Source organism: Bacteroidales bacterium, from assembly GCA_041671145.1.
Lineage (GTDB): Bacteria > Bacteroidota > Bacteroidia > Bacteroidales > JAHJDW01 > JAQUPB01.
This window is the reverse complement of sequence record JBAZBZ010000015.1, coordinates 22,308-63,235: the sequence shown is the minus strand read 5'-3', so window position 1 is coordinate 63,235 and position 40,928 is coordinate 22,308. Positions and strand designations below refer to the sequence as shown.

Annotated in this window: 35 protein-coding genes; 7 read left to right on the top strand and 28 right to left on the bottom strand. The window is 31.3% G+C overall.

The genetic code is table 11. The features are described 5' to 3' along the window. Positions 1–720 (top strand): hypothetical protein (locus WC223_07050; protein ID MFA6923996.1); only part of this gene is annotated, 720 nt, incomplete at its 5' end. Here the strand turns inward: WC223_07050 and lpxK are convergent. The 9 genes from lpxK to topA form a co-directional block, all read right to left on the bottom strand. Beyond that, positions 653–1,696: a tetraacyldisaccharide 4'-kinase gene (gene lpxK, locus WC223_07045; protein MFA6923995.1), complete on the bottom strand. Its 1,044-nt coding sequence runs from the start codon at positions 1,694–1,696 to the stop codon at positions 653–655. The genes WC223_07050 and lpxK overlap by 68 nt on opposite strands. Positions 1,697–1,880: 184 nt before the next feature. Further along, complete coding sequence (locus WC223_07040) at positions 1,881–2,414, bottom strand: hypothetical protein (protein ID MFA6923994.1); 534 nt, start codon at positions 2,412–2,414, stop codon at positions 1,881–1,883. A gap of 283 nt (positions 2,415–2,697) precedes the next feature. Next, positions 2,698–3,561, bottom strand: a complete 864-nt coding sequence (gene gldN, locus WC223_07035; GenBank protein ID MFA6923993.1) for a gliding motility protein GldN — start codon at positions 3,559–3,561, stop codon at positions 2,698–2,700. A gap of 29 nt (positions 3,562–3,590) precedes the next feature. Beyond that, positions 3,591–5,171 (bottom strand): gliding motility protein GldM, encoded by a 1,581-nt coding sequence (gene gldM / locus WC223_07030; protein MFA6923992.1) that lies wholly within the window; start codon positions 5,169–5,171, stop codon positions 3,591–3,593. Between the two features lie 44 nt (positions 5,172–5,215). Next, positions 5,216–6,217, bottom strand: coding sequence for a gliding motility protein GldL (gldL, locus tag WC223_07025; GenBank protein MFA6923991.1), 1,002 nt, complete (start codon positions 6,215–6,217; stop codon positions 5,216–5,218). 155 nt (positions 6,218–6,372) lie between these two features. Further along, the gene (locus WC223_07020) at positions 6,373–7,728 is read right to left on the bottom strand and encodes an SUMF1/EgtB/PvdO family nonheme iron enzyme (protein ID MFA6923990.1); all 1,356 of its coding nucleotides are present in this window, start codon (positions 7,726–7,728) and stop codon (positions 6,373–6,375) included. Between the two features lie 98 nt (positions 7,729–7,826). After that, positions 7,827–8,762, bottom strand: a complete 936-nt coding sequence (locus WC223_07015; protein MFA6923989.1) for a PorP/SprF family type IX secretion system membrane protein — start codon at positions 8,760–8,762, stop codon at positions 7,827–7,829. Between the two features lie 166 nt (positions 8,763–8,928). After that, complete coding sequence (locus WC223_07010; GenBank protein MFA6923988.1) at positions 8,929–10,092, bottom strand: formimidoylglutamase; 1,164 nt, start codon at positions 10,090–10,092, stop codon at positions 8,929–8,931. Positions 10,093–10,193: 101 nt separating this feature from the next. After that, a complete protein-coding gene (gene topA / locus WC223_07005) occupies positions 10,194–12,554 on the bottom strand; it encodes a type I DNA topoisomerase (GenBank protein ID MFA6923987.1) in 2,361 nt (786 codons plus the stop codon). 168 nt (positions 12,555–12,722) lie between these two features. On the opposite strand from topA, the gene miaB reads away from it, so the two are divergent. From miaB to WC223_06990, 3 genes are all read left to right on the top strand, one after another. Continuing rightward, positions 12,723–14,060 carry a tRNA (N6-isopentenyl adenosine(37)-C2)-methylthiotransferase MiaB gene (gene miaB / locus WC223_07000; protein MFA6923986.1) on the top strand — a complete coding sequence of 446 codons (1,338 nt, stop codon included), beginning with the start codon at positions 12,723–12,725 and terminating at the stop codon, positions 14,058–14,060. Positions 14,061–14,202: 142 nt separating this feature from the next. Next, positions 14,203–15,174, top strand: coding sequence for an NAD-dependent epimerase/dehydratase family protein (locus tag WC223_06995; protein MFA6923985.1), 972 nt, complete (start codon positions 14,203–14,205; stop codon positions 15,172–15,174). Positions 15,175–15,275: 101 nt separating this feature from the next. After that, positions 15,276–15,995: a glycosyltransferase gene (locus WC223_06990; protein MFA6923984.1), complete on the top strand. Its 720-nt coding sequence runs from the start codon at positions 15,276–15,278 to the stop codon at positions 15,993–15,995. Between the two features lie 88 nt (positions 15,996–16,083). Here WC223_06990 and WC223_06985 read toward each other — a convergent pair whose 3' ends face one another. The 9 genes from WC223_06985 to WC223_06945 form a co-directional block, all read right to left on the bottom strand. Further along, on the bottom strand, positions 16,084–20,724 hold the full coding sequence (locus WC223_06985; GenBank protein MFA6923983.1) for a hypothetical protein: 4,641 nt from the start codon (positions 20,722–20,724) through the stop codon (positions 16,084–16,086). 152 nt (positions 20,725–20,876) lie between these two features. Next, a complete protein-coding gene (locus WC223_06980; protein MFA6923982.1) occupies positions 20,877–21,488 on the bottom strand; it encodes a hypothetical protein in 612 nt (203 codons plus the stop codon). Positions 21,489–21,887: 399 nt separating this feature from the next. After that, positions 21,888–22,667 carry a hypothetical protein gene (locus WC223_06975; GenBank protein MFA6923981.1) on the bottom strand — a complete coding sequence of 260 codons (780 nt, stop codon included), beginning with the start codon at positions 22,665–22,667 and terminating at the stop codon, positions 21,888–21,890. Positions 22,668–22,834: 167 nt separating this feature from the next. Then, the gene (locus tag WC223_06970; GenBank protein MFA6923980.1) at positions 22,835–23,686 is read right to left on the bottom strand and encodes a DUF916 domain-containing protein; all 852 of its coding nucleotides are present in this window, start codon (positions 23,684–23,686) and stop codon (positions 22,835–22,837) included. Between the two features lie 426 nt (positions 23,687–24,112). Further along, positions 24,113–24,277: a gliding motility-associated C-terminal domain-containing protein gene (locus tag WC223_06965; protein MFA6923979.1), complete on the bottom strand. Its 165-nt coding sequence runs from the start codon at positions 24,275–24,277 to the stop codon at positions 24,113–24,115. A gap of 127 nt (positions 24,278–24,404) precedes the next feature. After that, complete coding sequence (locus WC223_06960) at positions 24,405–25,505, bottom strand: sugar phosphate nucleotidyltransferase (protein ID MFA6923978.1); 1,101 nt, start codon at positions 25,503–25,505, stop codon at positions 24,405–24,407. A 39-nt stretch (positions 25,506–25,544) separates the two neighbouring features. Next, positions 25,545–26,171: a SprT-like domain-containing protein gene (locus WC223_06955; protein ID MFA6923977.1), complete on the bottom strand. Its 627-nt coding sequence runs from the start codon at positions 26,169–26,171 to the stop codon at positions 25,545–25,547. Positions 26,172–26,341: 170 nt separating this feature from the next. Further along, a complete protein-coding gene (bioD, locus tag WC223_06950) occupies positions 26,342–26,980 on the bottom strand; it encodes a dethiobiotin synthase (GenBank protein MFA6923976.1) in 639 nt (212 codons plus the stop codon). Between the two features lie 20 nt (positions 26,981–27,000). After that, on the bottom strand, positions 27,001–27,780 hold the full coding sequence (locus WC223_06945; protein MFA6923975.1) for a C40 family peptidase: 780 nt from the start codon (positions 27,778–27,780) through the stop codon (positions 27,001–27,003). Between the two features lie 162 nt (positions 27,781–27,942). Here WC223_06945 and WC223_06940 point away from each other — a divergent pair, with 162 nt between their 5' ends. From WC223_06940 to WC223_06930, 3 genes are all read left to right on the top strand, one after another. Beyond that, the gene (locus WC223_06940; GenBank protein MFA6923974.1) at positions 27,943–28,743 is read left to right on the top strand and encodes an alpha/beta hydrolase; all 801 of its coding nucleotides are present in this window, start codon (positions 27,943–27,945) and stop codon (positions 28,741–28,743) included. A 127-nt stretch (positions 28,744–28,870) separates the two neighbouring features. Then, positions 28,871–29,149 (top strand): nucleotidyltransferase domain-containing protein, encoded by a 279-nt coding sequence (locus WC223_06935; protein MFA6923973.1) that lies wholly within the window; start codon positions 28,871–28,873, stop codon positions 29,147–29,149. Next, positions 29,146–29,499 (top strand): DUF86 domain-containing protein, encoded by a 354-nt coding sequence (locus WC223_06930; protein MFA6923972.1) that lies wholly within the window; start codon positions 29,146–29,148, stop codon positions 29,497–29,499. Before WC223_06935 ends, WC223_06930 begins: the two co-directional genes overlap by 4 nt. A gap of 46 nt (positions 29,500–29,545) precedes the next feature. On the opposite strand, the gene WC223_06925 is transcribed toward WC223_06930, so the two are convergent. From WC223_06925 to WC223_06880, 10 genes are all read right to left on the bottom strand, one after another. Continuing rightward, positions 29,546–29,728: a (2Fe-2S)-binding protein gene (locus WC223_06925; protein ID MFA6923971.1), complete on the bottom strand. Its 183-nt coding sequence runs from the start codon at positions 29,726–29,728 to the stop codon at positions 29,546–29,548. A gap of 86 nt (positions 29,729–29,814) precedes the next feature. Further along, entirely contained in the window at positions 29,815–31,464 is a 1,650-nt protein-coding gene (gene hcp / locus WC223_06920; GenBank protein MFA6923970.1) for a hydroxylamine reductase, read from the bottom strand. Positions 31,465–31,638: 174 nt separating this feature from the next. Continuing rightward, entirely contained in the window at positions 31,639–32,478 is an 840-nt protein-coding gene (locus WC223_06915) for a 4Fe-4S binding protein (protein ID MFA6923969.1), read from the bottom strand. A gap of 112 nt (positions 32,479–32,590) precedes the next feature. Next, positions 32,591–33,028, bottom strand: coding sequence for a peptidylprolyl isomerase (locus tag WC223_06910; protein ID MFA6923968.1), 438 nt, complete (start codon positions 33,026–33,028; stop codon positions 32,591–32,593). An 81-nt stretch (positions 33,029–33,109) separates the two neighbouring features. Beyond that, positions 33,110–33,526, bottom strand: a complete 417-nt coding sequence (locus WC223_06905) for a secondary thiamine-phosphate synthase enzyme YjbQ (protein ID MFA6923967.1) — start codon at positions 33,524–33,526, stop codon at positions 33,110–33,112. Positions 33,527–33,544: 18 nt separating this feature from the next. After that, a complete protein-coding gene (locus WC223_06900) occupies positions 33,545–35,581 on the bottom strand; it encodes an OmpA family protein (GenBank protein ID MFA6923966.1) in 2,037 nt (678 codons plus the stop codon). 23 nt (positions 35,582–35,604) lie between these two features. Beyond that, positions 35,605–38,286, bottom strand: coding sequence for an AsmA-like C-terminal region-containing protein (locus WC223_06895; GenBank protein ID MFA6923965.1), 2,682 nt, complete (start codon positions 38,284–38,286; stop codon positions 35,605–35,607). A 28-nt stretch (positions 38,287–38,314) separates the two neighbouring features. Then, on the bottom strand, positions 38,315–39,256 hold the full coding sequence (locus WC223_06890) for a glycosyltransferase family 2 protein (protein ID MFA6923964.1): 942 nt from the start codon (positions 39,254–39,256) through the stop codon (positions 38,315–38,317). A 97-nt stretch (positions 39,257–39,353) separates the two neighbouring features. Next, positions 39,354–40,430, bottom strand: coding sequence for a chorismate synthase (gene aroC / locus WC223_06885; GenBank protein ID MFA6923963.1), 1,077 nt, complete (start codon positions 40,428–40,430; stop codon positions 39,354–39,356). A gap of 56 nt (positions 40,431–40,486) precedes the next feature. Continuing rightward, positions 40,487–40,928 (bottom strand): phospho-sugar mutase (locus WC223_06880; GenBank protein MFA6923962.1); only part of this gene is annotated, 442 nt, incomplete at its 5' end.

The following is a 40,928-nucleotide window of genomic DNA, read 5'->3' as shown; positions in this document are numbered from 1 at the left end:
GAAAAAGAAATTAACATGGGGAAAGGAAAAATAATTTTCTTAAATGGTGCATCAAGTGCCGGAAAAACAAGCATTGCAAAGCTCATATCGAAAAAAATCAACAATCCTCATCTTTATATAGGACTTAATGACATGTATTACAAACTTATACCACAAAAGTACTGGGCAGATGACCCTTACTTATACACAGGAGAACACCCTATTGAACCCGATATAAAAAAACACAACCTTCCAGATTTTCTTTTTACTGAATTAATGCAAAACATTTTTCCGGAATTCATGAAAGGATTTCACAAATCATTTTCAACTTATGCGGAGACAGGCATAAATATTATTGTTGACCATGTTCTTCAGGAAAAGGAATGGTTATATGAATGTGTAAAATATTTAAAAGAGCATGATGTTTATTATATAGGTATTAAATGCAATCTGAATATATTGGAAGAACGCGAAAAGTCAAGAGGGGACAGATATATAGGAATGGCTAAACATCAATGCCATAAAGTTCATGAAGACAGCATTTACGATTTTGAATCTGATACAAGTTTCAAAAGTCCTGAAGTATGTGCATTAGAAATTATTGAATTTATAAGAAAAACTCCAAAACCAATAGCTTTTAAAAAGATGTATGACTTTTACGTCACAAAAAAAATTAAGTCAGCGCATTTAAAACCACCTCTTCAAAAGCTTTTTTGTCTTCTTTATGTATTTGCGCATTAACAGGAACGTAAAAGAAAGGCAATAGTGATATTATTTCTCTTAATTCGGGTTTTTGAAGTTTCATATAATCTTTTTCAGTAGTAATTATTATTTTATTTTTTCTGAAAATATCTTTAAATACTTTTTCGATTTTCAGAATATCTTTTAAAGTATAATTATGGTGGTCGGGAAAGGTCAATATTTGAATTTCAATAAACTTTCTTTTCAAATGTTCATATAAAGGATTGGGATTAACTATACCGGTAAATATAACAGATGCAGAGATATCTTTATTAATAGCATATTTCGAGTTAGAAAAAGGAGTGATGTCATCATAATCCAGATAGGAAAAAAATAATTTCTGATAGTGTTCGGGTTTTATTTTTTCAGTAATGCTTTTTCTCTCAATAGGAGAAAATACTTTAGGCGTTTTTGTAACAACAATTACATCTGCCCTTTTAGCATTAGAGCGCCATTCTCTTAATCCTCCGGAAGGAAAAACAAAATCGTCTTTGTAAATATTTCCATATTCAGTAAGTAATATTGACAAATCCGGTTTAACAGCTCTGTGCTGAAAAGCATCATCAAGAATAATAGCTTTAATATTGTTATTTAATTCGAGAAGTTTATTAATTCCATCTGTTCTGTTTCCGTGAACTGCAACAACTGTATTTTTAAATTTCTTTTTTATCTGCAACGGCTCATCACCAATTTCTTCTGCTTTTGAATTTTCGGTTGCAATAACAAATCCTTTAGATTTTCTTTTATACCCTCTGCTTAAAACAGCAGTAACATATTTTTCTTTTAAAAATCGCACCAATAGTTCCACATGAGGAGTTTTTCCTGTTCCTCCAACTGATAAATTACCTACAGAAATTAAAGGAACTTTGAATCTATTAACACTTAAAATATTAATATCATATAAAACATTTCTTATAAATGTTATTATACCATAAATAAAAGAAATTGGAAATAATATAATTTTTATTAAAACCATTATATCTAATAAATATTTAGTGGCTAACTATTGTTTAAAGTTTTTTATACTTTAAATGGCTAAATTGTTAAATTGTTGTTTGTTGATTTATAACAATTGAACAATAAAACAAATATACAATTTTGTTTAAGCAAAAACCTATATTTATAACCATTTGAAGTATAACTTGAAGTACTGATTAGGTTTATTTACCAATTACATAACGAATTGTAAATCCCATATTAAAAACGCTGGGACCCGGTTTAATTATATCATAGAAAGGCATTGCATCAATTCCAACTGATATGGGGAAGTCATAAAAAACATAATCAAACCCTAAAATTCCATCTACTCCAAAATTATAAACTTTACCGGCATAATCATGTCCTTTTTTTCGATGAAAATATGTATCACCAATATATGAACCATAATGCAATCCGAATCCATAATACCAATATATATGAGAATATCTCATTTTCGGAAGATGGAATTGATTTTGAATTTCCATAAAAGTTGTAAATGAATATCCTGCATATCTGAATGCAAGAAATGCTTCAACAGCTTTATTATTTGCAGCATCGTGCTCAATATTATATTTAACGTCTATGCTGTTTGTTAAAGCCAGTCCTTCTCTTGTAAATTCATTAATTCCTCTATACCCAATTCCCATTATGTAATCCTGTCCACTGAGTTTAGAAGCAGAGATAACAATTAACGCAAAAAAGATTATTTTTTTCATATGTTTAAATTTTGTAAGTAATTGAAATTTCTGCTGTTAATTTGCTGCTTTGGTTAATTAACTTTTTTAGTTACTCACTCCCGCAAAAACCATCCGCACAACCTGTTCGTGAATATCCATGCATTACTTTGTTGAAAGTTGCGCTGCTCATTTAATCATTTACGGTTTGTGCATTTTTTTATTTGCATGGATATTTCATATTAATACATTTTTATAAAAAAACAAAAAATGCTCCCTTATATAAAAAAGGGAGCAAATATAATTTTAAATTAAATTTTTAAAACTAAAATTCCCATAAGTCATGCTCAACCTTGAAAATATCATTTTTTACTCTATCGGCTTCAAGTAAACAATCAAAGGGATTACAGTAATCTCCTACCCATCTGTCATAAACATTTTCTTCTTTTACAACATAGCTTCCAAATAGCCTTTTCCAAAAAATATCATCATAAGTTCTTCTTTCGGCATCATTTTGAAAATTAAAAATTTCGCTTACTGCTAATAAAGGTCTTGCATCAGGAAAATATATGTAAAACAAAGGTTGTTTTCCTTTTTCTACTTTTTCTCCTGTAGCCGGGTCAACTGTGAATTTAGTAACCAAAGGACAAATAGATAATACTCTGACTTCCATTACGGAACGCTGCCTGTCAAAAAACCAATCTTCTTTTATCTGAAATTGCTTTACATCAGTTGCAGCAAATTCAACCGGTACAGCAGCAACAGAGTCCTCATCAGGGTTTAATTTACTTTTTACTGTTACGCTGTCAATTCTAGAATTTTCTTTAACAATTTCCTGTGCAGTTTTCGGTTTCGTAAAATCAGGGTCGGAATAAGCAGTGAGTTTATAAGGAGAATCGGGAATTGTAACAGCATCCCATAATGTTTGAGCAAGACATTTTCTGTCATTTACAGGTTGTTCGGGATAATAGTATGGCAGGTTAATTTTTTCTCTTAAATCCATAACCCTCCATACACGTTTTGCCCACATCATATCTGCTTCACGCAGGTATATCCACATAATTGGTTTTCGATTTGGCGTATGAATTTTATCCCAAGCCCTATTGAGCGGCGCTTTAATTACCTGAGGGCATAGTTTTTCTCCGCAAAGTGAAAAAACTATAGTTAATAATAAAATGATTTTTTTCATATATCCCTCCTTTTATATTTTTAATTACATTAGTTTAATTTAAGAATTAAAGCAGGTAATCTTCTTGTGGTACCATCAGGTCCTTTGGCTTGTATGTTATCAAAAAATACTTTTTGTCCCGCTCTTCCTGTTTTGCATTTATCTATACATTCGGGTGTTAATTGTGAGCCCTGAATATTTCTGGTAAATAATAATCCCCCCTGTCCTAAAGTAGAAAACTCAAAACCTGTTACCGTATATCTTACACCGGCGAATAAAAAATCTTCTAACACTGCATTTAAATAAGGAGCTGCTACTATTGCATTTTTGTTAACAGGACCACCTCTTGAACCAGCTATCATTGGGATAGGATCCGGAATTTTCTTTATCCTGTATGGAAATGCTCCCATTGCTTTTTTTGAACCACCTAAATCGGCAGTTACGCTAACTTTTGTGTCTTTTCCACCTCCAACTTTTACCATGTACTTACCTTTACCAACTTTTCTTATTTGTCCGTTTGTCATTGAAACGAAAACTTTGTCATCGGACATGCCTGGCACTGATACTGATACCGGGTTGTCGAGACCAATATAGAACACATTCATATTTTCTGCAGCAACAGTTGCCGATGGTCTTGCAACAACATATTCACCATCGAAAGGATATGACTTAATTTTTCCATTAGGGTCTTTTAAATTAATTGTTCCTGAATATTTTTGAGGACCTTCGGCTCCGGCAGGAACTGCATAATGAACTTTTCCCGAATCACCATTGAGTTGATTTCCGTTTATAATAGCATACGGAGCCTGCGTTGAATTAAATGCAGCAACAATAATATCTGCTTCATATTTATCACCCGAAACAACAAAACGTGATTTGGGAATTACTTTTGCACCTATTTTATCAAATGTAAAGTCGGCAGCATGAATTGACCTCATCAAATACGCCAGCATATCGGCTTCAATATTATTAATATCTGCAATAAATTTATTTAACAAAGCAACATCCGCAGCTAAGATAATATGATAAAATGTATTCATCTGCCATGGTTGTTTTTTTTCTTCAGTTTTATTATAAGTATCAGCAGTTTTGATTGGAAAATTAAATTTAGGGTCAATTTGCAAAATATAATCTCTGAATGCATTTATTTTGTTCTTCAGTTCTTCACCTTTTGCTCCCTTTCCCGTTTCACTTTGTCCGATTAATATTTCCATCGGTTTATCATAATTATCTTTCATTTTGATTTCGTTCTTCATATCAAGGGTGTCTTCTTTGTAATATTTCCAATCTTCAGAATTTCTGTCTTTAGTACCCTTTTCAGTATATGCAATGATATCAGTTCTTAAATCTCTTATGTATTTAGTCATTTCATCTGCTTTTACTTTCATTTCTTTTGCTTTGTCGAAATACTTCTGAACTTTTGCTTTATCATTGTTATAAGCAGCTGCAAATTGCTGCCATGTGACTGCATTCTTATTGTCAAGCACCATACCCGCTTTAACCAAACTATCATTAACAATAGCAAATGCATCAAGAACTGCTTTCGACACATTCAATGCTAACAAAGCCGTTAACACTAAATACATCATATTGATCATTTTTTGTCTCGGGGTTAATACTCCTCCACTCATAATTTAAATATTTAAATGTTTGCTATTTTCATTTTATTAATCAATTATCTGTTACCGCTCATTGCGCTTAACATTCCACCATAAACATTATTCAAAGCAGAAATATTAGAAGTCAATTGAGCAACAGCGTCATTTAATTTTCTTGTATCTTCTGCAGAATTTTTCAGATATGCTACAAATTCACTTACTCCCTGATTGAGAGATGCTGAAGCATTTGCCTGTGCACTCATTTCTTTTAATTGTAATTCATAAGCAGAATTCAGCGATGACAAATTCTTTGACATACCTTGCATCTGACTCACAAATTCCTGACCGTTGATTTTTGAAAAATCTAATGTCTGAGCTGATTTAACAAGCATTTCAGAAGACCTTACATAATTACCCGCCAAATCCTGTGCTGATTTGCTTGCTGCTTTAATTGACTGGAGATATTCTTCGTTAACAGATATATCGCCCTTCATAATTTCCGATGCCTGTTTGTATGAATTTGCCAGAATAGTTGCAGATTCTTTAACTCCACCCATAGTAGCTGCTAATTCATTTCTAACAGTTGCATCTTTTCTCATTGACTCGGAACTTTGTGAAAATGCCTGTGATAATTCTTCAGCCGACTTGGTTACATTTTTAATTTTACTTGCATATTCGGTGCTTGCAACTGAAGCTTGTGTAATATCGGTTAGTTTTGATGTATTATCACTTAAATTCTTCAACCCTTGCCCTAAACTGGATATTAGTTCCGGACCAACTTTTGATTCTTCAAGCATCTTATCAAGTTGCTGGGTCAATGTTCCTTTCTTATCCTTAGTATTATCATGTAGTCCTGCAAATTCCGGATATACCAAGCTCCAGTCGTACATTGGATGAGGTGGTTCAAATGCCGAGAAAAAGAATATTATTGCTTCAGTTCCCAACCCCAAGCACAACATCACGCCAGATCCAGGATAGTGCTGAATTTTAAATAATGCTCCAACTATAACCAGAGATGCACCCCAGCCATACAATCTTGCCATAAAAAGCTTATAACTTCTTGTTTCGTAAAATGCCATAATTTTGAGTTTTTAATTGGTTAGTACTTTTATTTAATATATATTGGCTAAATTATTAATTAATTTATTAAAAAAGCAAGTTTAAAACACATTATTTTTTATAAATTATGCATAATTGCAAATATGCAAGACGAACTCATTAAAAATTAAGATTATTAATAAACATTAGAAGCACCGCCACCGTCACCAATATCTCTTCCCAAATAAGATTCGACACATCTGAAACCAATGTAACATTTTGCAGTATCCTGATATTCATAAGTTCTTGTACCTGTCTGCATATAATAGCCAATACCTGTCCATGAACCACCTCTTGTTACTTTTCTTTTCAATGCAGAAGGGTCATCCTCTTTTGCTTCATAAGTATAATCCATATTTAAATCATGAGCAAAATTATAAGCTGATTCATCAAAAGCATTGCTTGTCCACTCGGCAGCATTTCCTGACATATCATATAATCCAAAATCATTAGGTGCATAATGTGCAACTATTATTGTCTGCAATCCGCCGTCGTCCAAATAGTTTCCTCTTAAAGGTTTGTAATTACCAAGAAAGCATCCATTACTGTTACGGATATAAGGACCGCCCCATGGGAAAGGACTTAAATCCAATCCTCCGCGTGCTGCCCATTCCCATTCCGATTCGGTAGGTAATCTAAAATCCTGTACTGTAGCTTCATCACGGGTTTGAAGGTAAACATTCAATAACTGGGTTCTCCATATACAAAAAGCACGTGCCTGTTTCCAGCTAATACCCACAACAGGATAATAATCAAATGCAGGGTGCCAGAAATAAGCATTTGTCATAGGTTCATTGAAAGAATATATAAAATCATGCACCCAGCAAAGTGTATCGGGATAGATATTTATTTTATCTTTTTTAACAAAATAGCTTCTGTCGGGTATTCCGTTCAGATATTTGCCTGTTTTAAAATCAAATCTATTTGCTTTGGATGCAGCCGATTTATAATCTATTATGTAATAATCATACATTAGTTTTCTGGTGTCTAATTCTTTTCTTCTGAAATATCTTTCATGCTGAGGTAAGAATAAAGGTTCTAAAACATCTCTGTCTTCTTGTTCATCCCATCGTATTTTCTCTCTCCAATTAATAACAGGAGGTTCAAATGGTTGTCCCCATTCATCTTCTGTAACCAAATGTGCTTCATTTTGTTCTCCCAGCATTCTATGAGCAATTGAATCTCTTACCCAGTAAACAAATTGCCTGTATTCATTATTCACTATTTCTGTTTCATCCATATAAAATGCAGCAAGAGAAACTGTTTTTGATTGAGCTGTGATTGAATAGGGTACGTCCTGATCACTAGGCCCCATGTTATAACTTCCCTGAGGAATAAACAACATTCCATAAGGAATTGCCTGATAAAAGTCATCTCGGTCTTGAACTCCGATTAATTGTCCTTTGCCTGGGTCGCCACAACTGCTCAGCATGCCAAGCAATATGGAAACTAATACAATACTACTACTTAAATTTTTTATTTGTTTTTTCATAGTTTTTGACAATTGGGAATGAGTTAGAAATCTATATTTTTAACAATTTTTACGAAATATGAATTTAAATTGTTTCGTAATATTATGTTTATTATTTTTTATAAAAATCTTGTTGTATGGTGTCCTGTCGGTTTATATACAGGAACTATCTTGAAGCAATAGCTTGCCATAACTTCCCATGAGCCATTGCTGTAATTGTTTTTACCAATTTCTGAGGTTGTAAAATCATAAGATAATCCGATTTTATATGATTTAAAATACATTCCCACAAGAAATGCAACTGCATCCTGATACCTGTAACTCGCTCCTCCCCAGAATTTTTTATCAAACAAAACAAGAGCACTCAGGTCAAATTGAGTTGATGCACCATCGCTTTTAACAAAAACAGAGGGAAGAACATCAATCTTTGAAGAAGCATTGAATGTATATCCGGCGGTAAAATAATAATGTCTGGCATTTTGTTCCACAGCATTGGTTTCAGAAAAACCTTTAAATCCCTTTCCTTCTATCATCTGGGTTGAACTTGCGCCAAAATATATTTTATTCTGAATTTCATAAAATACCCCGAAGTTTAAATCAAAAAACATATCACTTGCTTTTGATTTAGATGATATAACGGGGTCATTAGCATCAAAAGCTTTGAATTTACTGAAATCAATTACCTCATTTAACAAACCCAACTGCAATCCTATACCCAGGTTACCTTTTCCAACTATGAAATTGTATGCATAAGCTCCTTTTACATAAGTTCTGTCGGATGCACCCAAAATATCTTTGTACACAGTCAAACCAAGTCCACCCATAAGTGGATTTACATATCCATCAATTGTTAATTGATAGGTTTTAGGTTCGCCGCCAAAACCCATCCATTGATTTCTGCCCTGTAAATTCACACAAATGGCTTTGTTAAAACCAGCATAACCTGGATTTGTTCCAAAGTGATTAAACATATTTTGCGTAAACTGATATTCCTGTTGAGAGAATGCAAAATCAACAATTGCAAGTGTCAGTATAAAAATGAATATTTTTTTCATAATCATTAATAGTTTAAGTTTTTAAAATGAGGGCATAAAAATAATAAAAAAAAACCATAAAAACAAAATTTTATCAAATATATTTACAATTATTTTTTCAACAAAACTAATAATTTATATAACTCTTCTCCTTTTTATACGCAATTTTTTGAGAAAGGTTATGTTGTTAGCTGAATTTTTGATAAGCCTGCCACCATCTGTCGGGCATGTCTTCCCTGCATGCTGTTTGATAATCGGTATATGAGCATGGAATCAGATGGTGTCTTTCGTATTTATCGGTAGTGCATGGAACTTCCATCCACCATCTGTCGCTTTTTTTACTTTTATAAAAAATTATCTCATATTTATTTTTCTGAATGTTAACTCTGTATTGCAAATAATCGGATTTATCTTTCAGGGGGAAATCATGTTTTCTGTTATAAAATCCATCAATAAAGTACCAAATTATTTGTGCAACGAGGTGAGATGTTTGTTCTTCCTTGTCATGTATGGGATTCAACTCATAAAAACCTATTGATGACAATTTATCGCTAAGTCCTGCATATCGTGCAATTCTGCACATTTCCTCTCCATAAAATCCATTTGGTGATACATTTCCATTACCAGGCGCATCTGATTTTCGTATTGAAGAAATATCTATGCTCAGCATGTCGGCATTCCTAACAATGGGTTCGACTTCTTCCATGTCTGCTCTCACATCGCCTAATCTGTAAATATCGAAATAGAGTTTTTTCATAAGTTCGATTGCATCCTGGTCAACAAAATATGTTTGATATCCTATGTTGGCGTAGTTGAACAAAAAATTCGGCTGATGCAATATTATTTTGCTCAAATAAGAGTGTGAATTCAGTTTGGTTTCTTCTTTTCCGAGGTCGAAATGAGAATCTACTGTTACAATATTTATTATTTGTCCTAATTGTTCATACGCAAGGTAGTTTGCGTAAGTGATATCCTGACTTCCACCAATTATTACGGGTAAAATATTGTTTTTAATCAATTCCTCAATTACTGAGCTCACAGCAAAATAAGTATCCTTAACATCAAATCCTCTTTTTATATTACCAAGGTCAGCAATTTTCAGGTCATATCCACCGGAAAAAAGTTTATAAAAATATTTTCGCACGTAATCGGGAGCCAAAGCGCATCCTTCATTATTTATACTTTTTCTATCTTCTTTTACTCCAATAATTGCGATATGCACATTTTCCAAAGAAGGAAAATTTTCACCAGTATATGGCTTAATAATACTTCCCAACATGCCTTTTGAAAATTCATAATCAGCATTCAGAATATCTTTGTCGGCAGGTTCAAAATATACAGATATGTCCATTGTTAAAAATTAAAAAAAAATTAGCGTATTTTTATATAGTTTGTTGTTTGTAGTTTGTAATTACGCATTAAACCAACATAAATGATTTTTTAACGACAAACTTATTTCTTTGCATAAAATTTCTTTTTTGTTTTTTTCGCCGGTTTTTCAGTTTTTTTATTTTCTTCGGCAATTTTAAGGCAATCTTCAACTGTAAGATTACCAATATCTTTTTTATCTTTTGGTAATTTATAATTTTCTTTTCCTATTGCCAAATAATTGCCCCATCTTCCTTTCAATATTTTTATATCATTTCTTTCATCAAATGTTTTCACTTCCCTTTCCAGATTCTTTTTTCTTTTTTCTTCAATAATTTCAATTGCTCTTTCCTTTGTAACTTTCAAAGGGTCGTCATCTTTTGATAATGAATAAAAACTGTTGTTATGCTTTACATAAGGACCGAATCTGCCAACTCCGATTGTCAGTATTTCGGATTCATATTCACCAATATTTTTTGGAAACTTAAATAAATCCAATGCTTCTTCAAGTGTTATGGTTTCTATGCTTTGATTTTTTAATAATCCGGCAAACCTTGGTTTTTCTGATTTATCGGCTTTCTTATCTGCATTTTTATCAACATCTCCAATTTGAACAACCGGACCATATCTGCCGATTTTCACGTATACATTTTTACCGGTTTCTTTGTCAACTCCAAGTAATTTTTCTCCTTGCGCTCTTGTTTTATCTTCAAGAGTTTCGGTAACATTTTTGTGAAATGGCTTGTAAAAATGCTTTATCATATCGTTCCACACTTTTTTTCCCTGTGCAATTTCATCAAATTCTTTTTCAACGCTTGCAGTAAAATTATAATCAAGGATATCTTCAAATGTTTTTACCAGAAAATCATTAACAACAAAGCCAATATCGGTTGGAAAGAGTTTTGACTTCTCATAACCCGTGATTTGTGTTTCTGTTTTCTCCGAAATTTTATCATTTACCAATATAAAAACATCATAATTTCTTTTTTCTCCATCTCTGCTTTCATTCACAACATATTCTCTTTTCTGGATAGTGGAAATTGTGGGTGCATAAGTAGAAGGACGACCTATGCCGAGTTCTTCGAGTTTTTTCACCAAACTTGCTTCTGTATATCTTGGTGGATGAAGTGTAAAAGATTCAGTGGCATTAATAATTTTAACATTAAAAAATTCTCCGATTTTTATTGGAGGCAACATTCCTTTATTTTCTTCATTATTATTTTCGTCATCCGAAGATTCCATATATACTTTAAGGAATCCGTCAAATTTTATAACTTCTCCTTTTGCAATAAATTTTTCTTCTGCTTTGGATATGCCGATTGTTACATTTGTTTTTTCTAATGATGCTTCTGTCATTTGAGAAGCAATAGTTCTTTTCCATATCAGGTCATATAGTTTTTTTTGTGCAGCATCACCTTCAATTATTTGATTGCTGATGTATGTTGGACGAATTGCTTCATGTGCTTCCTGTGCACCTTTTGTTTTTGTAGTATATTGCCTCGTATGAACATATTTTTCACCGTATAATTTAATAATTTCTTCTTTGGTAGTTCCAAGTGCAAGATTTGACAAGCTCACAGAATCGGTTCGCATATAAGTAATTTTTCCAGATTCATAAAGCTGCTGAGCAACAACCATTGTTCTGGAAACCGAAAAGCCGAGTTTTCTGCTTGCTTCCTGCTGCAAAGTAGAAGTAGTAAATGGCGGCGAAGGGTATTTTTTTGATGGTTTTGTTTCAAGGTTATCAACTTTAAATTCGGCACCTATACATTTAGTTAAAAATTCTAATGCTTTTTCTTTTGATTCGAATTTATTTGAGAGCTCGGCTTTTACAACTGTTCCATCGCTCATGGTAAAGTCCGCACCCACCCTGAAAAATGATGAAGTCATAAAAGCATTTATTTCTTTTTCGCGCTCAACAATTAATCTCACTGTTACAGATTGAACCCTGCCGGCAGACAAAGAAGGTTTAACTTTTCTCCACAAAATAGGCGAAAGCTCAAAACCCACAAGACGGTCTAAAACCCGTCGTGCCTGCTGCGCATCAACAAGATGTTTATCAATATTTCTTGGATTTTCTATTGCCTCCTGAATTGCAGTTTTTGTTATTTCGTGAAATACGATTCTTTTTGTTTTATTATCTTTCAATTCCAGTGCTTCTTTAAGATGCCATGCAATTGCTTCTCCCTCGCGGTCTTCGTCAGTAGCAAGCCAGATGATTTCGGCTTTATCAGCAAGTTTTTTTAATTGCGACACAACATCTTTTTTATCTGAGGGAACTTCATAATAAGGCATAAACTCCTTGTCAACATCGATGGAAAGTTTTTTTTCTGACAAATCTCTGATATGTCCGTAACTTGACCTGACAAGAAATTCTTCACCAAGAAACTTTTCGATTGTTTTTGCTTTTGCCGGAGATTCAACTATAACAAGATTTTTAGCCATCTTATATTTTTTTATTTTTTATAATTCCTTAAATTCTCTTTTCTTTTTTTTTCAGAATATATTTTTGCAAAGAAAAAAATAGTTTTGGAATAAATCATAATTTTTTTTTAAAATGATTTTGCAAAACTTTTTTCTACCTTTGTGAAATCATTGTCTAATTGAACTTTCGTGGATAAAAAAAAATTTTATATTGAGACATACGGTTGCCAGATGAATTTTTCGGATAGCGAAATTGCTTCATCGGTGATGATAAAAAATAATTATGAAATTACAGATAACCCCAAACAAGCTGATATTATTCTTATTAACACATGTTCGGTAAGAGACAACGCAGAACAAAGAGTACGAAACCGTCTTAAAAACCTAACACCACTGAAAAAGAAAAAAAAGGATTTAATAATAGGCATTATCGGATGCATGGCTGAAAGAATAAAAGAAAAACTATTTGAAGAAGAAAAAAAAATCGACATTGTTGCAGGTCCCGATGCATATAGAAATCTGCCCGAATTAATTGAAACTGCCGTAAAAAAACTTAAAGCAATAAATGTAAAACTTTCCTGTGAAGAAACTTACGACGATATTATTCCTTTCAAAGTTGAATCAAAAGGAATAAGTGCGTTTATTTCGATAATGCGCGGCTGCGAAAATTTCTGTTCGTATTGCGTTGTACCTTTCACTCGCGGAAAGGAAAGAAGCAGAAACCCCGAAACAATAATAAAGGAAGCAAAAAAATTATTTGCAAATGGATATAGGGAAATTATACTTCTCGGACAAAATGTTAATTCATATAAATGGAATTCAAATTTCGGTTTTACAAATCTCATCGAATTGGTTGCAGAAATAAGTCCGTTGCTCAGAGTAAGATTTACAACTTCACATCCCAAAGATTTAACTGACGATTTATTATATGTTATTTTAAGAAATAAAAATATTTGCAGGCACATTCATTTGCCGCTACAATCAGGAAGTACAAAGATTTTAAATTTAATGAACCGCAAATATTCGCGCGAATGGTATTTGAACCGAATTGAAGCAATAAAAAAAATAATTCCCGGATGTTCTGTAACCACGGATATAATTTGTGGTTTCTGCACTGAAAATGAAGAAGACCATGAAAACACAATATCACTTATGGAAACAGCAGGTTTTGATTATGCTTATATGTTTAAATATTCCGAACGTCCCGATACGCCTGCAAGTAAAAAATATAAAGATGACGTGCCTGAAGAAATAAAATTAAAACGTCTGCAGGAAATAATAAGTTTACAAAGAAAACTTTCGCATAAAAGCAATATAAATGATTTGAATAAAACATTTGAAGTTCTTATAGAAGGAGAATCGAAAAAAAATAAAAATAATTTTTACGGCAGAAATTCACAAAACAAAATAGTAATATTTCCAAAATATGAAAATAAAAATTCATCCGAAAAATACCAAATCGGAGATTATATTAATATTAAAATAAAAGGATGTACGTCAGCAACGCTGAGAGGAGAATTGGTATAAACTCGTAAACTTCATTATTCATTATTCGATGTTCATTATTTTTTATTTTAAAAAAATATCGAATGTCGAACACTGAATGTCGAATGTCGAAGTTAAACAATTAAACTATTTTTATAACTTTGCAAGCATAAATAAAATTCATATGAAAATTTTTATAACAGGAGTTGCAGGATTTATCGGCTCCAACCTTGCAAAAAAACTACTATCACTCGGACATGAGATTTGTGGAATTGACAATATGAATTATGGTTTCGAAAGAAATATTGAAGTTTTAAGAGCAAATCCGAAATTTCAATTCATTTATGGCGATATCGGAAATCCTATGGTAATTAAGGATTACAAAGCAGATATTATTGTTCATCTGGCTTCGCAGAAAATCCCGAGATATTCAAATGCTCTGCGTGTAATTGATGAAAATTATTTGATGCTCAAGAATGTTGTAAATAAATGTATAATTGATAGAAGCAAAATAGTATTTGCGTCCACTTCTGATGTATATGGCAAAAACACCAATGTTCCTTTTTCCGAAGATTCAGATCTACTTTTAGGACCGCCTCAGATAAAAAGATGGGCTTATGCATTATCAAAAATTTATGGCGAACAATTTATAATGGCAAATAATGATGAATATGGTTTGCCTTTTACTATCGTAAGATTTTTCGGTTCTTATGGTCCAAATCAAAACCTCACATGGTGGGGCGGACCGCAATCTGTGTTTATAAATCAGGCATTCAAAAAAGAACCGATAGAAATACACGGTGACGGAAAACAAACAAGAACTTTCACTTATATTGACGACACTATTGAAGCACTTGCAATGTGTGTATTAAGCGAAAAAGCAAACGGTGAAATATTTAATATTGCAACAAATCCCGATGAAGAAATTGCAATCGTTGATTTGGCAAAAATTATCTGGCAACTTATAAACGGAGAAAAAGATATTCCAAAATTAAACTTCATCCCCTACTCTACTTTTGGCAGATACGAAGACGTTCCGCGAAGAGTTCCTAATATAGATAAAATAAAAAACATCCTCCATTTTGAACCAAAAATAAAACTTAAAGAGGGATTGCTCAAAACTATTGAGTGGCAGAAAAAAATAATGAAGGTTTAAATATTAATTCGTCAAATAGTTTAATTATTTCATTAAACTATGGAATATTTGATTGCAATAAATCAGCATGATATTTTTGTTTACTAAAAGATTTTTTTTCAATGAAATTATATTTTTTAATTCCTGTTTTTAACGAATCCCAGAACATAGAACATCTTTACAATAATCTTATAAAAGCTGTTGGCAATTATGAAAAGTTTTACGTATTTGTTGATGATTACTCAACAGATAATACAATTGATATGCTCAATAACTTTTTCAAAAGTAATTTTATCGTAATAAGAAAAGAAAAAAACTGCGGTCCCGGCGATTCTTTTAACAAAGGTTTTGAATGGATTTTAAACGACAGCAAAAATGAAAACGATTTGATTGTAACACTTGAAGGCGACAACACTTCCGATTTAAATATTCTTCCGAATATGCTTACAATTTCAAACTTAAAATATAATTTAGTTCTTGCATCAGTTTACGCACAAGGTGGCGGATTCGGAAAAACAAGCTTTTTTAGAAAAATTATTTCCCTCATTGCAAATATGCTTTTCAGGTCTTTTTTCAATATTAAGGTTTTAACATTAAGCTCATTTTACAGAGTATATCACATTTCTCTTATCAAGAAAATAAAAGAAAGATACGGTGTAATTATTAAAGAAAACGGTTTTATAAGCATGCTTGAGATATTGATAAAAGCCATAAGAGTAAATGCAAGCATAATTGAAGTACCAATGCTGCTTAAATCGGAAAATAGAAAAGGCAAATCAAAAATGAAAATTTTTAAAAATACTTTGAACTATATAAGGTTTTTGTTTTTCAATAAATTTTAAATTAAATAAATTAACTTGATTTTATAATGCTTTAACACCACAGATTCAGATTAAATATTGAAAAAAATTAAGACACTATTAACTTTTATTACCTATAATATATCTTCTTTGCTTCTTTATTGGTTATCTTTTTGCCCTTATAATATGCTATTATGTGAGCGCCTTCAAATCCACGCTTAACCAAACCATCCTTATAAACACTTGCATCAAGAAAATTATCGAATTTTCCACTGCAGATACGATACGACTTGTCATTTTTTTCCAAAAAAACATCCTTTAATGCTTCAAATTTTGTAACATCCGGCTTCATATACACTCCAACCTGAATAGTAAAAAACAATTCCCTTACCGTTTTCGGATTAGTTGAATTGTTTATAAATTTTTGTATTTTTTCGGCATCGACAGCTTTTTTGTCTTCAACAACAGATGCAGTATCTTTTGATATAATTATGCTGTTTTCCTTTTGTTTTGTATCATTTTCCCATAAGGCAAACAACTTGTCTTCTTCCTGCTTTTTTTGTTTCTCGAGTTCTTCAGTTCCCTGCTTTGTCTTATTGTTCAGTGAATCGCTCGCAGATTTGGTTTTTAAATCCGGCTGAACAATATTGTCTTTTTTCTCTGTATTTATCTTTTCAATCGTTTTTTTATTAGCTGCGGCAGTGTCTATAGGCAGATTTTCGCTATTTTCTTTCTTTACTTCTTTTTCTTTCAAGTCATTATTTACTTTGCTTTCTTCCTGCTTTTTTTGCTTTTCGGGTTCTTCGCTTTTTTTATTTAATAACTTATTAAGCGAACCAACTGACGACTTATTGTATTTCTTTATGTCATTGGCAACTTCGGAATACAAGTTTAAACGTGCTTTTGCACTATCAATTTCATTCTGAATTTTTGCTGTCTTATTATTAACCTTGCTTTCTTTTTCCTGATTTATTTTTATATCGCTGTTAACTTCTTCAGCTTTTTTCAAATATATTTCTTTTGTATCTTTTTTTCTTGAATTATCAGCATCTCTTTTAATATTTTCATAGTCCCCTTTCAATATATTAATCTCATCTTGAATCTGTCTGCTCTGTTGTGAATATTCATTTAATTCATTTTCTTTTGTCTTAATAAACATTTTATCGCGTTCATCAGAAAAAATCAAATTCGTATCAACATTTGTGTTCTTTTGTATGTTAGACATTTTTTCAATAATTCCAATGGATGCATCAATTGAATCAGATGCTATTTTCAACTTAACATCCGATGCATATCTATTTATGGAATCAGTTCCGTTTTGTTTTGTTTTCACAGCGTCATCCAGCCGGCTTTTTACACTTTCCGCAATAACAGATTTGCCATTTAACCGTTCAACTTCCGAGTGAAGAACATTTGCTTTTTTTGCTGCTGTTGTATCACCTGTATTTACAGCATTGGAAGAAGTTTTTGCAATTTCCCTGTTCTTATCTTCTGCCGATAATTTATATGATTCATTAACACCTTTCGCAGCTTCATCAAGAGCTTTCAATCTTTCGAGGTATTGCTGAGTTTCTTTAACCTTGCTGTCAGCAGAATTCATTATTTCATTTTTCTTTGCTTCTTTTGCTGCAATTTCAGCGGCGGCTTTTTCTGCCGCCAGCTTTTTTGCAGTTGCTTTTTCTGCCGCCGTTTTTTTAATTGCCGCTTTTTGTTCGGCTAATTTTTCGGCGGCAGTTTTTTTAATCACTGCTTGTTTAGTAACAACTTTATTAACTGCTGCTGCTTCATTAATCGCCGGCTTTTCTTCTGCGGGCTTTACATTTTCCGATTTTTCATTGCCGTTACCAAACTTTTTTATATTAACTTTTCTCTTTTTCTCAACAACATAAAAAGGGATATAAAGGTTTTCTGTTTGTTCGTTAAGAGTAATAGTAAAATCGTTCTGCATCAATATAAATTGACTGCTAAGAATTTTCTCATCCATAGAAATAGTATATTTACCATAAGGCAAATAAAATTCATATTCACCTTTGGAATTTGTTAATGTATAATATGATTTTCCATCATGTGCTACAATTTTAATTTTTGATAAATCAATAGGTTTTTCAATATCACCGGCAAACTTTTCCCTTTCGAGTAAAATGCTGCCATATATTTTTACTCCTTTTACAAAAGGTATATATCTTATTTCATTTTTCTTGAATATTGAAATTGTATCTTCTTTGTTAGCAAACCATCCTTGCAAATCATCAAGCGGAAATACCATGAAAGTATATTTACCAACAGGAACATTTTTAAATGTGGCTACTCCTTTTTCGCTAGTTATTGCTTCCCAACCGTCAATTCTTATAACAATATTATCTAAAAAGTTTTCATTTTCATCCATTTTATGATTTCCATTAACATCAATAAAAGGAATTATTGTAACATTTGCATATCTGATTTTTGAACTTGGTATAGGTATTCCAAATTCTTTTCTGATACCGAATCCTATATTCATTCCACTTGAAACTGTTGGTTTTGCTTCTGTTTGTTGTTGGTTAATATTATTATAATAATCTTTAAGACCCTTTTGTGTATTAGAGCTTGATAAATAACAACTCAAATTAAGTTTAAATCTCCATCCCGATACGGTATAATAAAATACATCAGAACTGACATTAAAACTATTGCTGTAAAATTGATTATAATATGAGTATCCTATATTATTTTGAATTGCAAATCTGGTATTTTTAAATAAATATTGATTTTGCAATGATAGACCAAGTGCTTGAGGATATTTGTTACTTAAACTTGTATAATATTGTTTTGATACGGAATTAGAGCCATAATTATATCTAACGTTAATTCCGTATGTACGATATTTGAGCAAAAAGAAATTTTGAATAAAGAAATAATCTCTTTTGTTTACTTCATCTAAATATTTGTTATAGCCGGTTCTTAAGGAAAAAGATGCGTTCAAATTATTATCTTTTTTAAAAATACTATAATTCAATCCAAGTCCTCTTGAATGTACTATGTAGTTTGAAATATCAGAAATGTTATAAAAAACCAAAGGTTTGAAATTACCTGTTTTTGATTTTAAAATATCGTTTCCTATTGAAAAAGAATTACTATAAACTTTACTAAACATTGTTCCTGTCTCATACTCATTATAACTATTGGAAAAGAATAATTTGGTTTTTTTGCTTATTTGCAATGTGTTATTAAAAAATAAGTTGAAACTCTTTGAATTATATATCCCAAAATTACTCGAAGAATTAGTTACATTGGCATTTGTGTTTAGTTTGTTTTTAAAAAAAATTCCCGAATATGACAAATTACTTGAGTATCCAAACCGGTTGATTTTTTTATTATTTATATTATAACTATTGCTTCCTGCAAGAGAAATACTTATATAATGTTTCTTAAATAGCAAAAATGAATTTCCGAATGATAATATATCCGTATTGGTTTTATTTATTTCATTTATAGAATGCCCATAATTAGTTGAGAAATGAATATTAGAACGGGTATAATAATCATTAAAAATTCCTATACTTGTAATATTTTTAGATGCTAATAAATTATTTGAGCGGGTTAAGGATGCTCCGATTTTATTTCTGCTTGTTATATAATAATCGCATTTAATACCTTTACTTCCCCCCATACCATATACTCCGGTTGGAACATCACCTATTTGAATACTTCCTTTTTTATAAAAATAACCCAGATATAAAGGGATATTTTTTGTAATATTTGTGAAATAGTTTGAAGCAAAACCAAGTTGTGTACTATATACTAAATTTGCTTTATTGCTTAAAATGGTATTGCCATGTAAATCAATTATTGTCGTTGTGGAACTATTAAGTACGTTGTAAACATTTGCATCAACAACTAAAGGAATAACAGAACTGCCGAATGGGCTTACCATTTTTTCGGAAGGTAATCTGACAAAGTCCAATTTTTTTCCAATCCTTGGGGAATTAACGTAGAAAGATTTTTTAGGTACTGAAGAATTTATAAATAAATTGAATCTGCTTTCGCTTGTTTGCGATAATGGTTTATGATTTTCAATATCTACCCATTGTTTATTTCTTATATTATCCGAATATTTTAATTTAAGATAAATTGTTGTATCCTTTAGCGGTTCAACTGTATAATTGTTATATAGCTTTGTCAATAATTTACCGGAAGTGTCAGATATAAATACATTTTTACTATTATTATTTAAAGTAACAAATAAATCTATTTTTTCATTTCCAAGATTATAAAGATTATATGAGAAATTTGTAGTATTTTCATTATTTCTAAAATATGTAACATTTTCAGGCGAAACATTCAATTCCCACTTAACAATTTTTTTTGTTGATGCGAAAAAAAAGTCATTTGCCAATGGTTTTCCATCCGTTGTAAATGCAAATGCGTTAAATAAAAATTTTGTACTTCCTACTAAAACTGCAGGTGGTAAAATCCTTATGGGAATAAATATAAAATCATTCGGTTTAATTTCATATATTTTTTCTTTGTTATTTAATATTTTCCATCCATTTGGATAAGTTACATTAATTATAAATTCAACTTTTTTGTCTGTCTTGTTATTTACTGCTAATACATTTGAAATAAGTTCTCCCTTGATAAATGCTATATCCGGCTTGATAAATTTTATTGATAATGTTTGAAAGTTATTATAAGTGTTATGTGTAGTGACATTCTGTGAAAAAGATTGACAACTTAACAATAAAATTAAGAGGTATAAAAAAAAACAAAATATTTTTTTTACTAAAATCATTAAGTATTGTTTATACAATAAATACTTATACGATTTTAAGTAAACATTGTTTCGGAATTATAAATGTTAACTTTTGAAGATTACAGTTTTCAGCTTAAAGTTAATAGTTCAGGTATCAAGAGTTTTTATTATTCAATATTCATTATTCATTTCTAATTATCTTCCATCAAAACAAAATTTAAACTGATTTGATATAATCCCGGTCTATAACTATATCCCGGTTTTATCCTGTAATCAATTATAAAAGTATATGCTTCGTAATTTGTTAAATAACTACCTACTGAATTTACATTCAGAGAGCATGGTCCATAGTTTAAAGAATTTCCGTCAATAATATATACAATATCATCATAATTTATAAATCTCGAAGCAAATAAATTAAGCGACGAAGTATTACAACCATTTCTAACTCTTATTTGAAGCATATCTAAAGTTGGCATATTTCCGGCTGTTCCATAATTTTCAATTTGTTCCCATTCTTTATCAGGTGTTCCTTTAACATGGTTATTGTCCAATTCTATTTTGAGTTTCCACATACAATTGGGGTTATCTATAATGCTGTCAACTTTTATTCTCAGCATAGTAGCCCCGCTTATTGTTATACCGCCTAAATATTTTGCAAAAGAATCAAATGTAAAATTTACATTTTGTTCGGTAGATAATAATACATAAGATGTAGGGTAATGCTGACAATTCTGAGCTTTAACAAACAAAGTACAGACAAATAATATTATAAATAAATTGATTTTGATTTTTATTTTCATTTTCATTTTTTGTATATTAGTTTTCAGTTTATAGTTCTCAGTTTTAACAGCACAAGTTTTTTTATTTTTCACTATTTATTTTTAATATATTAATTTTTTCTTTGTGTTTAGATTTTTGTTTTATCAAAAATAACAAAAATTTTCAAAGATTATAAAAGGTACTTCAAATAACTGAAAATTAACTTGTAAAATTAGTTCATTATTCGTATAAAAGTATTTCGTTTGTGGTTTGTTGTTAATTTCTGTTTTTTCTCATAGCTCGGGCTTGCAACTACGATTTTTATAAATTTATTAACAGGTTGTTAAAATTGTCATTCCCTTCGAAACAGAGTTTTACAAACTCTGCTTGTCAGGGAATGACAAAATAAGTACTTTTACAACTATTTATGTTTCAATTTTTTATTGGTCTTCCAATAATACATATTTAACATACATAGTGTAAACACCCGGCTGAGCATATTTTCCAGTTGCTATTTCATCAGATGTTGTACCTGTAGGCGGAAATGCCTTTGGAAATCTTACAGGCAAGCCCGGAATAATTCTGTAATCTAACGTGTAATAATAATCACTTGATGAGCCGCTTTGTGTCATATAACTTCCTCCGTCAACAGACTTGGTAGCACCTGTTGTCTTCATACCTGCAATATATTTTTCTCCAATTAAAGGAGGAGTTTCAATTACAGAAGGGTCATAATAAACGCTATTACTGTTAGCTGAGTCTGTTGTTGCCGTTGCAGCTGTAAACTTGCCACTATAGTCGGCAGCTCCAACTACTGAAGCTGTTACACAAGGATTCACATGAGATTGATGGATTTCAAGTGCGCTCAATGGTATAGAGTCAATTGCTCCCGTTGCATTTGTACCATACTTTAATACTTGGTCCCAAAATTTTCCTGTCCCCACGGTACCATTAGATAGACCTATTGCATATAAGTCCCAGTTAACAGTTGAGCTGATTTTTAAAGTTGTTGCTCCATACTTTGTAATACCACCGTAGTATTTGTCAATTTCATCAAATACAAACGACATCTGGTCGGGTGTTTCCATGTTAAGTTGGAGAATCGGCTGCAAATCCATGGTAAATGTTACATTCTTTTCATCAATTAACTGAGCTTTTGCTCTATTAAATGAAAAGGAAAACAAAGTTACCAAAACGATTGCTAAAAAGATTTTTTTCATAGTTTGGTCTCCTTAAAATTTTAAATTTAATTAATATGATTTTTAACTTTATATACTTTACTATGCGAAGTATAACGCCTGTTGAAATTTCATGCTTCACGAAATTTCAACTTTTTTTATATCCCTTTCACATACACATCGTTTTTAGTTGTTACTAATATTTTTTTTTATTTAATTTCAAACTCAATTTCTGCAGTTTCTATTTCTTCATTACTGCCAAAATCTAATACTCCTATAGCAGAGTATTTGCCTTTTTCCAAATTATCAGGTAAATCAAAAGTAAAATCTCTTGTTTCACCAGGTAAAATCGTAAATTTTTTAACTAATAATTTATTTTGCTTGCCAATATTTGTATTGGTTAATTCAACATAACAACTGCTAAATGAAATTCCATCTCCCGTATTTTTTGCTCTTAAGTTTAAAGTTTTAACTTTTGAAGTATCAGAAGAAATTAATTTAAAATTTTGAATTTCAACTTTATTTACTAAAACATTGGGCGGGTTTTGATAAATATAAATTCCAAACGATATAAGAGGTATAACACCAAAAGCAATTGTTTTTTCATTTCCCTTTACATCAATATCTTTTTTCTCTTCTTGCTGGTTAACCATTAATATGCACCATGCTGCTTTATATCCGTCGTCTGTTGCAGGAATATTAACTGTTACATCTATCTTTTTTTCTTCTCCCGGCTCCAATTCAACAAATGTTTGTGATATTGTTACCCATTTAGATAAACTGTATTTGCCTTTGCCAGCATCAATAAATATAGTTTTTCCGTTTTCATTCATGTCAAAATCCTTGAAATTCAACTGGAACTTATTTTTCTTTTTTGTATCATTTGTTATTTTTATTTGTTGCGTTTTTGATGCGCCCGGTCTTAAAGAAAAATTCAAATGAGCCGGAGAAACTGCAACACCCATGTTTTTATAAAGGGTATCTTTTTTATCCTGGCTTTGAACTTTTGGTATATTTAAAATTGCTATTGCCATAATTAAATAAATTATTCTCTTTTTCATAATTTCGTATTATATTTTAGAATTTAACTTAAAGCATTGACTTATAATAATAAAAAAAAATAAATACGATTTTTTTCCTTAAAAGGTTTCATTTTTTTCTAAAAAATATAATATTAATTCTGTTTTACTATAGGTATATTGGGTGTAAATATAAAACGTTTTTATATAAGAATGCAATAGAAATATCGCATAAAAAGTATAAGTTTATACATAAATAATTTTATTGAAAGCAAAATAAATATTTACTTTATTATAATTTTCCTTTAATTTTAGAAACTGTTTTGGATTTTGAAAAACCTATTTATTTGGCTTTATATAAACCTAAATTAAGCATTAGTTCGCTTCACTCCTAATGCTTAATTTGGGATAAAATAAAAAAACTGTTCATTTATATAATGGACAGTTTTTTTCAATTATTAGAAAATTTTATCTTTCTGCATGAACATATCCGGTAAAGTTATATTTTTTATTATCAGTAGCAGCAGCGTTAATTATATAGTAATATACACCATCGGGCATTCGCGTACATCCCAGCCGTTGTCGATATCGTTGGTTTCGTAAAGCTTGACCCCAGCGATTGAAAATGAGCATAGAAAAGTTTTAAATTCACCGGTATATTTTACTTTAAATACATCATTAAATCCGTCTTCATTGGGAGTAGTATAGGACAGTCACTAAGATACGAAGACACAACCCGTCAGTTGACGGACATAAATTTTTATACGAATTGCTCGCCTTTTTTAATTTTCACATCGTTTACAAATTGCCTTATTTGTTGTTCTTCCGATTTTTTACAAATAAGCAGTATATTATCGGACTCGACAATTATGTAATCACTCATTCCCTGAATAACAGCAAGTTTTTCTTGGGGAAATTTTATAATGCAATTTTTTGAATCATATAGCAAAACGTTATTACCTGTTACTACATTTCCCGATTTATTTTTTTCGGAATTATCATATAATGAACCCCATGTTCCAAGATCCGACCAGCCTATATCGGCGCAAACTACATGTACATTATCGGCTTTTTCCATAATACCATAATCGAGAGAAATGCTTTTACAAACAGTGAAAGCATTTTTAATAAAATCTGTTTCTTCGCTCGTGTTATATTTATTATTTCCATCTTTGAAAACTGACGATATTTCAGGTAAAAAATTATCAAAAGCTTCGGTAATACTTTTCAACGACCATATAAATATTCCTGCATTCCACATAAAATCTCCGCTTTGAACAAAGAATTTTGCCATTTCAAGATTAGGCTTTTCCGTAAAAGTTTTAACCTTTTTTATTTTTTCATTTTTATTTTTAATATCATCAACAAATTGAATGTAGCCATAACCGGTATCGGGTCGGCTTGGTTTAATTCCTATTGTAATAAGAATATCTTCGGAAGCACTTGCTTTCAATGCTAAATCCACCATTTCGCTGAAAATATCTTCTTTCATAATAATATGGTCGGAAGGAGAAACAACAAAATTGGCATTCGGGTCGATTTGTGCTATCTTGTACGTCGCATAAGCAATACAAGGAGCTGTATTTCTTCGGGCAGGTTCGCACAAAATCTGTGTGTCTTTTATTTCGGGTAATTGTTTTTTTACAAGGTCCCTGTATATTTCATTTGTAAGAATAAAAATATTTTCTTTATAAAAGTTTTTTAGATAACGTTCATAAGTTTGCTGAATAAGCGTTTTTCCTGTTCCCAGAATATCAATAAATTGTTTGGGGTGTGAAAGTTTGCTCATTGGCCAGAAACGCGAACCCAAACCACCTGCCATAATCAAACAGTAATTACTTTTATTTTTCGTAATACTCATAATCGAAATATTTAAATAAATTCATACAAAGTTATAAAATTAATTATCAAGTGCAATTACATTTGCGAGAGGATTGAAAAGGTAAATTCTATTAGTATCAATTTCAATACATCTATATCGTTTTCTGATTTTTTTTATTTTCCTGAATTTTCTGCCACTCGGTATTTCGAAGAATAAATTATCAGGAATATTTTCAATTAAAGTGAATTTCAAATCACCTGCGGTATCATTATCATACTTCATCAATATACGCATAAGCTCTGTATCGCTTAATGTTGAAGCGGCAGGATTATTGAGATATTTATTTAAGCTTAATAAAATTTCTTCGGGAAATATTTTTTCATTCAGAAAAGGAAACATAAGTTTTTTAAAATTTTCTTTCCAGCTTTTTCCGTGAGGTTTTGTTCTTTTTTCACATTCATTCCAACAAACAAGATGCGATATTTCGTGAACAAGAGTTATTAAAAAAGAATAATTATTAAGATTTCCGTTTACAGTAATTTTATGGGTAGAATTATTTGCAGGTGGGCGATAATCTCCAAATTTCGTGATTCTTTTTTTTGTTATCTTAAGGTTTATTTTGTACTGTATAATCCATTCAACAATCAGAGCAACTGCATTTTCGGGCAGAAACTCCGAAAGAATATTTTTAAATTTTTCTCTCATTATTTTTTATTTGTGTTTTTTTCACATCTGCTTTACTCCAATGTGGACAGGTTTCGCATTTGGGTTTGAATATTTTACAGGCAGAAAAAAATATGAGAATTAAAATTACAGATAATATTTTTTTAAATAATTTCATAGAAAAATCATTTATACAAAAGTACGATTTTTTTTCAAATAATAGTAAGTGTTTTAAAGCTTTGTCTGAAATTTTCAGCGTATTTTATTACTGTAGATTTATCAAAAATATTTTCTTTCTCAATATTTCCAATTAGTTTCAGATTCGTATGAGCAAGAATAAATTTTTCACCCGATTTATTTCTTTCGCCGTTAAAAACTATTCCTGAAATTTTAATATTTCTTTGTTTCAATGCTTCAACGGATAATAAAGTATGATTTATTGAACCTAGATAATTTCGTGAAACCAAGATTACTTCTGCATCAATTTTTTTTATCAGGTCAATCACCATATCACCTTTATTATTAAGAGGAATCAAAAGTCCTCCGGCTCCCTCAATTATCAGGTTATTTTTGGTTTCGGGTAAAATTATTTTGTTCAATTCAATTTCAATTCCTTCAAGTTCTGCTGCAGTGTGGGGCGAAAGAGGATTTTTGAATTTATATATTTCGGGATAAATGCGTGAAGCGTTATTGCTAATAAGTGATTTGACAATAGCCGAATCGGTATTTTCAAGATTGCCCGCCTGCAATGGTTTCCAGTAATCAGCTTTTAACGCTTCTGTGATAATTGCTGAAAATATTGTTTTTCCTACGTTTGTTCCAATGCCTGAAATGAAAACTTTTTTAATCATTAAAAACTCTGGATTTTTATTTAAATAATTTTTCTTATAAATTTCAACGAATGCGTGTATTTATTTAGGTCAATATTGAAAATTCCACGATTATCAATTTTGTTAATTCTCACTTTTCCCGATGCATGAATGATTTGTGATTTGCCAAGAATGATTCCGACATGAGTGATTTTCTTTTCATCATTTTCAAAAAAAGCCAAATCGCCCTGTTGTGGTTCATCTGGAAAACTTAAAATATCGCCAATTGATGCCTGTTGATTAGCATCTCTCGGTAATTTTATTCCATTTAATTTGAAAACCATTTGTGTAAAACCCGAACAATCAATTCCGAATGGAGAGCGTCCTCCCCATAGATACGGCGCATTCAGGTACATATATGCGGTTTCGGCAATGTTATTCCTGTTTTTAAATTTATTTTTGTCGGCTGTCTGTCCTTCAAAAATATATTTAGTTTCCTCGATATGAAAACTATTGTTAACCAGACAAGGAAAAGAACTTCCCATCAAAATCGGAATAACAGTTTTTTGAGTATCGTTAATTATAAGTTGAACTAAATCGGTTGACAAATCGGGACTTGTGTTGGTAAGCTTAATAAATGTTTCGCCTGAAATTTGTTTGAATTGTGTTTGATTAATCCACCCTTCATATTCATCGTAAAATATTTTTACTTGAATCCATTCATCTTGCTTTTTGATAATCTGAAAAATATCACCAAAAAGCAATTGTGTTGTCATTTCACTCAAATTGCTTGGTTCCCTGCGGACAGCAACAACACTTAAATCACAAAACCCATATTCCATAAAAAAGATTTTTACAATAATACGGAAAAGGTTGGAAAATAAAAAGAATTTTTAAACTCTGACAGGTCTGACAACTATGTCCGGTTTTTAGAAAAAAATAAATTTCAATTATCAAATTTTTCTAATTTTACTAACTTTATAAACTTATAAAATAATATTTTTATGCCTTATCAAACAATTAATTTTAAAGGAGCAAAAATAAATTTCTGTGAAAACGGAAACGGTAACGCAATTGTTCTATTGCACGGTTTCACGGAATCGCTTGAAATATGGAATAATTTTACTGAAAAGCTATCGGAAAAATATAAAGTAATAACTATTGATTTGCCTGGTCATGGCAAAAGTGAATGTATAGCGGAAGTTCACACAATGGAATTAATGGCAGATTGTGTGAAAGCGGTACTGGAATTTCTGAATGTTAAAAAATGTGTGATGTTCGGTCATTCTATGGGTGGATACGTAACACTTGCTTTTACAAAAAAGTTTCCTGAAATGATTAACGGTTTCGGGCTTTTTCATTCATCAGCATTTGCCGACACTCCCGAAGCAAAAGAAAACAGAAAACGTGCAATAGAAATTATAAGAAAAAATCATAAAGATTATTTAAACCAATTTATTCCCGATTTGTTTGCACCCGAAAATGTTGAAAGATTGAAACCCGAAATCGAACGATTAAAAATAAATGCATCAGAACAAATGACTGCTGAAGGAATTACTGCAGCTCAACTTGGAATGCTCGAAAGAAAAGATTATTCGGATTTGCTTTCTGAAACAAATGTTCCTGTATTTTTTATTTTTGGAAAAAAAGATAAAAGAATACCTTTTGAAAAAGCTGCAATGCAAATCAATTTACCAAAACATTCGGAAGTAACAATTCTCGACTGCGGACACATGGGTTATCTCGAAGCACCGGAAGAAACTTTGCACTCAATAAAATCTTTTGCTGAAATGATTTATCGCTGATTTTTTAGAAAACTTTCCGAAAGTTTGGAACTTTAGGAAAACTTATAACATTATACCATAAAGAAATTTATATAATAGATTTTGTAATTTTTGAAAAATTACGTAGTTTTGTAATATGATAACTCAAATGGAAATAGAGAATATATTAGCTAATCTTAAGCCCGAATTATTCAGCAAATTTTATGTTGATAAGATTGGTTATTTCGGTTCATTTTCGGAAAACAAACAAAATGAAAATTCCGATATTGATATTTTAGTTCACTTCAAAAAGCCGATTGGATGGGAGTTTTTTGATTTGCAGGAGTTGCTAGAAAAAGAACTCAAAAGAAAAATTGATTTGGTTTCGATAAATGCTTTAAAAAAACAACTTCGCGATATTATCACCAAACAGGTTAAATACGTATGAATCCTGCTCAAAGAAAATATGCTCTTTATATCGAAGACATGCTGACCTCAATAAAAAGAATTGAAGAATACACAAACAATAAAAGCTTTTCTGAGTTTAAAAAGAATTATATGATAGTTGATGCAGTGATTAGAAACTTTGAAATTATTGGAGAAGCAACAAAAAACATTCCTGCCGATATTCAGGAAAGACATAAGGAAATACCATGGAAAAAAATGTATAATTTACGAAATTTAATTTCCCATGTATATTTTGGAATTGATTATGAAATGATTTGGGAAATTGTCAAAAACAATTTACCTCAAAATAAAATCGATTTAAAGCTTGTATTAAAAGAAATAAAATTGTAATTTGAAATTTTTCCAATACAAAAACCGTAATTTCGATAAAATTTATTTACTGCTGATTAATTTTTTTCAGAATATTTTCAATGTCAGGAATGCATCCGCCACAGCCGGTTCCTGCTGTAGTTTCGTCCTGAACATCTTCAACGGTTTTTAATCCCTTTTCTTTTATTGCCTTTATAATTACACTTTTATTTACTTCCATGCAATGGCAAATTTCAATGTCTTCTTCCATAAAAAAATTAGTTTACAGTTTTCTGTTTTTAGTTTTCGGTTAATTAAAAATTTAATATTCAAATTCCAGCTTCCAATCTCCAGCATCTAATTTAAAAACATTTTTAAATCCTCATCAACATTTGTTATTCCTGCGATTCCGAATTTTTCGATTAATACTTTTGCAATGTTGGGTGATAAAAATCCGGGTAATGTTGGTCCTAAATGAATATTTTTAATTCCCAAATATAATAAAGCTAACAATACAAGTACTGCTTTTTGTTCATACCAAGCAATATTGTAAACAATAGGCAACTCATTAATATCATTAAGCTTAAAAATTTCTTTCAATTTTAAAGCAATAACCGCAAGAGAATAAGAATCGTTGCATTGTCCTGCGTCCAGCACTCTCGGAATGCCGCCAATATCGCCTAATTGTAATTTGTTATATCTGAATTTAGCACAGCCGGCAGTGAGGATAACAGTATCTTTCGGTAATTTATTTGCAAATTCCGTGTAATATTCGCGGCTTTTCATTCTTCCGTCGCAGCCAGCCATTACGATGAATTTTTTTATTGCTCCCGATTTTACTGCATCTACAACTTTGTCGGCAAGTGCAAAAACTTGAGCGTGTGCAAAACCACCAATGATTTCGCCTTTTTCAATTTCAACAGGTGGCTTGCATTTTTTTGCATGCAAAATAATTTCAGAAAAATCTTTTTGCTTTCCGTTTTTTCTATCGGAAATATGTTTGAAAGTGTCGAATCCGACAACGCCTGTTGTATAAACTCGGTCTTTATAAGTTGCATTATCAAAAGGAGGAACCAAACAATTTGAAGTGAATAAAACAGGTCCGTTGAATGATTCGATTTCTTCTCTCTGCTTCCACCAAGCGTTTCCATAATTTCCAACAAAGTGCTTATACTTTTTAAAAGCAGGATAATAATTTGCTGGCAACATTTCGCTGTGAGTATAAACATCAACACCGCTGTTTTCGGTCTGTTGCAAAAGTTCTTCCATATCTTTCAAATCGTGTCCGCTGATTAATATTCCAGGATTATTTCTTACTCCTATGTTTACCTTTGTGATTTCAGGGTTTCCATAAGCTGATGTATTTGCTTTATCAAGTAAAGCCATAACATTTACACCATTTTTACCACATTCCATGACAAGAGATACTAGTTCATCAGCAGAAATTTTATCGTTGGTTGCAGCTGCCAATGCTTCCTGCATGAATTTGTAAATGTTTTTATCTTCATAACCAAGATTCCTTGCATGCTCTGCATACGCCGATATTCCTTTGATTCCATAAATCAACATTTCTTTTAACGAACGAATGTCTTCATTTTTGGCCGAAAGAACACCAATTTTTTCAGCTTTTAATTCACATCCTTCAGCCGTGTTTGCTTTCCATTTAGCCGAATCGTGAAGTTCTGCTTCGTTTAATCTTATTCCCGATTTTTCCAAATCACTTTTTATTTTTTCACGAAGTTCAATTCCTTTTTTTATTTGGTCTGTAAATCTCGATTTATCAAAATTTGCATTTGTAATAGTCATGAATAAACTATCAACAATGAATTTATTCACTTCATCATCTTCAATTCCTGCATTACGGGCTTTTATTGAGTAAATAGAAATTCCCTTCAACGTGTAAATTAAAAGGTCTTGCATTCTGGCAACACTTTCTTCTTTGCCGCAAACGCCTTTTATTGTACAACCGGTATTTTTTAAAGTTTCCTGACATTGAAAACAAAACATACTCATATTTTTTCCTCCTTATAAATTTATGATTTATTTAAAAATTGTAAATGTGTCAAATATATTTTTTAGAATATTATTTAATATTAAGATTTAATTAAATTTTGATTAATTGTAAATTAATATGTTTGATAAGTCCTAATATACTAAATGACTAAAATTTTAATTTTTTATTTATTTTTTTACTTCTCCTTTTATTCCAATTACTGTTACTTCAATATCAACCTTTTTCTTTGCTTCCTCATTTGCATGCTTTGCCATTTGCAATAATCCATTGCAGCATGGCACTTCCATAATCATAACATTTAACGATTTTATTTCAGCTTCATCAATCATTTGCTTTATTTTTTCAACATAAATTTCTTTATTTGAATCAAGTTTTGGACAAGCAATTGCAATGCTTTTTCCTTTTAAATATTTTTCATGAAAATTACCGATGCTGTATGCCACGCAATCGGCAACAAGTATAACATCAGCATTTTTATAATATGAGGCAGTGGGATTTATCAAATGCAATTGAATAGGCCATTGGCGCAACTCAGAAGGGTTATCTTCGATTTCTTTTTCGCAACTTTTTTCTTTTATTTCATTTCTGAAATCCATTGCCTTTGAACCAGGACATCCTCCAACATGATTATGGGGTTCTGCTTTTTCAAACTCATCATAATTAAGTTTGAAATTATTTTCTTTTAAATAATGAATAGCTTTTTTTAAATACTCTGTTTCATTATGTTCTTTGAGGTGTTTCAAATGTGCAATAATTGTATTATCACCTTTTGCGGAAATTCTTTTTATTGTTTCAGTTTCATTGTATGGCTGAGCTTCTCTTTCTTCAAGAGTAATTGCATCTTCGGGACATTCGCCTATACATGCGCCGAGACCATCACAGAAAAGTTCACTTACCAAACGGGCTTTATCATCTATAATTTGAAGCGCACCTTCATGGCAACCTTCAGCGCATAAGCCACAACCCGTGCATTTGTTTTCATCTATTTTTATAATTGTACGTTTCATAAATTTATAATTATGTATTTAAGTACACAAATATATAAATAATAGTTTTGTAAAACAAATTTTTCGGAAAATATCTATCACCAATTATAAAATCGGAATTTATTAAATAATTTTATTCCTCAAGTATCGAAATCTTTTCGATATTATCACCTTGTTGAATTTTATCAATAACATCAAGTCCTTCCACAACTTTTCCGAAAGCAGTATGTTGCCTGTCGAGATGTTGCGTATTTTCTCTATTATGGCATATAAAAAATTGTGAACCACCAGTATCTCTTCCGGCATGAGCCATCGAAAGAGTACCGCGTGTATGATATTGATTATTGCCCGTTAGTTCACATTTTATAGTATAGCCCGGACCACCGTCTCCCCTGCCATTTGGACAACCTGCCTGAACCACAAAATTAGGAATTACTCTGTGGAAAATAAGACCATCATAAAATCCACTTTTTGAAAGTTTAATGAAATTTGCTACGGTATTGGGAGCATCTTTTTCGAAGAACTCCACTTTCATTGTACCTTTTGCTGTTTGAATTTCTGCTTTTTGCATGTTTTTAAATTTAAATAGTTTTAAAATTTCGTTTGTTATTTTTATTCTTTTATAATTCGTTTGTTCGAATGTTTTTTTATTTTATTCTCCGATAATTTTCACAAGCACTCGTTTTTTTCTTTTTCCGTCGAATTCGCCGTAAAAAATTTGTTCCCAAGGACCGAAGTCAAGTCGTCCGTTTGTTATTGCTACAACAACTTCCCTTCCCATAATGGTTCTTTTTAAATGAGCATCGGCATTATCCTCATAGCCATTGTGATGATATTGTGAATGCGGCTTTTCAGGAGCAAGTTTTTCGAGCCATGTTTCAAAGTCGCTGTGCAAGCCCGATTCGTCATCGTTAATAAAAATACTTGAAGTAATATGCATTGCGTTGCAGAGTAGCAAACCCTCTTTAATGTCGCTTTCACGCAAACAATCTTCAATCATTGGAGTGATATTTAAAAATGCGCGTCTTGCATCAAGATTGAACCAGAGTTCTTTTTTGTATGATTTCATGTTTTTATTTTTCGATTTTTATTTATTTAATATTACAAACACAGTTCTTCTGTTTTTTGCTCTTCCTCCTGCAGTTTCATTTGTTGCTACAGGTTGTGATTCACCAAATCCTTTATATTCCATTCTTGTTGGTTCAACCCCTTTAAAAATTAAATATTGCTGAACTGCCCTTGCACGATTTTCGGATAATGCAAGATTGTCAGATTCGCTGCCAATATCATCGGTATGTCCCTGTATCGAAATTCTCATGTTTGGATTTTCTTTAAGAAAATCAAAAAATTCATTTAATACTATTTTTGAAGAATTTGTTAATTCAGAAGAGTTCGTTGAAAAATAAATATCATTTATCCTGTAGCTTTCGCCAACTTCAATAGGCTTAACTTCAAGTTCAATTGCTTTTGGCGTTTGATAAGTGGTGTCATCTTTAGCAAAATATCTTGAATCATAAACATAGCCCTCTTTTTTTACTGTCAGCACGTAATCATCTTTAAAAGCCATGGCTACAACATATTTCCCGGAATTAGTATCTACAGAAATTTCTTTTATTTTTTTTCCATCAACACTTTTAATATCAATTGTAGCTTTTATTGGCAACCCTGTTTTTTCATCTTTCAATTGTCCTTTAGCAAACAGAACCCTTTCAGGTCTTACATCTTCATATAATGGAAATGAATATAAATCAATTCCTCCCTTGCCTTTTATATCTTTCCTGTCGGAAGAAAAATAGCCGGTTTTTCCATCGGTGCTTACAAAAAAACTTTCATCATCATATATTGAATTTATAGGAAAACCAAGATTTTTGGGAGTTGTCCATTCTCCTTTTTCGTTTTGCTTTGTGTAGAAAATATCCAATCCCCCAAGTCCGTCGTGTCCGTTTGAAGAAAAATACAATGTCTGGCTATCGGTATGGATAAAAGGAGAAACTTCATCACCTGCAGTATTAATAGTAGGACCCAGATTTATTGGTTTGCCCCATACACCTTTTTCGTTTTTTTCAATTTTATACAAGTCGCATCCCCCAAAGCCACCAAGGCGATTACTTGAAAAATAAAGAACCATGCCATCAGCAGAAACTGAAGGATGTGATTCCCACGAATCGGGGCTATTTACATTATCACCAATGCTTTTTGGTTCTGTCCATTGTCCGTTTATATTATCAGAATAATAAATATCGCTGTTAAAATATTCGTTGGTTTTTGTTACTCCTTTTTCGGTTTTAGTTGTAGTTTCCTTTTTGGAAATAACAAAAAACATGTGAAGATTATCGGCAGTTAAAGTTGCTCCGCCTTCATTAGTTCCTTGGTTGAAGGGAGCTTTCATAATATATCCCGTGCCAAATTTTCCATTCACAGCTTCATTATACATAAATTGTTCGATATAATCAGGATAGGGTTCTTTTTTAAACCTTTTTGTATATAAAGCAAGTTCATTATCGGGAGTAATAATAGAAAGAGCTTCATCGTCTTTTGTGCAAATACCCTCAACAGGTTTTGGGTTAAAAGGAACAGGATGGCTCAGCAAATCTCCAATTAATTTTGATGTTTCGTATTTTCTCTCAATTTCCAGTTTTTTGTCATCTGAAGTTTTTTTGTTGCTTGTTTTCAGATTTTGCAAATAATTAAAATAATTTTTTGCAGCATTAACAAAATTCTTTGCGGATTCCTGAAAATTTCCTGACTCATAAAAGTGGTCGGCTCTTCCCAGATAAATTTCTCCAAGCTGAAAGTATGCTTCATTATTGTATGACGGGCATAATTCAATGGTTTTAAGCAGATATTTTTCCGCTTCTTTTAACGATTGATTTTTAAAATTAATTTTTGCCAGCGCAAAATATGCATCAGGTAACTGCGGTTCCTCTTCAATTGCCTGATTAAACAATGTAATTGCTTCTCTGATTTCCGATGGATTGCGGGCAGTATTATAAGTTTCTATTCCTTTTGAGTAAAGCTTAATCGCTTTTCTGTTATTTATTTCAGGACAATTGCTTTCTGTTTGTGAAAAAGAAAATATAAATAAAAATTGCAGAAAAAATAAAAAGTATATTCTTTTTTTCATCTGTGAGTCTGTGGCGTTTTTGTTTAGAACTTAATTTTTTTCTTCAAATTATTTTTCAAATTTTCTTTTTCTTTTTTCAGTTTGTCATCAGCTTCTTTTTTTATTTTTTCCTGCTCGGCTTTTACTTTATCATCAGCTTCTTTTTTCAACCGTTCCTGTTCGGCTTTAGCTTTATCTTCAAGTTCTTTTTTATTTTTGTTGACTTCTTCTTTTACTTTGTTTTCGGCTTCATTTTTTTTCTTGTTGATTTCATCTTTCACTTTATTTTTAGCATCTTCAATTACATTATTCATTGTGCCTTTCATTCCAAGTTTTATAGTAGGTTTTGTGACAGTTCCGCCAATCAATGCATCTACTTTCACGATATCACCAACTTTGAAATTTGCTCCTTTACTGTTTGCCTGCGATGTAAGGTTATTCAAAACTCCGTTTGCTGCTCCACCGAATTCACTTCGAGGTATTTCAAGATTGGCAACGTAATCAATTGTTTGGTCGAATGAATTTGAACCTCCTATTTTACCTTTTATTTTCTCAAAAGTAAAATCAAATGGCTTAACAATAATTTTTCCGTTAATGAAATTAAATGAAAAATTTATTTTATCAAGAGATAATTTTTTTAGTTTTTCCATTTTCAGAGCATCTCCGATTTTTGTGAGAGGAGCAAAATCCTGAACCGATATTTTTGTCGTATTCAACAAACCCTCTCCGTTTATGGTATTTATTATCGGCATCATCTTGCTGTCAAGAGCAGTATTGAGTTTCATTTTTGTTGAAAATTTTCCGTAGCATGATTTTGCAATAGGAACAAGCTTTTGCATTGTTATAAAAGTTTTTGCCGATTTCTGAATATCAAAATCTTTTATATCGAGATTAAAATCAACTAAAGGTTTATTTTTATCTTTTGTGTTGTAAAATCCGTTAACAGCGAGCCGTCCATCGAGCATATTCATTTTAAGATTTTCTAATGTAACTTGCTTGTCTTTTATTTTAAGCACTCCATCAACATTTGTCATTTCCATATTATCGTAAATAATTTTTCCGAAAGTAGCATTTGCCACAAAGTCAATGTTTTCGGGAACTTCAATTATAGTTAAAGAAGAAGAAGCATCTGATTTTGGCTTGCTGGCAACAGTTTCTTCTTTTGACGGTTGCATAAATTCGTTCAAATCCATTAAATTTGAAGAACTCTGGAAGGTTCCTTTTAAAACATCTTTTTTGAAAATGTACGATAATAAATTATCAATTCTACCTTTAGCTTTTAAATCGCTTTTGCCAATTTTTATGTTGCATGATGTCAGCTCAACAAATTGCGGAGAGAATAGAAGTTCCATTTCACTAATTGCAGCACTTTGTGTAAAATCTTTACTTTTATATTTCAGATTGCTGACATTGATTTTACCATTTGCTTTAAAATCTTCATATTTCTTTTTCTCTATTGAAGAAAGTTTTCCGTTTAATGAAATATCGGCAGTCACAACGCCAGTAAGCTCCTGTTCTTTTTCAAGAGGATAAAAATCTTTAACTTCTGCTAAATTCATTTTACCTTTTATAATTCCATTGATTTGAGGGTCAGAAACAGGCGTTTTAATATCCATTCTTATATCAACAGGATTGTTGCCAATTTCGAAATGAAATTTGGATATGTTAATTACAGTGTTGTCGGCATTATCACCTGTATTTGTAATATTTGTTTTTAATGCAATATTTGTAACCGACTTTGGTAAATCAGGATATTTGAACATTGCATCATCAATTTGGATATTCACTGAATATCCCGGAATTTTTTTATCATTGTATATTCCTTTTACATAACCGTCAAGAGCGAGTTTTCCTTTTGTCTGAACTTTTTCGAAATCTTTGGTATAAACAGCAGGAATAAGAGATAAGAAATTTCTGAAATCTGTACTTTTTACATTGAATTTTAAATTCATTTCAATATCACTTTTCGGCATTGCCACATAACCGTCCATTCCAAGAAGCAATTGATTTATTCTGAATTCATTTTCTTTAAAAGTAAATTTGAAATTTTTTAAATCGGCATCAAGTTTAGCACTGATGATGGCATTCACAGAATTAAGATATTTTACACCACCATAAATCAAAGTAAGAAATTCGATAGTTCCTTTATTATCCAATGAAGTTAAATCGGCTGTCATATCACCACTTAAGACATGATTGAGCTTTTTTATTATAATTTTCATTCCTAAATCCTGTGCATCGTAAGTAAGATTTCCCGTATTAATTAAAACTTTCTGCAATGACAATTTAAATGCCGACGGTTGTCCGGATTGCTGAGGCGCTGCCGAAGGTTTTGAAATATCCCAGTTTGCCTTGCCGTTTTTTAAAACAAGTAAGTGAATATTAGGTTCATTGAGAGTAATTTTCTTGATTTTATATGAACTACCTTTGAAAACACTAAATATATCAATTCTAACATTTAATGATTTTATATTTGCAAGTGTATCGTCTGCAAATTCATTAACACCAATTACAGTAAGTCCTCTGATAGATATAATAAAATCAGGAAAACTCCGGAACATTCCTAAACCATAATTTTTCCAGTTAACTTTTGCATTAATATTATTATTTATTTCTTCTTTAACTTTCGATTCAATTTTTCCTTTGAATGCAATGGGAAGAATTATAGCAGCCGCAAATATCACAAGAACTACTATTCCTGAAATTTTGAATATTTTTTTAAACATGATATTAAAAATTTATAATTAGTAAATATTAAATTTCTTCTTCAATAATAAATCTCGGTCGGGCTTTAATTTCTTTATAAATTTTACCGGCATATTCACCTATTATTCCGAGACAAATCATCTGTAACCCGCCGAAAAAGAACAACGGAATAACAGTTGATGCCCAGCCACGAACTGCTTCGCCCTCAAAAATAGGCAGAAAAGCCCATAATATTAGTAAAAATGAAAATAAGAAAATAATAAGACCAAGGAAAAAAATTAAACGTAGTGGATAAATGCTGAATGAAGTTATTCCATTCCATGCAAATTCAATCATTTTTTTCAACGGATATTTTGTTTCACCTGCCACTCTTTCGCTTCTTTTGTAAAAAACATTTGCCGACCTAAAACCAAGAGTAGGAAAAATTCCGCGTAAAAATAAATTCACTTCATTAAAACGCGCAAATTCATTTAAAACTCTTTTGCTTGCAAGACGGTAATCAGCGTGGTTATATACAGTTTTTACTTTCATTGCCTGCATAAGTTTATAAAAAAAATGAGCAGTAAAACGTTTGAAAAACGAATCGCTTTCACGGTTATTTCTAACTCCGTAAACAATTTCATTTCCTTCATTATATTTATTGAGCATTTCTTCAATAACATTTGCATCATCCTGCAAATCGGCATCAATCGTAACTATGCAATCGGATTTGTCTTTCATGTTTAGAAGACCGGCAAGCAGTGCGTTCTGATGCCCGAAGTTTGTCGAAAATTTTATTCCGCGAATATTTTTATTTTTTTGTGATAAATCTTTGATTATTTCCCATGTTGTGTCGCAACTGCCATCATCAACAAGACACAAAAAACTCGAATCGTCAATTTTGTTTTTCGAAATTAATCTTTCGAGCAATTCCAATAATGTTTTTGAAGTTATTGTCAATACTTCTTCTTCGTTGTAACAGGGAACTACAATGCAAAGTTTTAGTTTCATAAAAAAAGATTAAAAATCAAATATAAAAATTTTCTCGCTAAGACGCTAAGACGCAAAGAAAAAAAATAAAAAATAAATTTAACTATTAACAAATAATTTATGTGTTAAATATTTTATTTACCAAATAACTATCAACTAAAACTAAAGCTGTCATTGCCTCAACAATAGGAACGGCACGTGGCAAAACGCATGGGTCATGTCTTCCGTGAGCTGTAAATTCTACTGCTTTTTCATTTGTGTTTAAAGTTTTCTGCGATTTTAAAATTGTAGCCGTCGGTTTAAAAGCAACACGAAAATAAATATCTTCACCATTGCTTATTCCACCTTGTATTCCGCCCGAATAATTTGAAAGTGTTGATACTTTTTTATTTTTTAAAATAAAAGCATCATTAATTTCCGAACTATTCTTTTCAATATTTTCAAACCCCGAGCCATAATCAAATCCTTTTGCTGCATTTATGCCAAGCATTGCATTTGCAAGCTGTGCCTGAAGTTTATCAAAAACAGGTTCGCCAATTCCGGCAGGAACATTTTTAATAACACACTTAATTATTCCGCCAATAGAATCACCTGACTTTTTTATTTTCTCTATTTTTTCAAGCATTTTTTTGGCAATTGCTTCATCAGGACAGCGAACAGCATTTTTTTCAATCTTCAAAAAATCAAGTTCTTTATAACACTTATTTAATTTTATTTCACCAATCTGACTTACATAAGCGTTGATTGAAATTTTTTGTTTCGATAAAATTTGCTTTGCAATTGCGCCGCCAACAACTCTTGCCGCTGTTTCTCTTGCCGATGCCCTGCCACCTCCGCGATAATCTCTTATTCCGTATTTTTTCTGATATGTATAATCGGCATGTGATGGGCGAAATATGTTTTTTAAATTTTCGTAGTCCTTTGAATTCTGATTTTCATTTTTAATAACGAAACCAATTGGCGCACCTGTTGTTTTTCCTTCAAAAATTCCCGATAAAAATTCAACTTTATCTGATTCCTTTCGCTGTGTTGTAATTGCAGATTGCCCTGGTTTTCGCCTGTCTAATTCTTTTTGAATTAAATTAAAATCCAATTTAAAATTTGACGGACAACCGTCAACAACTCCGCCAACCGCTGCTCCATGCGATTCACCAAAAGTCGTTAGTTTGAATATTTTTCCGAATGTGTTGCTCATCGTTTTTGATTTTGCAGACCTAACAGGTTTTTAAAACCTGTTAGGTCTTGGTTAATTTATTTCAATCCCAGTGATTTAATAATATTCTCAATCTTTTTGTCAAGTTCAGCGTTTACTTTTTCAAAATCGTTTTTGTCTTTCAATTCTGATTTAACACCGAAATAATATTTTATTTTCGGTTCTGTTCCCGATGGTCGAACAGATATTATGCTTCCGTCTTTTAAGAAAAACTGCAACACATCGGACTTTGGAAGATTTATTGATTTTTCTTTTTTATTAATAATATCAAAATCTTTTAATAATGAATAGTCGCAAATTCTTATTATTTCTGAATTATTAATTTCTTTCGGTGGATTTTTTCTGTAATCAATCATCATCTGCGCAATTTCTTCTTGTCCGGTTTTGCCTTTTCGCGTTAGTGAAAGCAATGACTCTTTGTAAAAACCAAATTCTTTATAAATGTCAATTAATAATTCGAATAATGATTTGCCTTTTGCT

Bases quoted from the DNA above. Each gene is read 5' to 3' on its own strand.
- WC223_06985 (MFA6923983.1), bottom strand. From the start codon at position 20,724: ATGATTTTAGTAAAAAAAATATTTTGTTTTTTTTTATACCTCTTAATT.
- hcp (MFA6923970.1), bottom strand. From the start codon at position 31,464: ATGTTTTGTTTTCAATGTCAGGAAACTTTAAAAAATACCGGTTGTACA.
- bioD (MFA6923976.1), bottom strand. From the start codon at position 26,980: ATGATTAAAAAAGTTTTCATTTCAGGCATTGGAACAAACGTAGGAAAA.
- WC223_06965 (MFA6923979.1), bottom strand. From the start codon at position 24,277: ATGCTCATTTTCAATCGCTGGGGTCAAGCTTTACGAAACCAACGATAT.
- WC223_07010 (MFA6923988.1), bottom strand. From the start codon at position 10,092: ATGGACATATCTGTATATTTTGAACCTGCCGACAAAGATATTCTGAAT.
- lpxK (MFA6923995.1), bottom strand. From the start codon at position 1,696: ATGGTTTTAATAAAAATTATATTATTTCCAATTTCTTTTATTTATGGT.
- WC223_06895 (MFA6923965.1), bottom strand. From the start codon at position 38,286: ATGTTTAAAAAAATATTCAAAATTTCAGGAATAGTAGTTCTTGTGATA.
- WC223_06980 (MFA6923982.1), bottom strand. From the start codon at position 21,488: ATGAAAATAAAAATCAAAATCAATTTATTTATAATATTATTTGTCTGT.
- gldN (MFA6923993.1), bottom strand. From the start codon at position 3,561: ATGAAAAAAATCATTTTATTATTAACTATAGTTTTTTCACTTTGCGGA.
- WC223_06930 (MFA6923972.1), top strand. From the start codon at position 29,146: ATGAATCCTGCTCAAAGAAAATATGCTCTTTATATCGAAGACATGCTG.
- WC223_06915 (MFA6923969.1), bottom strand. From the start codon at position 32,478: ATGAAACGTACAATTATAAAAATAGATGAAAACAAATGCACGGGTTGT.
- WC223_06975 (MFA6923981.1), bottom strand. From the start codon at position 22,667: ATGAAAAAAATCTTTTTAGCAATCGTTTTGGTAACTTTGTTTTCCTTT.
- aroC (MFA6923963.1), bottom strand. From the start codon at position 40,430: ATGAGCAACACATTCGGAAAAATATTCAAACTAACGACTTTTGGTGAA.
- WC223_06970 (MFA6923980.1), bottom strand. From the start codon at position 23,686: ATGAAAAAGAGAATAATTTATTTAATTATGGCAATAGCAATTTTAAAT.
- WC223_06995 (MFA6923985.1), top strand. From the start codon at position 14,203: ATGAAAATTTTTATAACAGGAGTTGCAGGATTTATCGGCTCCAACCTT.
- WC223_06905 (MFA6923967.1), bottom strand. From the start codon at position 33,526: ATGAAATCATACAAAAAAGAACTCTGGTTCAATCTTGATGCAAGACGC.
- WC223_07040 (MFA6923994.1), bottom strand. From the start codon at position 2,414: ATGAAAAAAATAATCTTTTTTGCGTTAATTGTTATCTCTGCTTCTAAA.
- WC223_06990 (MFA6923984.1), top strand. From the start codon at position 15,276: ATGAAATTATATTTTTTAATTCCTGTTTTTAACGAATCCCAGAACATA.
- WC223_06960 (MFA6923978.1), bottom strand. From the start codon at position 25,505: ATGAGTATTACGAAAAATAAAAGTAATTACTGTTTGATTATGGCAGGT.
- WC223_07020 (MFA6923990.1), bottom strand. From the start codon at position 7,728: ATGAAAAAACAAATAAAAAATTTAAGTAGTAGTATTGTATTAGTTTCC.
- WC223_06940 (MFA6923974.1), top strand. From the start codon at position 27,943: ATGCCTTATCAAACAATTAATTTTAAAGGAGCAAAAATAAATTTCTGT.
- WC223_06910 (MFA6923968.1), bottom strand. From the start codon at position 33,028: ATGCAAAAAGCAGAAATTCAAACAGCAAAAGGTACAATGAAAGTGGAG.
- WC223_06945 (MFA6923975.1), bottom strand. From the start codon at position 27,780: ATGGAATATGGGTTTTGTGATTTAAGTGTTGTTGCTGTCCGCAGGGAA.
- WC223_06935 (MFA6923973.1), top strand. From the start codon at position 28,871: ATGGAAATAGAGAATATATTAGCTAATCTTAAGCCCGAATTATTCAGC.
- WC223_07015 (MFA6923989.1), bottom strand. From the start codon at position 8,762: ATGAAAAAAATATTCATTTTTATACTGACACTTGCAATTGTTGATTTT.
- WC223_06890 (MFA6923964.1), bottom strand. From the start codon at position 39,256: ATGAAACTAAAACTTTGCATTGTAGTTCCCTGTTACAACGAAGAAGAA.
- WC223_06900 (MFA6923966.1), bottom strand. From the start codon at position 35,581: ATGAAAAAAAGAATATACTTTTTATTTTTTCTGCAATTTTTATTTATA.
- WC223_06955 (MFA6923977.1), bottom strand. From the start codon at position 26,171: ATGAGAGAAAAATTTAAAAATATTCTTTCGGAGTTTCTGCCCGAAAAT.
- gldL (MFA6923991.1), bottom strand. From the start codon at position 6,217: ATGGCATTTTACGAAACAAGAAGTTATAAGCTTTTTATGGCAAGATTG.
- topA (MFA6923987.1), bottom strand. From the start codon at position 12,554: ATGGCTAAAAATCTTGTTATAGTTGAATCTCCGGCAAAAGCAAAAACA.
- WC223_06925 (MFA6923971.1), bottom strand. From the start codon at position 29,728: ATGGAAGAAGACATTGAAATTTGCCATTGCATGGAAGTAAATAAAAGT.
- gldM (MFA6923992.1), bottom strand. From the start codon at position 5,171: ATGAGTGGAGGAGTATTAACCCCGAGACAAAAAATGATCAATATGATG.